Source organism: Fontibacillus forbon, from assembly GCF_046559655.1.
Classification (GTDB): Bacteria; Bacillota; Bacilli; order Paenibacillales; family Paenibacillaceae; genus Fontibacillus.
In genome coordinates this window covers 863,402-921,072 of record NZ_JBKGFV010000001.1, presented here as the reverse complement: position 1 = coordinate 921,072, position 57,671 = coordinate 863,402, and the positions used below count along the sequence as shown (strand labels likewise).

Below are 57,671 nucleotides of genomic sequence, written 5' to 3'. Positions count from 1 at the left end.
CGTTCGCATTTGTATGATACATTCTCATTAAGATATTGAAAGGGATGAATAAAGGAGACTTGAACGAGATGAAAAAGCTATATTATACTTCATTTTTTTATGCCATTATCGGATTGCTGGCAGGAGTATTCTATCGTGAGATTACAAAACATAGCGATTTTACCGGTGATACGATTTTGGTAGCGCTGCATACGCATATTCTGGTACTTGGTTTTTTGTTTTTTCTCATCGTGCTCATTCTCGGGAAACTGTTCGGGGTCCACGAGGCTAAATCTTTTAAAGCATGGTACTTGGTCTACAATCTTGGTTTGCTGATCACGATCGGATCAATGGCGACTCGCGGAATGCTGCAACTTGAGCAGAGCGACATCAGCTTCCTGCCCCATATTGCCGGACTCGGGCATGCCGTTTTGGGCGCCGGATTCATCTGGTTGCTCATCATGCTGGGTAAAAAGATCAAATAAAACAAAAGCCGTCCGGAGTTCCATCTCCGAGCGGCTCTTTTCATTTATCAACCTATCTTTCTTAGCGTTCCGGCCCGGAATGGATCCATTCGTCAAGCAACGCCTGAAACCGTTCCGGCTCCTCCAGCATCGGATTATGCCCGCTCAAGTCAAAAATCACCTTATGAATATGAGCGAACCGGTCCTCGATTCCATCCCATAACGTAAAGGGGCCGACCAAATAATCGTATCGTCCGAGCCCCAGAAAAACCGGCTTATCCAGCCCGTCCAACCGTTCCAGCATATTGAGCCTCGCAAAGACGACTCCCCACAGATAATCAATGATCGGCATATTCGTGTACACATCTTCCCACATGGCAGTCGCATCAAATCCGTAATCATAGAAGCTGTGCGCCCCCATACGAATGCACATATGGGCAAAACGCCGTTCCGGCTCCCGCTCGATATCCCCGGAAAGCAGGCCGAAATCCCGCCGGAATTTGATTTTCCGCTCTTCCGAAGCGGTAGCTTCAAAAAAGTGGATACTTTGCTGTTGCCTTTCCGAGCTGTTACTCGGAGCGGTGTTCAAAAGCACAACTTTTTGTACTTCAGCAGGATATTTGCGGGCATATTCCAGAGCCAAAAAAGCGTTGCCCGAATGCCCGGCGATGATCATATCTCGAACACCGAGATGTTTCCGGATCTCCTCCACATCATCCAGCACCTGGTCCAATAAACCCTCTACGGCGGACTCCGCCTGTTCAACCGGTGACGGGACATGTCCGCGATGGTCGATAAAGATGAGTCTGTATCCGCTTTTCAATGACTTTGAAAACAACCGCCGATAATAGACCGCGCTGCCGATAACCATCAGCGGAATTCCTTCTCCTTCCATGCTATATGTCAATGAAAACCCGTCAATTATAACATTTCCGCTATTTTCCATTTTGCAACTCCTCTCGCTTCACGGCATCATTCAGGATTGCCGTTTCCATCTTTTTCATTTTACGAAGCGCGGGACGACTTGACAACATAAATCAAAACAGCCGGACTCCTTAACCAAGGACCGGCTGTTAGATGCTGTTGGCAATTTACATAAAGATCTCTTCGACAACGATATCCCGCTCCACCGATAAATCGCGGAACTGGTCTTTGACCTGGACGAGCGGTCTGAAGAAATCGCTTGGATTGTTCCACACGATCGTAGCCGTTTCTCCATTGCTTAGCATAGCTTGCTTTCCGATAAATTGCGGCAACAGATGTCGGGCAAGCGCCTGAACCGCCTTCTCGTTCAGTTCCCCAAACCCGAGCTCGTACACTTTGCGCAGTACGGTAAGCAGTCCGGGCCGGCTTTTCCCTGCAACCGGCGAGGTAAGACCCACATAAGTATTGGCCACAGCGACGATTTGGGCGTAAGGATGAATATCTTCCGCTTTCAGACCCTGCGGATACCCGGAACCGTCCTCCCTTTCGTGGTGCTGGAGCGCCACCTGCGCGGTAACCATGTCCGGCATGGAATCACGGATGATCTCATAGCCATACCTGGTATGCCGCTTCATTTCATCCGATTGAGCCTCATTTAACGCTCCCGCCTGATTCCGCAAATCCTGACGGATTCTGCTTTTGCCGATATCGTGCAAATATCCCGCCTTGCTGATCTCATAGCATTCGTCTGGAGGATAACCGAGCCAGGAAGCGATATAGTAGGACAATAGGCCCACCTGTAAAGAATGATTGTACAGATTAACATCTTCGTCACCGAAGGCAATCAGCAAAGACACGACGTCCCGCTCGCGATCGATCACTTCGAGCATCGGCTGCAACTTTTCTTCCACCATATCCTGGTTGAATTTCCCCGTCGTCAACGCTTCGAGGAAGATGGACTGGTAGCCCTGAACCGTCCGCTCGAAATTATCCTTCAGCCGGTTCTTAAAGTTCGTCCGATCCATTCCTGAAAGGAAAAGCTCGTCCTCTCTAGGTTCAATATCTACGTAGTTAATACTTTGTCTGATGAGCAACGCTATTTCTTCTTTATGTATACTTGTTCCTTTGGGAAGAACATGGAGCCCGGCCTGATTGAATATATCCGTCCTCAGCCGATCCCCTTCCTGAATTTCCATAACGTGAGTTTTCACTTTAGACCCTCTCTTCTCTCATTACTCAATATAGGATAGTGGATTCTCGCTGTTATGCCGTAAAAAGCCGATTGATGCAGCTATATCTTAAATATCGATCATTTAGCCCTATAAATAAATAGTTCCAAAGTCTGTTTTTGCCCGGGCAGAATAATTTTCCTGATTTACGAGAATTTTATAGAATCATACGTACTCAAGGGAGGGAACCATTTTGCCGCAATGGAGACGACCGCATCGTTCTGCGCGCCACGGGGCGTCTGCATCGAATAAGACGGATGCGCAATCAAATAGCGTATCTCCCGCAGCCGAAGCTTCTTCAAGCAAGAGTCTCGAAGAACGGATCGGCTGGTTTCATCAGCAGTTGAACGGCTGTTCCGATATCATATACCGGGAATTCGAACTCAGCACCGGCCAAGCCTGCGCGCTGATCTATGTGCGCGGCATGATCAGTCAGGATAGCGCTCAAAACTTCATAATCCGGAGCTTACAGGTAGAAGCCGATGACCTGAAACACGATGATATTTTCCAATTTCTTTTCAAGGACAACGGTTTGTCGGTATCGCAAAGCTTAATCATCGAAGATCTGAACGATGGCCTTAAGGCGGTGCTGGATGCCGGAGCCCTGCTGATGATTGACGGGGACGAGCGGATGATGACTTTTTCCATCTCGTCGTATCCTACGCGTTCGATCGAAGAGGCCCCCAACGAATCCGTGATCCGCGGGCCAAGGGAAGCGTTTATCGAGGATTTGGAAATCAATCTTACCTTGCTGCGCAGACGCATAAAAAACAAGAACTTTAAAACCGAGGCCATTATCCTAGGAAGCGAAACCAAAACCGATATGGTATTGACGTACATCGAAGGCATTTGCAAACCGGAACTGGTCAAAGAAATGAAACGGCGGCTGTCCTACATCGAAATCGATAGTGTCTTGGGTTCTTCCTACGTGGAAGAAGCCATCGAGGATAATCCGTATTCCCCCTTTCCCCAAGTTCAATATACGGAAAGGCCGGATGTCGTCGCCGCTGCATTGCTGGAAGGCCGTATAGCGTTACTCGTGGACGGCACGCCGATGACGATTATCGCTCCCGTCACTTTGCCCATGCTGCTGCAAGCCGCGGAAGACTATTACCAGCGTTTTGTCGCCGCCACATGGATCCGCTGGATTCGTTACTTTTTCGTAATCAATTCATTGCTGCTGCCTTCCCTTTACATCGCTATCACGACGTTTCATCCGGAGATGATCCCTTCGCAATTTTTAAGGACGATAGCCGCCTCCAGGGAAATCGTGCCGTTTCCAGCCTTGCTGGAGGCGTTTATCATGGAGCTTGCCTTTGAAGCACTCCGTGAAGCCTCCGTGCGGATCCCGAAGTCGATCGGCCAAGCCGTATCCATCATCGGCGCCTTGATCATCGGCACGGCGGCCGTCGAAGCCGGCATCGTCTCGGCTGCCATGGTCATCATCGTTTCGTTAACGGGGATCGCATCCTTCATTATCCCGCATTTTGATCTGGGATTGTCGTTCAGATTACTAAGGTTCCCCATCATGTTCCTGGCATCGATGTTCGGTCTGTACGGCATTTCCTGCGGGTTAATTATCATCTACATCCATCTGATCAATCTTGAATCGTTCGGCGTCCCTTACATGTCTCCGCTGGCTCCCCTGGTTACGGCGGATCTCAATGATACCCTGGTCCGCGCGCCATGGTACAGCATGATCAAAAGGCCGAAGCAACTGACGCGGAATTCCACCCGGCAAAAGAACAACTCCAGAGGCTGGGCCAAAGTAAAGGGTGACGAGTCATGAATAGCGATATAAATAACTTCATGAATAAAGCCTGTCTTCGAGCCGTTGCCGCTCTCCTGCTGATGATCTCACTCAGCGGCTGCTGGTCTTCCGAAGAAATCAACAACCGGGCGTTCGTAACGATGATCATTGTCGACCGGACGGAAAACGGCCAAACCGAACTGACCCTCGGCTTCCCCTTGCCGAACCGGATGATTCCCGGGCAGGCCGGCGGCGGAGGAGGAACCACGGGGGATCCTTATTCGTTTGTCAGCAAACAAGCGGGAACGATAAGCGAAGCGCTGGAACTGATCCAAGTCGACATCAGCCGAAGGATTTCCTTCGGGCAAACCCAGGTCGTCGTCATCGGCAGAAGATATGCCGAACAAGGAATTGACCCTTTGCTGGAATTCACTACCCGCCAGCCGGCGTTTCATATCAGCGCAAATATATTCGTAACGCCGGACAAAGCGACGGAAATCACGAAAACTCCGCTGGTTTTCGAGCGCTTCCTTTCGGATATTTTGTCAAAGTATATCAGCCAATCCCAGACGCTCGATACAACGGTCAAGGATTTTTTGGTGGCAAAATATAAAGGGGGAGACATCCTTTTGCCGTTGCTCAGTTTCACCACCAAACCCGAGGTAGGTGCATCCAACCCCCAAAAAAACCGCTGGCTGGGTTCAAGCGGAGCCGCTATTATGAGCAACGGAAAAATGTCCGACATCGTGATGACCACGGAAGAACTGAGAGGAGCCCTTTGGCTCAGTTCCCAGCTCAGAACTTCGGTAGTTAACGTGAAATCTCCGACTGACGGAGGAAATGTCAGCGCGATTGCTCAAGACATCGGCACAAGCATCAAACCCGTGATTCGAAACGGGAAGGTTTCATTCCAAGTGAACAGTCGTGCAGATGCGTTCATTCTTTCCTCGCTCTCCGATATCGATTTGAAAAAACCGGATAATTTGCTGCGATTGCAGGAGGTCTTCGAAAAAAGCATTGCGGAACGGATGTATCAGGTGCTGGCAAAAACCCGGAAGGCCAAGTCGGACGCCTTTTTAATGAGCCAGTATCTGGATTGGAGGCACCCCAAGATATGGAACAGAATGAAAGAAGATTGGCGCGAGTACTATGCGACGGAACTGCCGATCGACATTTCGGTTTCGATTGCCATTAAACGGACGGGCGTTGCTTACCGCTCCATAAAGCAGGAAGAATCACAGGATTGACGAGGAAAGCGGGGAGTGACCATGATCTGGATCGGAATATTGTTTCTGGCGATTGTGCTGTTTGAATGGAAGAAACAGGGCGGCGGAAGGGCTAAGCGGCGTGACCGATGGACCGTACTGGCTGTTTCGCTCTGCTGCTTGCTTCTGGCTGAAGTCTTGTTTCTCTTGAAAAACAAATGGAATCTCCCGATTCTGTTCAACTTTCTCGTCAAATGGATGTTTGGGGGATCATAACCAAGGAGGGGATAGGCATGCGAAAAAGCATTACCTCGAATCAAATTTTTTCTCTGTATAATTTGCATCTTTTCACTACAGTTATCGCCTTCATTATGGGCCTGCTGATTTCCGGCAGCAAGTATTCGACACCGGTCTCCGTCGTGCTTGGCGCGTTCCTCGCCCTTGTGCTCATCTACCCTTCTTATAAAGTAGCCTCGTCAAGGCCTGATGAATTCGTTACCGAATTTGGAGGACAGCTTGTCGGCCGGATCCCGCATGTCGTTTTAATTCTTTATATCGTACTGATCAAAATTCTTTTGTCTGCCTTGAACCTGAGGGAAATGACCGATTTTTTGCTTTCGGTATATTTAATCAACACCCCTTCCTGGGCCGTGGTACTGATCTTCGGCATTTGCATTGCGTATGCGGTAAGATCCGGATTGCCGACCATTTTTCGGGCTGCACAAGGCATCTTTCTGATCAGCGCCATCGCCTTCCTGGTGATTCCTTTCCTGGCGATGCAAGAAATCGATCGCGACGCCCTCATTGCCTTAGTCAGTCATTTGAACGTCGAGGATGTTTCCCAGGGTATTTACTATAACATCAGCATGTTCGGTGAGCTTGCTTTTCTTTTTCTCCTCTATCCTTTTTTGAAAGAACCCAAAAAAGTCATGAAGACTTATTTTTGGACCATCGTTACTTCGCTTGTCATCATTATGTCGCATCTCATTCCCGTCCTGCTCACTTTCGGAGCGGAACTGGCACCCAATCTCCTCTTCCCGGACGTGGAGCTGATCCGGTTTATCCGCGCAGGCTCGTTTATCGAAACGTTTGACCCGATCCTGATTATTTTATGGTTGACCAGTATCTTTGCCAAAATCTCCTTTCTAAGCTTCACGGCGGTCATATGCATCTCGCAGTTGACGGGAGTAAAAGATCACAAGCCTTTTGCGCTACCGATTGTCGCGTTTATATGCATTTACTCCATCGCGATAGCCAGATCCCAGTCGGAGCTTACCGAATTCATGGCCAAAAATCTAACTCCGTTCATCCTCATAGCCGAGTACTTCGTCCCCATGATCTATTGGCTGATGCATGGCATAAGGGGCGCCAAGAAAAAGCCAAAACCCGCCGAAGCGAAATCGGCGGGTTCCTGAGAACGATTAGAATTGGATTACTGATTCGTGAGCGACTGAATATCGATAAACGGCGTGGCTCCTCCCGTCACCGACGGCAGGCGGCCGTCCCATTTCTCGAGCGCCTTCTCCTGTACTTCGATCTGCTTCAACTGAACCAGTTCAGGCGTAACTTCCTGCTTTTTCAGTTTCAGGGATTCAGCCTCGGCCTGAGCTTGCGCCACCTTCTGCTTCGCTTCGATCTCGATCCGCTTGAGGTCGTTGCTAGCTTTGAGCGCCTGTTGCTGGGCAACCTGCTTCGCTTCGATCGATTGGTTAAACGCATCGGAAAATTTGAAGTTCACGATATTGATTTCATTCACGATCAGATCGTATTTGGCCAAACGATTCGTCAAATGCTCGCTGATCTCGCCGGCTACCACATCACGCTTCGCGATCAGATCTTCGGCCTGATACCGGGCCGTTACTTCCTTCACGATTTCCTGTACGGCCGGGTTAATAATGACGGTATCGAAATTGCCCCCGATATTGTTCATTAAGTTATAGGCCGATTCCTTGTTCACGGAGTAGTTAACCGCAACGTGGGTAGATACCGGCTGAAGGTCTTTGGAAGAGGCGCTTGTGTCCGTCTCCGCTTTAGTCACTTGCGTGTTGACCTGAATGACCGACTGGATGAACGGAATCTTCAAATGAATGCCCGGCGACAATACATTACTGTTCAACTTCCCGAAAGTTTTGTAAAGGCCGACATGACCGTATTCGACCTGTGCAAAACTGCTCGCTCCTACAATAATCAATAAAACTCCGATGACTACCGTTGTAGTCAATCCCCGAAAGCGGGTCCCCTTTTTTGGTCCTGGATTTGTCGCTGTCTCCATTTGCATCCCTCCGCGTAGTCTGTTGCCGGAATTTCTCCGGCATAATGATGTTTAATGATTCTTGATTTATTAGTTACTACGCATCACCGGGAAAAAGGTGGCAAAACATTCCGTGGACCGATCCCACGGACACGCTCCCGGCTATACCGAAAGATAACCCTTCTACCTGCCCTGACTGAATTACAGGCGTTATTTCATCCCTCTCGCGCTCCCTAGCCGAATTTTTTTCGTGCCATTTTCCGGAAGATCGGCTAGAATACTTGCGGAAGGAAGTGATCTTTGTGACCTGTAAAGTCAACTGGGAAGAAGTAAAGCAGCTTCAAAAGGAATGCGAAACCCACGAGAATATTAACTTAAAGCTGAATTGGGATACGCTGAAATCGCGGAAAGAGCATGAGAAAATGGACCTGGCCGAATACCGGGACGGAAAGCTCGTCGCTTTCTTGGCGAAATACGATTTCGGAAGTTCCATCGAAATTTGCGGGATGGTTCATCCGGATTACCGCAAACAAGGTATTTTCACCTCGCTCTTGCACAAGGGAATGGATCCGGAGACGGTCTCCAAATACTCCCGGATTCTGTTGAATGCCCCGGCAAGCAGTACGTCGGCGAAACTCTTTTTGGAATCCGCGCCTTTTGCCTATGATTCTTCCGAATATCAGATGAAATACGATAAACACTCCGATTCCATGAATCCGGTCCGTTCCGACATCCAATTTCGCGGTGCCGGACCGGAAGACGTCCCCTTTCTCGCCGGAATGGATCTCGACGGGTTCGGCATCGACGCCGAAGAGTCCAAGGAATATTATCAAACTACGGATCCCGGTCAAATTTCTGAATATGAAATCCTGCTGTTGAACGGAACGCCGGTCGGTAAAGTCCGGGTGTCCCGCGACAACAATGAAGCTTGGATATATGGCTTTGTGGTATCGTCCAGTTATCGGGGCCAAGGTATCGGAGCTGCCGTATTGCGGCAAATCGTTGAACGAGAAACCGCGGCCGGACACGAAGTATGGCTTGAAGTAGCCCTGGATAACCCGAATGCGATGAAACTGTATGAAGCTACAGGATTTCAAGTCATTCGGGCCCAGGATTACTACCTGTATACCGCTTCGGAGTATATACGATGAATCTTAAAATGCCCCAAATTGAGCCTGGTGCAGGCGGCTGTAATGGCCGCCTGCACCGACCAGTTCCTGATGGCGGCCCTGCTCGGAAATGCCTTCCTCCGTCACGACGACGATGCGGTCGGCATTTTTTATCGTTGCCAGCCGGTGAGCAATCACGAGCGTCGTCCGCCCCGCCGACAATTCGGTCAACGACGCCTGGATCGCGAGCTCCGTTTCGGTATCGAGCGCCGAAGTCGCCTCATCGAGAATCAGAATCGGCGGGTTTTTCAAAAACATCCGCGCGATTGCCAGCCGCTGCTTTTGGCCGCCGGACAGCTTGACTCCCCGCTCGCCGATGACTGTGTCCATGCCTTCCGGCTGCGCAAGAATGAAATCTTCCAATTGGGCCCGCCGCGCCGCCGCCCAGATTTCTTCATCCCCTGCCCCCAGCTTGCCGTAGGCGATATTTTCCCGGATACTGCCGGAAAACAAATAGACGTCCTGCTGAACAATCCCGATATTGCGCCGGAGGGAAGACAGGGTCATATTGCGGATGTTCGTACCGTCAATGGAAATACTTCCGCCGCTCACCTCGTAGAATCTCGGCAGCAAGCTGCAAAGCGTTGTCTTTCCGGCTCCCGAAGGACCGACAAAAGCGATGGTTTCGCCCGGAGAGATTTCAAGGCTGATATCTTTCAACACCTGGTCGCCGTCATCATATCCGAAGCTGACCTTGTCAAAGACGATATCCCCTCTCAGCCACCCGGCGTCAACCGCATCGGCCGAATCGGCCACATCCGGCTCCGTATCCATGATTTCAAGATACCTTTTAAATCCTGCGATCCCTTTCGGGTAGCTTTCGATAATCGCATTGATTTTTTCGATAGGGCGGATAAACACGTTAGCCAGCAGCAGGAAACCGATGAATTCCCCATAGGACAGTTCACCGCGAATAACGAACCATGTGCCGCAGACCATGACGAACAGCGAAACGAGACGCATCAACATATAGTTGACCGACAAACTGCCCGCCATAATTTTGTATGCCTGCAGTTTGGTCGCCCGATAGTTGCCGTTATTCTCATTGAATAGCTCTTTTTCGTGATCCTCATTGGCGAAAGCCTGAACTACGCGAATCCCGCCGATATTCTCCTCGACCCTGGAGTTAAAATCCGCCAAAGCAGAAAACAGGCCGCGGTACGTTTTAGTCATTTTCCCGTTAAAATAAAGCGCCGTCCACACCAGCACCGGTACAACGAGAAACGTCAGAACGGCCAGTTTCCAGTTGATCGCCAGCATGAGCAGAAACGAACCGATCAAGGTCATCCCGGCAATAAACACGTCTTCCGGGCCATGGTGCGCCACTTCGCCGATGTTGTCCAGATCATTGGAAATCCGTGACATCAAGTGGCCGGTTTTATGATTGTCGTAAAAACGGAACGACAGCTTCTGCAGATGATTGAACATGCTTTTCCGCATATTCGTCTCGATATTGACGCCCAGCATGTGGCCCCAATAAGTTACGATATAATTCAGTACCGTGTTGAGTACATAAACGCCAAGCAGCGCGGCACAAGCCCACACGATCATGGCCCAATCCTTGCCCGGAAGCAACTTGTCGACAAATTGGTTTACGGCGATCGGAAACCCCAGTTCGAGCAAACCGGCGACCACGGCGCAGGTAAAGTCCAAAATAAACAATTTCTTATACGGCCGGTAATATGAAAAAAAACGGCGAAGCATCTGTTCCCTCTCCCATCTATGTCTATTGCAGAACAGACTAACATAGATTTCTTTCCATTCAAAGACCTCAATTCGGATTTAACCGTTTAGTACCGGAGCTTTCTTCGAGAAGTTTTGACGGAGGCTGGCATGCATGCCGGAAAATAAGGTACAATAACTAGCGAATCGAGAAACTTTGGATACTTCGGCGGGAACGGTTTCAGCCCGTTCATTAGATGGAAGGAAGGTTATGAATGTACGTAGCAAACGACTGGAACGACTATGAAGTCATCGATACCGGAGACGGTGAAAAGCTTGAGCGTTGGGGAGACGTTGTTCTCCGGCGACCGGATCCGCAAATTATTTGGCCGATTCGCGAGGAGAACCGGCAGTGGCGGGAAGTCCACGGCCACTATCACCGCAGTTCTTCCGGAGGCGGTCAATGGGATATGAAGAAACAACTGCCCGAGCGATGGACGGTCTCCTATGACCGCCTTAAATTTTATATTCGGCCGACCAACTTCAAGCACACCGGATTGTTCCCCGAACAAGCGGCAAATTGGCGCTGGATGATGGACAAGATCTCTTCGGCAGGCCGGCCGATCCAGGTGCTTAATCTGTTCGCATATACGGGCGGCGCAACCGTGGCAGCGGCTTCAGCCGGAGCCTCGGTCGTGCATGTCGACGCAGCCAAGGGCATGGTGCAATGGGCCAAGGAGAACCTTACGCTTTCCGGGCTTAGCGACCGCCCTGTCCGATTCATCACGGACGACGTATTCAAGTTCGTCCAGCGGGAACAACGGCGCGGCAACAAATATGACGCGATTATTATGGACCCGCCTTCTTACGGCCGCGGGCCAAACGGTGAAATGTGGAAGCTGGAGACCAGCCTCTATCCGTTCGTGGAATCGTGCCTTTCGATTCTGTCGGATACCCCGCTGTTTTTCCTGATCAATTCCTATACGACGGGAATTTCTCCGACCGTTCTGCACAACATTTTGTCGATGACCGTGAAACGGCAGTATGGCGGCCGAATTTCCGCAGGGGAATTGGGACTCCCGATTACGAAGTCCGGGCTTCATCTTCCGTGCGGGATTCTGGGCCGCTGGGAGGAATAAGCATGGAAGCCGGAGCATTGCGAACATCGGGACATCCGGCGATGGCGATCCTCTATGAAGATAACCATCTTCTGGGGATCGAAAAGCCGGTTAACGTGCCGACCCAGGAAGATGCCAGCGGCGATCCGGACCTGTTGACCCTGCTCAAAGAAGACATCAGAGAGCGGTACCGGAAACCGGGGAACGTTTACCTGGGCCTGGTGCACCGGCTCGATCGCCCCGTAGGCGGCGCGATGATCTTTGCCAAAACTTCCAAGGCCGCCTCCCGCCTCTCCGACGCGGTAAGAACCCGCCGGTTCGACAAATGCTACACGGCGGTCGTGCGCGGTTTACCCCCGGGGCAAAGCGGGAGACTGACCGATACGCTCCTGAAAGATGAGCGCACGAATACGGTAAGCGTCGTGCCCAAGGGGACGCCAGGCGGCAAAGAAGCGATTCTGGATTACCGCGTGCTCGGCAGTTTGCCTGAGGAAGGCTTGTCCCTGGTACAAATCAAGCTGCACACGGGACGGTCTCATCAGATCCGCGTCCAATTCAGCCAACTCGGCTGTCCTCTGTACGGGGACCAAAAATACGGCTCCGCCGTCAACAAACCCGGTGAACAGATATCGTTATGGTCGCTGTACGTCGGCGTTCCCCACCCGGTTACCAAGGAACCGGTCGATCTGGTCTCCATCCCGCCCCGTCTGTACCCATGGAATCTGTGGGAGGATGTCGTCTACTCGCAGATCGCCGAAGATTGCAAGGCAGGTTGGGATGGCGGGTTCTAGCTAAGAAAAGAGGCTGCTCTATAGTCAAATCGATTTCGAATTGCAAATGCAATGCGATTTCGACGACTATAGAACAGCCTCTTCGAATTAACAGGAACTCATACAGTTATTTTGCATATTTTCGCTCAATTTCGCAATTTAACTGTATAACCTACATTTAAAACTTGCAAATAGTCACTCTTAGCCGTTTTCCGGTTCAAATAGCTGGATGTTTTACAGTTAATATACGATGGACACTATTAAGCATAAAAATAACTGGAGGAAATCCAGTTATTTTCTTTTATTGGGGCAGACTTGGAACAATCTTGTCCATGATACGATGCTATGTTGCTATGTTGGGGGTTATGGCGATTTCGCTCCTGATATTTTCCCCATCAAATAGACCAGCAACTGCTGATTATGCGTCGAGATGCGGTCCAGTACCATGCTCAAATAATCGTTGCGAACCCGTACCCCTCGCTCAGCCTCCTGCTTGCCCTTCTCCGTAATCGACACCCACACGATGCGGCGGTCGTTCTCATCCCTGTCCCGGCGGATCAAATCGCCCCGTTCCATCCGGTCCAGCAGCATCGTCACCGCAGCCGGCGTTGTTGCGAGGAAAGGGATGAGATCGGACGGCTTCAGGTTTCCCTCCCGCTCCAGCACCTCCAGCACAGCCAGCTGTGACGTCGTCAATCCGGGAGCCAGTTCTTCCTCCATATGCGTCTGATAGTCCTTTACGATGATGCCCAACAGTCTGGCAAACTCGGTAGTATGCATTATGTCCCCCCTCATATCTTCCAATCTATGCCGGTTCCACCTGTTGATTTACGTCATTAATAGTTCGACAACATTCCGGGAAATTCCTTCAAGACACCAATTTAATCCAAATATGTCCTCAGAACCGGCATCTTACGAGCAACTTTCTATTGAAAAAGCAAACAAGCCATCCGGCGCTAACCGGATGACTTGGTAGGGATTAAATATAGGAACTGTACTTCTTGTAAGGCTTATGAAACGGTATGTCGCCAGCCGAACGGGTCGTCAAGTTCCCCTTTTTGAATACCGGTAATGGAGTCGTACAGCTTCTTCGACCATTCTCCGGTTTGCCCGCCGGAGATCGATATTTGCTCGTTCACCCATTTCATCGTACCGATCGGAGATATTACCGCCGCCGTCCCGGTACCGAAAGCCTCTTCCAAGCTACCTTGACGCGCCGCTTCAAACAACTCCTCCACGGAGATTTGCCGCTCAACTACCGGAATCCCCCAAGAAGACAGCAAGGCGATCACGGAATCTCTCGTAATACCGGCAAGAATGCTGCCTGTTAATGCCGGAGTAATCACCTCACCACCGATTTTGAAAAACACATTCATGCTTCCTACTTCTTCGATATATTTTTTCTCGACGCCATCCAGCCATAGCACCTGGGAAAAACCCTCCAGTTTGGCAATTTCCTGAGCTTTAATCCCGGAGGCGTAATTGCCGGAAGTTTTCGCCATCCCCGTTCCACCGCGGACCGCACGCACATACTGATCCTCCACATAAATGGAAACCGGGTGAATCCCTTCGGGATAGTACGATCCTACCGGCGACAAAATGACGAGCAGCTTATATTCCTTTGCGGCCCGAACGCCCAAGCACGCTTCCGTAGCGATGATGAACGGGCGAATGTACAAGGATGATTCCTCCCCTTCAGGAATCCAATCCCGTTCAAGGTTCACCAGCTGAACGATCCCCTCAAGCAACAGCTCGGGATCAACCTGCGGAATGCTGATCCGTTCGCATGACTCATTGAGCCGCTTCAAGTTCATGTCCGGCCGAAACAGGGAAACGTTCCCGTCCGCCGTTTTGTAGGCTTTCATGCCTTCAAAAACTTCCTGGCCGTAATGAAAAACCATCGCCGACGGATCCAGCGAGATCGGACCGTAAGGCACGATTCTTAAATCATGCCACTGTTGGTCTGCCGAATAATCCATCACCAGCATATGGTCCGTAAAATATTTGCCGAATCCAAGGTTATTTGCATCAGGTTTGCTCTTCAATTGTTCAGCCTTGACGACTTTTATGTTGTTCACTGAGATACGCTCCCTCTCTTAAACCGTTACTTTTATGTTAACTATACTCTCAGATTAAGCATTGATCAATAACATGATATCAATTATAATCATAGAAATTATCTATAATGGAGATGATTGCCATGGAGCATCGGCTGCTCGATTATTTTTTGGCTGTTGCCGAGGAACTGCATTTTACAAAAGCCGCCGAGAAGCTCGGGATCACCCAGCCGACACTCAGCCATCAGATCCGCCTGCTGGAGCAAGAGGTCGGTACCCCGCTCTTTCACCGCTCCGGAAAAAGAATCCACTTGACCCAGCCCGGGATCATTTTGATGGAGCATGCCCGGCGCGTCTTTCACGAGCTGGAACAGGCGAAGCTGGAGATCGGCGAATTGGCTGGCCTAAAACGAGGACGGCTGCGTATCGGCTGCTCCGGTAATCATCTGATCACGCACGCTCTCATATCTTTTCATCACGAGTACCCCGGCATCGATTTGAACGTGATTGAACTCGCGACCGATGAGACCCATGAAGGTCTGCTTGGCAACCATCTGGATCTTGGGGTCGTATTTTTGCCGCTGGAGGACGAGCAGTTCGTGAGCTTGCCCCTTTTTGACGAGGAATTAGCCCTGATTGTGTCCCGGGACCATGCTCTGGCCAGTTCACTTTCCGTAGAACTGAAACAGCTTGACAGTCTTCCCCTTGTCCTGTTCCAGCCTAAGTTTTTAGTGCGACAGATGATCGATGCGGCCTGCGAGTCGGCGGGCTTGAGTCTCAAACCCGTTATGGAGCTGTCCACGATGGAATCCCAGATCCAGATGGTTGCTCATCGCGTCGGAGGTACGATTCTGCCCGCCTCTTATGCCAACGCGTTACGGAATCCAGACGTCGCCGTCATTCCGTTCGTACAGCCGGCTCCCCGGAAAAAAGTCGGACTTGTTTACCGCAAAAATATGTTTCTGGACAACACGATCCAGGCGTTCATCAACCATCTTTCCCCCTGATCCGCCAGGCAGTTCCGGATTTTGAACGAAGGCGATACTCGCGCCCCGGCTGCAAGCCGGTGGCTCTCAAGCCCGCGTCTCCGGGCTATTTAGCTACGTAAGCCTGAATGTTTATCTTCCAGCGCATGGCGTAGCTGATAGTCTGCAAGATCGATATCCGGCGGCATCCCCAGAGCCATTTTGGCCAATTGGCTTCCAATGAAAGGACCCGTGGTCAATCCGGATGCTCCCAAACCGTTTGCGGCAAACAAGCCTTTGAAGCCGGGGACGTCGCCCATAACCGGAAGGAACCCTGGCGTGAACGGTCGAAAACCGACTCTTATTTCTTGAAATGTGCTGTCTGCCAGTCCAGGCGCTACGATTAATCCTTTATTGACGATTTCTTGTATACCGCCCGTTGTAATCCGCGTATCGTAACCTTCCACTTCATTTTCATGCGTCGCTCCCATAACGATCTTCTGTTTGTTAAAAGCCAGTAAATATTGATCGGTGGGAGGCATCACAACCGGCCAAATTCCCGTATTCTGATCGCCCTCCAGACGCAGATGCATGATTTGCGCCTTTTGAAACCGGACGAGAAACCGGATGCCTAACGGTTGGAACAATGCATCGGCCCACGCGCCCGCGCAAACGATAACACTGTCGCAAGCATAGCTCTTCTCCCCGACCCTAACGCCGGTTACGAGATCGTTCTCATATATTAACGAGGCATCCCCGTTGATAACGACCGTACCTTTCCGCTGCGCCGAACGGATTAAAGCGTCTCTTAGCGCTCGCCCGTCAATCCGGGCTGCACCGCTAATATGCAAGGACTGATAGCCCGCTCCAAGCAGCGGGAATAAGGCCAAGGTTTCCTGCTCCGAAAGGCGGGTAATCTCCCCGATTTCCGGCGCGTCCTTGATCCGCTGTCGGGCCCGCTCTTCCAGTTTCCCGATTTTCTCCGCTTCCGTGTGAACCAGCAGAGCCCCGACTCGGGCATAGCCCGTTTCAGTTTCACCTTCGCGTTTCAATTCCTCGATGAAGTCGCCGTAAAAGCGGGCCCCTTCTCTCGCCAACCTATACCAGGACTGATTACGGCGCTGGGACAACCAGGGGCAGAGGATCCCTGCGGCGGCATCTGTAGCCTGTCCGTTGTCTCTTCGGTCAATTACGGTGACATCGGCGCCCATTTTTGCCAAATGGTAAGCTGTGGACGCGCCTAGAATGCCCGCTCCAATAACGATGATCTTTTTCATGTATACCTCTCTCCAATCCTTCACTTCCTCCATTATAGCGAAACGGTATGCATTTACGAAGCGGCGCTTCGTAAAGAATATTCCCCGGAAAGATAGGAAAAAGTATTACGGAAACCCATCGAGCACCATCAGCCAGGAGGAATAAAATGAACAGCCAACGCGCCAAAGAAATCGTAGCTTCGCCTACGATGGTAAACGTCACTTGTAACGGTGTACCTATCTATATCCAGCATGTGGACGAGCGAAGCGAAACCGCCCGGATTTATCCCCTCGATCAACCTGAGCAAGAGCAAGAGGTAGCCCTATCCCGGTTGACCGAACAATAAGAACACCGTCAAGAGGGGGTACCGCAGCCGCGGTACCCCCTCTTGTATGTCAGGCCTCTGCCTTCCTCCTGCCCTCCAATTTTTCCACCAATTCCTGCAAGTCCTTTCCTTGCAGCGCTCCTTCCACCAATTCCGGCAGCATGGCAGGCGTGCAGGCAAACGAAGGCGTTCCGTCTCTGGCAAAAGCCCTGGCCAACTGTTCATCATAAAACGGCTTGCCTTCATCCGACAGGGCGAGCAGACACAGCGTCTTGACGCCGGCTTCCTTCATCTCCCGCATCCGCCGGATTAATCGGGATTGATTGCCTCCCTCGTACAGATCGGAGATGAGGATGAACAGCGTCTTCTTCGGTTCCGCTATAAACTGCTCGCAATACGCGACGGATTTATCGATATTCGTCCCTCCGCCAAGCTGAATGCCGAACAGCATATCTACCGGATCATTAGCGCATTGCTCGGTCAAATCGACCACTTCGGTATCGAAGACGACCACTCGGGTATCCAGGGCGGGAATACTTGCAAAAATGGAACCGACCACCGACGCCCAAATGACCGATTCCGCCATGGAACCGCTCTGATCGATATCGACGATGACCGTCCACTCCTTGCTTCGTTTCGCGCGGTCAAAATAATAGAAACGTTCGGGAATGATCGCTTTGCGATCGGCATCATAGTGCTTCAAATTCCGTTGGATCGTACGTTTCCAGTCGATTCCGCTCAACGAGGGGAGCGGTGTATGTTGCCTGCGGTTTAATGCGCCGGTAACGGCTCGTTGGATCTCTTGACTCATGCGCTTGACCAATTCATCCACCACGGCCTGCACAAGCATACGTGCGGTATCCTTTGTCTTCTCCGGTATTTTTCCCTTTAGCGACAGTAGCGTTCCGACGAGATGGATATCCGGTTTTACGCTGGCCAGCACCTCCGGCTCGAACAAAAGCTGCTTCCAGCCTTTACGCTCCATCGCATCGTGTTGAATGACGGAGACCACATCTTCCGGAAAAAAAGTCCGCACATCCCCCAGCCACTGCGCAAGCCGCGGGGCAGATTTCCCTTGTCCCGCGCCTCGGATCCCTGAGCCGCTCCCGGGGGTTCCGTCGCCAACGTTGTCCGTTTGATCGTAAATGGCGGCAAGCGCCCGGTCCATAATCAGTTCATCTTCCGTAAGTGCTACCTGCACTTGACCGGCATAACGGCCAAGGTCCCCTTCGGCAGCCGCGCCCAGAATGAGCCGCCAACGGGACAGTGCCTCACGATTTACCGCTCCGGCCATTCTCTAAAAATCCTCAAAATCAAAATCATTAAGTTCATCCAACATCCGGGCTTCTTCCTCCTTAAGGTCCTCCGCAATCATTTCCGCAGCCTGCTCCGGTTCCACGCCCCACAATTCTCCGAGCAGCTCGGCTACCATCGTTTTTTCCCGCTGGCTGAAAACGCTGAAGGCCCGGCGCAAAAAGACCAGGGAACGCACAAACTCGTCATCCTCCAGCGAGCAAATATACTCGTTAAGCTGGTCCCATAGACTCATCCGCGACAGAAGGGCATAGCGGTTACGCATCGCCAAGCCCTCGAACCAGCCGGAGCCCAAGTCGGCCGGAATGCCCGGCGAGAGCCGGCGAGATACTTCGGCGGAACATTGTTCCGCCGACAGTTCTCCACGCTCCAGCAAGATCGCGCAGGCCAGACCGGATAACCTGGGGTGGGCATCATCCCTGTCCGACAAAACGGCCAGTTCCCGAACCCAAAGCGCCTCGTCGACCTCATCGCTATGTTCCGAAGCGATATGGTTCAGCTCATTCATGGCCTCCGCCATCGCCTGCGCCGCCTCATCGTTGCATTGGCATGCCTCCTGCAGAAACAGGCAAGCGCGCAAAAACAGCTGTTCTAGGAGCGGAGTGAGCGGAGTCGTATCGATTCGGCGAATGCCGCCAAAAGTAATCAGCAGCGACATCTTTCTTGCTGCGGCAGCGATTTCGGCAACATTCTGGCTTTGGATCGCAAGCCTTTGCAAAGCTGATCTTGCCGCCTCCATTTGATGAATCATCCCGCATTCGTAGGCGACCGAGATCAACTCGGAGGCTTCCTTGATCGCGGCACATTCCTCCAGGCGCTGTTGCAGCACGTAGCCCGCAGCGGTCTCTACCGTCTCGCCGAGGAGATTGGACTCCACCACTTCAATCTCCACTTCCGGAGACCACTGGATGATCCAATGCTCCGACCAAATTGCCTGTTCCGAGGTCCTTCTCTGTTCTTTGACAAAATGGATCCCTAGCAGCTTCAAACGATGGAACCAGAACGAGCGGTTCAAATCGAGGAAGGCGGCCTCCTCCGAAGCGACTCTCCGGTTTTCACGCAAATCCAGAGCCAAATTCTGAGCAACGGCGGTTTTATACTTCTCCAACTTCAAAATTTTAAGTTGACGGGTCACGTCATCCTGAATCGGCGTTTGGCTGACGCCTTCGGCCAAATTGCCGATCGCCGTTCCCACCTCGGTACGCGCGAGCGATTCGGCGACCACGGACAGCTCTCCGCGCCCCAGGAGCGTTTTTGCTGAATCCCTTAGATCCATCAGCGTTGGGGCGCTGCCTTCATGTAAAGCCGACAGCGCTTTGGCGAGTCTGACCGCCTCGATCACTTCCGCCGTTGAGCGATGTGTGCCCGTTCTTCTCAGATCCGCAGCAACGGAAGCAAGATATCGATGTGGTAACTCTCCCAGTGTCCCCTGCCCCATCTGTTCCCACATCATTTCATAATAGTAAGGCGCAACATTGCCCGCCCCATATCCGGTAAGCGACGACAGCCGCAGATAAGAATACGGCATCAGCGTCAGCTTCGTATTGCGGGAAGGAAGCTGCGACAAGGCCTCATCGCTCATGGCATGGCCGAGATCTTGCAGGGCCGATGCATGATACGCCCCGCATATGACCGCAATCTGTTCCGGTCTATGCCCGGCCGCGACTACCTCTGCGATTTTCCGGCACATATAAGCTTCACGTACCGTATTGTAGGCATATTCCAGCCGGTCGCTTTGCATTTCCTTCTCTTCCGTCAGCTCCCGCATCTGGCCGGAATAGGCCAGAATGGCCTGACGGTACGCATCCGGATTCAGATTATGTTCGAAGTTCCGTTCCCAATAGGCGTCATAATCGTACTCGCCCGCGATTGACGCGATCCTGTCGTACAGGGAAGAGGATATTTCCTGATCCGAGGTCTCGACAGGTGCATGCGGTTCCTCCATCGATTGTCCGGAAGCGGAAGTCTCATTCTCGGGTCCGTTCAGCTCTTTGTCGCGGGCGGTGCCGCGGATATCCTGCAGACAAACCGCGGAAGACGAAGGCAAATCGATAAACGCGCAATAAGCACCGTGTTTATGTGCCCAGAGCATCGCCTGATATTCGGGGGAATATACGGCGAACGGCCAAAGCACGGTCCGAACCGGCACCTCCTCGGTGAAAGCCAATAGAGCGACGGGAGGCCGGGTTGAAGCATTCGTCAGATGCGCGATTTCGGAAGTAGCGTCCGAAGGGCCCTCGATCAGGACGGCCGTAGGGCGAATCACGTCCAGAAACTCGGCCACATGATAAGCGCCGGCAGGCGACAGATGCCGGACGCCAAAAATATGCACCCCAGCGCCGCTAGCCGTCTCCGTCTTCATTGATTCATCTCCTTGCAGGCGTTGTAAAGCCCGCGCCAGCTTGCTCCGCGTTTCTTCATCACATTATCCAGGTATTCCTTCCAAACGAGACGGTCCTTGTCATCATCCTTGACGATGGCTCCCTGCAGACCGGCAGCCAAATCCTCGTCCGTCATTTCCCCACCGCCAAAGCTCGCAGCCAGCGCCATGCTGTTGGTGAGCAGCGAGATCGCTTCCGCGGTGGAAATGACGCCGGCCGGGGTTTTCACTTTGTCCTTTTTGTCCAACGTCATACCGCTGCGCAGCTCCCTAAAGATCGTTACGACCTTTTGCAGCGCCTCGTCGGAAGGAGCCGCCGCTTGCAAATCATAGGAAGCCGCAATTTCGTCGACCCGTTTCTTCACGATCTCCACTTCGGTTTCCAGATCCGCCGGTGCGGGCAGAACGATCATATTAAAGCGGCGCTTCAATGCCGTGGACATTTCATTGACGCCCCGGTCACGGGTATTGGCTGTGGCGATAATGCTGAACCCTTTGCGGGCGTTCAGTTCCTTGCCGAGCTCCGGAATAGAAATCGTCTTCTCCGATAAGATCGAGATCAGAGCATCCTGCACTTCGGAAGCACAGCGGGAGATCTCCTCGAATCTGGCGATTCCGCCACCTTCCATCGCCCGCATGATCGGACTCTTCACCAAGGCCTCCGGCGTCGGACCCTGAGCAAGCAGCATGGCGTAATTCCAGGAATAGCGGACTTGTTCTTCCGTCGTTCCCGCCGTCCCTTGCACTACCAGACCGGAGTTGCCGTAAATGGCCGCGGACAGATTTTCCGACAGCCAGGATTTGGCCGTTCCCGGCTCTCCGATCAACAACAGCGCCCGGTCGGTCACCAGCGTCGCAATCGCCATCTCCACGAGGCGGGGGTTTCCGATATATTTCGGCGTGATGCTCCGGCTTCCCGCTTTCCCGCCGACGATAAACTTAAGCACCGACAGCGGGGACATTTGCCACCCTATCGGAACATTACCCTGATCCTCGCGGATCAAGGCCTCCAGCTCTTCCTGATATAACACTTCCGCAGGCTTGCGCATAATATCCTGCATCACCGGTTCCGTACTACTCATAAGGCCTCTCTCCTTTGGGAATGAATGGATGATTTACTATTCCATCGTTTTTAATATATAGCCTAGCTGCACTACGGCATCGGCAGCGAATTTCGGCAGCGCCGCCCGAATCCTGCCCGCATAGGATGCCGGCAGGCGGGATAGCTGGTGAAACAGAAACGGCTCGATTTCATGGCACTCCGTATTCCGCTCGTCCTCCAACGCGGAAATGAGCGCTTCATGGAGATCTCTTTCCGGAATCCCCGCGCGAACCAATCCCATGACGGCCAGATTCGCAAAACGGTTGCGGAATTCCGGGGAATTGCCCAGCTTGTTAAGCAGGTAGGATGCGACTCCTTCATGTCCCGGCCGGGCAAAAGCGCTGGTCAAGCCCAGATGGTCAAGCGCGATGAAATGATCAAGCCAGCGGGAGTCCCAAGTAGCAACGATTTCTTCCTGCGGAGACATATCCACCACGAACACATAGTTTTTCTTTTCATCACTCCAAACCGGTCTGGCTTCCTGATAGTTCCGCCGAATGACCAGACCTTCCATCGTATCGAGAAGCTGTTTGCAGGCCGTGGCTTTCTTGCTCAAGGCGGAAGCGTTCAGCCTGTCTTTGAGGATTCCGGCATATTCCTCGTAAAGGGAATCCGGGGACAGTATCGGCTGCGCCATGACAAACGTTTCACGCACGAAAGCTTGGCTCCCGGCAGTCTTTTCCATTTCAATGTCCACCGCAGCCCGGATAAGCCCCCGGCCTTCCTCGGAATCCATTTCGCTTATGTACCGCAACGCTTCGTTCGCCAAATAGGTCCAACCTAACGTGTGGGCGTAAAAAGAATAATTCCGCAAAACCCTCAAATACAGACGCTCCAGTTCAGCGCCTCTTTTGTGGTGCAACGCCCAAAGATAACGCCTGCTTTGCAGCGACACCTCTTTATCGAGCTCTTTTATGGAGATCTCCTTTTCGATCGATTGAAGCAAATCCGCATAATCGCGGGCCAGCCAATTGACCAGCAACTCCGACTGGCTGCGGTTAAGCGCCGAATTTACGAGTTCGCCGTCTTTTCCTTTGGATGCCTCGTATAGGCGCTCGGCCGCGCTCGCCCAATCGCTGTCCGCCAGGGCCTGATAGGCCGCTTCGCGGATGCTCTTCTTCTTGTCGCGACTGAAGTCCAGCAGGGTCTGCTCATATTCGTCATGCCCCGCTAACAGGCGAATGGCCGTCGTGCGTACTTCATCGGATCCCGAAACGGCCGCTTCACAAATCATGGGAAGCACCTTGTCGCCGCCGTTTTTTGAGATAACGGTCAGCCTGCGCGCGTCGAGTCTTCCCCCACCGGGTTGAAAGCTTTCAAGCAAATGCGGCACGATTTCGGCTCCGTAAGACGGTAAGACCTCATTCATCGCAAAATCTGCGATTTCCACATAAGGATCGTTCAGCGCGTCTATGGCTAGAGGAAGCAAGCGAAGGTCCTGGAACAATCCCTCCCGATAGGCATCGACGACGATTTCATGCCGCCCGCCACCCCGGGTCGTAAGGGCATGCCGCACCGCTGACAATTTGCGGTAGGATGAGGTCGTTTTTAACGAAACGGGCTTACTCTCCAGCAGGTTCGTCTCTCCTTCGGAGGATACTTTCCCCTGAGTACGGAGCACCGACTGGAGAAGAAGATTGATGTCTTGCAGCCGACGGGCCGAGTCTGCCCCGCTGTCTTCGACGATTAAGGACTCCATGCCTTCGGCAAGCTTTTTAAACACGGGTGCCCGCTCCCCCAGCTGTTGAAAAGAGGGAAGCAGTTTCTTTAATCTGAAATCCCCGGCCGCCAGATCGCTCCCCGCGATATAAAGACGGCGGATTTCATCATTCAGCTCCATTAATAAGGTTTGACTCATGATCTATGTCCCTCCAATTCCGCTTGTTAGTAGAGCAACCGGACCAGGTCTTCCCGGGTCAACATCGTCAGGGGCTGGGCAGCCAATACTCCGTTGCGGGAATCCTGATGAAACATGGCAAGCATCACGATCTCTCGCAGCGCGTCCTCCGGCAAAAACTTCAATAAATGTACGGTTCCGTCTTGCAGCACATCGCGAAGCTCCAGCGTTTCTCCCTGCTTATCGGCGGCAAACAGCCGGCCCTCCGCATCGGTGACGACTTTCTCAACGGACAAAAGTACCACCGGATTGGGATCGGCCAGCGGATTTTTCAACTGGTTTTTCACCCGCTTTACGGTCTCGGTAAACGACGCCGCGGCATGCTGGCGAACCAGAGACAGATCGTTCTTCTTCACCGCTCTCGAGGTCATGGACTCGAAACGGACCCGCCGGTTCAGGTCTCCGGGATACCGGTATAATTCAGGCACGACAGCAACCTCGAAAAAGCTGTCTTCCTCCCGCATTAATTTCGCGGCTTTATAGGGGCGATATTGAACGGTATAGTGGATTTCCCCACTGTCCGGCTGAATCCAGTAACCGCAGTCGACATACTCCTGCCGTGCTGCATCATCATAGCTGGTAAAGGCCAACTGAATCAGCTCCTTCGCCGGTTCGACCAACCCCGCCTCTTTCAGTTCGGTCAACTGCCATGCGTGTCCCAGCCATTCTTCGATCGAGGACTCATGATCCAGCCCAAGCTCGGGGTCTTCCAATTTTGCGGTTAAATGGGCCCTGCCTTTTTTGATGAAGGCGTGAATGACCGCAAGCTGCTCCGACGCCATGGAATAAGACTGCTCCGTATTATCCTTTTGCGACAGGATGAGAAACAGCTTGCCAAGCTGAATTTGCGCTCCGTTCAAATAGTGGCTTTTCATTTGTTTTACATGATCTTGAATTACTTTCAGCTCTTTGGCATCAAGCGTACCTAAGCCTCGCCGTATCAACGAATGCGTCAACTTTTCGAGCAAATCCAATCCCTCGAGCTGAGCCGAGATCTTCTTTTTAAGCGCTGATTTATTGACTTTCTTCGGCTTGGCTTCGACTCCCGCGACGGCTTCCTTCGCTTTCTTCTCTTCCCGTTTCCCGGTTTTCTCCCGTTTGGCTGCCAGATCTTCCGGCACCTCCGCCGGGGTAAAAAGCCTTCCTTCCGCATAAGCGTACAGGAGACCCAACACATGCTTGCACGGGAACTGCCGGCTTGGGCAGCTGCAACGCATGACCGGTTTTTCCGGAATCGCGAAATCCGCGGATGGAGCATAAGGCGTTTTCCCGCTTCCCGCACAAAGTCCAAAAAGTACCTGCCCGTCTTCAGACCGGTGCAGTTCTATGTATTTTCCTTTTTTGTTCAAATCCTGGCCGTTCTTGATCGCTGCGCTGTTGGGTGCCTGTGAATCGATCCAAGTTTCCGTAATTTCCATCAAATGTCGTTCCCCTCCACTATCGCTAAGTTTACAGCACTACCAAAATTATCTTATAAGGCTTCTATCCATATCATACCTAATATTGACAAACTCCCCTACCTACTAAAGTCCTAACAGGAACGTATATTCGCCAAATAAGAAAAGCTCCACGGAATCGTTAGTTCCGTGAAGCTTTTAAATGTTTCAACTTCGAATCATCAAATCGATGATTTCATCTTTCTTATCCACCGGGGCGAGCTGTTTGCCGATCGATTTCCGGTCGGCAAGCGGAGCATCCTCCGAACTGAATGGATAAGTTCCGCCTTCCTTTGTCACCGCCAATAACGAGAGCGGTTCTTTGCAGTGGAATCCGCCAGCCAAACGGCTGCCGTTCGGTTTAACCCGTTTGCCTTCCTTGAATTCAAAGGACTGAACGCCTTTGCCGCCGCGGCTTTGCACCGGATAATCCAGCAGCAATGTCCGCTTGCCGTAACCCAAATCCGACACGACGAGCACTTCGCCTTCATCGCCCTCGACCCACATGGAGCTTACGACATCGTCATCCTCTTTCAATGTGATGCCGCGAACGCCCGCCGACACGCGGCCCATGGCATTGACTTCGTTTTCCGCAAACCGGATAGCCATTCCCTGCTTCGTCACCAGCAGAATTTCCTGGCTGTTTCGGCTGACGGTAACGCTGATGATTTCATCTCCGTCCGCCACTTTACAAGCAGCGATTGCGCCCGACCGTTTCGTCTCGTACTCTTTCAATTCGGTACGCTTGATCTGGCCGCGTTTAGTGACAAACACAAGACTCACATCTTGTTCGTCAAAGCTCTTCAGCGGGATCGCACTTACGATCCTGTCTTCCTTGGCCATCGGAATGACGTTGACGATAGCGGTCCCGTTATCCTTCCACTTAAATTCCGGGATCTGATGAACCGGCAACAGGAAGTATTGGCCTCGTTGGGTAAAGATCAGAATATTTTGCAGCGTATCCACGTCAAGCACATGCTTGACATAATCGCCTTCCTTCACTCCCGATCCTTCCCGCTCTCCGCCGGAACGCGTAAAGGATAGCATGCTGGTCCGCTTGATATACCCTTCGTGGGAGAGCGTGACGAGGACATCCTCCTGGGCAACCAACACTTCCAGGTTCACCTTCAGTTCCTCGACTTCGCCCTGGATCTCCGAACGCCGATCGATGCCGTATTTGTCGCGGATTTCGATCAGCTCTTTTTTGATCAGAGCTATCAATTTCTTGTCGCTTTCCAGAATGCCTCGCAGCGTGGCGATTTTCTTCTGGATGTCGTCCAGCTCTTTCTGCAGGGACGTAATCTCCAGGTTGGTCAATCGGTACAATTGCAAGGTCAGGATGGAATCCGCTTGACGTTCGGTAAATCCGAACATCCACTGCAGATTATTCTGAGCGTCCTGGCGGTTTTTCGACGCCTTGATCGCGGCGATAACCTCATCCAGAATATTCAACGCTTTAACCAGGCCTTCCAATACATGGGCCCGGTCTTCCAATTTCTCCAGCTCGTATTGGGTCCGGAAGGTGACCACTTCGCGCTGATGGGCGATATAAGCGTCCAGCATCGCTTTCAGGCCAAGCTGGCGCGGCGCCTTGTTGACGATCGCCACCATATTGAAGTTGTAGGTTACCTGCAAATCGGTTTTCTTTAACAGGTAGGCAAGAATGCCTTGGGCGTCCGCATCCTTTTTCAACTCGACAACAATTCGCAAACCGTTACGTCCGCTTTCGTCGCGCACTTCAGCAATCCCGTCGACCTTTTTCTCCAGCCGGATATTTTCCATGGCCGTAACAAGCCGGGATTTGACGACCTGATAAGGGATCTCCGTAACGACGATCTGTTGTTTGCCGCCGCGCATATTTTCGATCTCCGTTTTGGACCGGAGATAAATCCGGCCTTTTCCGGTCTCGTAGGCGTCGCGGATTCCTTCCTCGCCCATAATGATGCCGCCGGTCGGAAAATCCGGTCCCTTCACGTAAGCACGGATTTCTTCCAAAGAAAGCTCCGGCTTCTCCATAACCGCGATGCAGGCATCAATAATCTCACGTAAATTATGCGGCGGAATTTCCGTCGCAAAACCGGCGGAGATCCCGCTCACCCCGTTAACGAGCAAGTTCGGAAATCGTGCCGGCAGAACGACCGGCTCCATCGCCGTGTTATCGAAGTTGTCTTTAAACGGAACCGTACGTTTCTCGATATCTCGAAGCAGTTCCAACGCGATCGGCGAAAGACGCGCCTCCGTATACCGCATCGCAGCGGCCGGGTCATCATCCTGGGAACCCCAGTTACCGTGGCCGTCCACGAGAACATGCCCCATCTTCCAAGGTTGCGCCATCCGAACCATGCCTTCGTAAATCGAGGAGTCGCCGTGGGGATGATAATTCCCCATAACGTCACCGACCGTCTTGGCCGATTTACGGTAAGGCTTGTCCGGCGTATTTCCCGAATCGTACATGGCATACAAAATGCGCCGTTGAACCGGCTTTAAACCGTCTCTTACGTCAGGAATGGCCCGATCCTGAATAATATATTTGGAATACCGGCCGAAACGGTCGCCTACGACTTCTTCGAGAAAGGCTGGCAAAAAATTCTCCAATGAACTCAAATCAAGTCACCTTCTATTCCTCATACTCCGTGAAATCCACATTTTCTACTATCCAGCGCTTCCGCGGGTCGACCTTGTCGCCCATCAGCGTGGAGACGCGGCGTTCCGCCTTGGCGGCATCTTCGATCTGAACCTGGAGCATCGTGCGGGTTTCCGGATTCATCGTTGTTTCCCACAGCTGCTCGGGGTTCATTTCCCCGAGTCCTTTGTAACGCTGAAGCTCGAAGTTTTTGCCGAATTCCTTGAGGTAATTTTGAAGCTGTTCATCGCTCCAGGCATACCGCACCGTCTCCAGTTTTCCGGACCGGCGGGTAATTTTGTATAAAGGCGGCTGGGCGATGTACACCTTCCCCGCGTCGATCAACGGCTTCATATAACGGTAAAAGAATGTCAGCAGCAGCACCTGGATATGCGCTCCGTCCGTATCGGCATCGGTCATGATAATGATCTTGGAATAATTGCTGTCTTCCACGGCAAATTCCGGTCCGATGCCCGCACCGATCGCAGAAATGATCGCCCGATATTCATCATTTTTCAAAATATCGGCCAGTTTGGCCTTCTCCGGATTCATCGGCTTGCCTTTCAGCGGCAATATCGCCTGAATCTTGGAGTCCCGGCCCTGCTTGGCCGAGCCGCCCGCGGAATCGCCTTCGACGATAAACAGCTCGTTACGCGTAAAGTCTTTCGACTGCGCCGGAGTCAGCTTGCCGCCAAGGTTAGAGCTCTCGCTCCGCTTTTTGCCGGAACGCATCTCGTCCCGCGCCTTGCGCGCCGCCTCTCTGGCGCGCGAAGCCTGGATCGCCTTTTTAATCAGCGTCTGGGCCACTTGCGGATTTTCCTCCAGGAACAAAGCCATTTTCTCCGCCACAACGGCGTCCACCGCGCTTCGAGCAGAGGCGCTCCCGAGTTGATCCTTGGTTTGGCCGACGAACTCCACTTCGGACATTTTGACGCTGATGACCGACATCATGCCCTCGCGAAGATCGTTTCCTTCCAGGTTTTTGTCCTTTTCCTTAAGCATCGCGGTTTTGCGCGCATAGTCGTTCATCACCCGTGTGTAGGCTGTCTTAAAGCCCGTTTCATGAGTTCCACCCCCGCGCGTAGGTATGGAGTTGACGAAGGAAGCCAACGTTTCCGTATATCCCGCATTGTATTGCAAGGCAACTTCCACTTCAATTTCATCCCGCTCGGCGTAAAAATGAACCACATCATGCAGCACATCTTTCCCGTCGTTCAAAAACTGAACAAACTGGCTGGCGCCGCCCTCGTAAAAAAACTCGTCGGAACGGTCCGACCGCTCATCCTTCAAGGTCACCTTCAGGCCCGAATTCAGAAAAGCGATCTCCTGTAAACGTTCCGCGAGCGTATCGTAATTTAATCCGATTCCATTAACGAACACCCGGATATCCGGCTTAAACGTGACTTTGGTTCCCGTCCGGTTTGTGTTCCCCAGAACTTCCAGACCCGTCACCGGCTCACCGACATGTTCGATTCCTTGCTTGTCCATCCAATACTCGAACCGCATGCGATGGATTTTGCCTTCACGGTAGATTTCGACTTCCAGCCACTCGGACAGCGCATTCGTTACCGATGCGCCAACGCCGTGCAGACCGCCGGATTTTTTATATCCCGAACCGCCGAATTTACCGCCTGCATGCAAAATTGTATAAACCACTTGCGGTGTAGGAATGCCTGTCTTATGCATCCCTGTCGGAATGCCGCGGCCATTATCGTATACGGTAACAGAACCGTCTTTATTCAGCGTAATATCGATTTTATTACAAAATTTCGCCAAATGCTCATCGACGGCATTATCCACAATCTCCCATACAAGATGATGAAGTCCCGACGAGCTCGTACTGCCGATATACATACCTGGTCGTTTACGTACCGCGACAAGCCCTTCGAGCACCTGAATGTCGTCCGCGTCGTATCCCGAAGCCGCACGGCCAGGCTTGCCCCCTGAGGCGTCTTCGAACAAATCGATTTGTTCGGCCATTCATGCTCCCCCTTTTAGCTTCATTAGGTAGTTCACTTAAATGTTGTTCAATACGTTTGAACACGCACTATATGTACTACAATGCAAACAGATGTTTTGTTATCCTTGTCCATTTTAATTCAATATATCCTGTTTCGTAAAGACAAGGAATGAAACAAACAGCGAGACGGCTGCCCAAACCGCCAGAACCGCAAGCGAAAATCCGAGATTCATCCCTTCGATCGGAGCTGGAGTTCCCGCCAAATAATTGGTTAATCCCAGGTTCACCATAAACAAGTACTTGGCGCTGGTCCATGAGGAAGCCATATTGCTTAAAATACTGCCCGCGATCAGCGATGCCATCATAATCACGATGCTCGCGGCCGTGCTTCGTACCAGGACGGAGACCATAAAGGACAGCACCGCAACGGTTATACCCACAAACCAGATCAGGCCCGCCTGCATAAACAGATACTTCCACTGGGGCACCGCATGGACCGCTGACATCTCCACTTCCGCGCCATGCAGCCGAAACCCGGTAAACACCGGAAAGGTAAATCCTTTGTACCCGAAAAAGAGCCCCGAAACCAGATAGCAGATAACGAACGAGGACAGTACGATAAGCGAAACGAACATCAATAGAGTGATCAGCTTGCTGAGCAGCACTTTCCAGCGCCGGATCGGCCTGGTCAGCAGCATTTTCACTGTTCCCGCCGTTCGTTCCGAAGAAACGATGTCGGAACCGATGCACATAATCAGCAATGGAATGAACAAGGTTGACGCATTGTCCAGAAACTCCCGGGTAAACGAAACGCCGCCGGGCTGAGCCGGATTCACGTCATGCTCCAGATAATATTTCATCTGCTGGATATAAATCTGCCGATATTTCTTCCATTCCTCGGGAACCCGATCGCTGCCAAGCGAGTTTTGATTATCCGTTATGGCCTGTTGTACTTCTCTGCGCCAGTCCGATCCGTAAGTTTCGCGTTTATCTTCTGCCTGTTTCATCTGGGCATACGCAAAAATCGGGACAAGCACCAGCAGCACAAGCAAAACTACATAAAACCGCTTCTTCTTGATCATCTTGATCGTTTCGTTTTGAATTAACGAAAACATCCGATTAGCACTATTCAATGGTCTCACCATCCGTCATCTCCAGGAACAATTGCTCGAGTGTGGGATTAATCTTGTGTACGGAGCCGACTTTAACCCCTGCATCAACGAGGGTTGAGAGCAGCTTCGGAATATCTTCGGGCTGCATCTGCGTCACTAACGCTTTAGACGAAGTCCCGGCCATAATCGCGTCATCCAGTACATCGCCCGCCTTCTCGACTACACTCGCGCCGGCCGCCTTCAACAAAGCTTCACCCTGCGGTCGGGGATCCAGTTCCCAAACCACATAGTTCGAGCTCTCCTTAATCAGTTCGCTTACCGTGCCTGTGGCAAGCACACGGCCCCGGCTGATGATCGCCACTCGGTCACATAGAAGTTGGATCTCGCTAAGTAAATGGCTTGATACGAATACAGCCATCCCCTCCTCGGCAAGACTGCGGATAAACTGGCGAAGTTCCTTGATCCCTTTGGGATCCAAACCGTTAGTGGGCTCATCCAGTATCATTAGCTTGGGCCTGCCAAGCAGCGCCTGGGCAATGCCCAAACGCTGACGCATCCCCAGCGAATAAGTTTTCACTTTATCGTGAATCCGCTCGTCCAATCCTACCATCTCCGCCACCTCGGCAATCCGCGCTGTATCGACCCCGTTCATCATCCTGGCAAATTGCTCGAGGTTTTCCCATCCGGTCAAATAGGTATAAACCTCAGGATTTTCAACAATCGATCCGACATAAGCCAGCGCTCGTTCAGGTTCCCGGCTCACCTCGAATCCGCATACCTTGACGCTACCTTCCGTAGGGCGAATCAAATCGACCAACATTCGGATCGTTGTTGTTTTCCCGGCTCCGTTCGGGCCTAAAAAACCGAAAATCTCGCCTTCCTTGATTTCAAAAGAAACATCTTGTACGATCCATTTTTTCCCGATGCGCTTCTTCAAATGCTCTACGGTCAGCACCGTTTGTTTTGGGTTACGCCCAGTTCCAAAATCCTCTGCCACTAACGTACACTCCTTATGTTCACTCTTTAACGTCGATGCCCTGCACGATCCGCTCCGCGATAGCCTGATATCCCGCTCCGTTCGGATGAAAATGATCCCCGGAAAGGTACTGTCCGGCTTGCAGTGTAAACAAATCAAACGTCGGAACGATCAGCCCTCCCTCGATGGAAGCCATCGCCTCCGCAGCAATGCCGTTCCAAAGCGCTACTGCCTGATCACCGGTCACCTTCAGTTCTTTCATATCTGAAAACGGATTATACAATCCGACATAAACGAGTTGAGCCTGAGGGTTGATATTGTGAAGTTTGTCCAAGATTTTTTTGAAATTATCTGAAGCGCTCTTTACATGGGCATCCAGTTCGGCTTGCGTCGGGAGTTCCGTCCTCGTTTCCAGCGGCTCTTCCCCATCGAACAAATCGTTGGCCCCAATGGAAAGCAGGATGATTCCCGCCTGTCCAAGCGAATATTGAATCCCGTTTTGATCGAGCATCGGCAGCAGTTCCTTCGTTGTGAGTCCGTTGATACCTAAATTGTTGATAAGTTTGCTCTTCGCCCCCTGCTTAGCTAAAAGCTCAACCGTTCTCTTCGCAAATCCGCTCCCCATATCGTCCCCTGTTCCTTTGGCAAGAGAATCGCCGATCACCGTAACATCCAGCGGGGAGGATTGCGCAGGTACCGCATAGGCATGATCTTCCATAACGTAAGATTGCCTGCTTGCGGTTCCCGGGTAAATGACATCACGAATCGCATACAAAAAACCAAACAGTAACATCAGCGTTGCTGCGGCCGAGACGAGGCCGACCGTTCGCCAAATTCGGGACGCAGTAAACATCAGCAGCACTCCTCTTTGTAAATAGTCCCTTTTAATCTCTCCAGTTTATGTAATAAACATAAAACTTCTTGCCCGGAGAAGCAAATTGAAGGTCGTCCGCCCCCCCGGATGGGCAAGGGAATGAATATTGTTGCTCATTTTACGGATATATTTTATAATCAATATAGGAACGCATGTTCGGGAAAGGGTGTTTATTTTGAGTTATTTAGGCATAGTGATTGAACAATCTCTAAAGGATCAAACCATTTTAAGCGAATTGACGATTCTCGGTGAAAAACAGATCGGAGGATGGACGTTGCTGCTGGTTTCCGTTTCTTCCGGCGAAGAACTCTCCCCATTGCTCCAAAAGCTGCAGAATCATATGATTGATGCACAAGAGGATTGCTGGTATGCCCACTTTTTCTCAAACGAATGGATGTTCATTGTATACGAAAATGCTTTATTCGAAACTTCCTTGCTTCCGGAAGACTGGGATGAAGCCATTCGGCATGGAATGAGCTATAATATTCCCCTCGAACAGCTTGATTTCAAGCCAAGAACAAAGAAAGACGTCTTGGAACTGTTCGGGATCTCTGAAAATTCCGGTTAATAAGATTTACAGTATTCTCACTTGACTATCTTCAAATATGACTTGCTGCACTAAGGAACGCAAATAAAGCAATGCCCGAAGGCACTGCTTATTTGGTATTTCTCATTCCATTAACTTGCTCGAATCACCTTTACATCACCCGGGATGACCTTCTCGCCTTCATATAGCATAAAGCGACCGTTTTGCCATTCAATGCGCAGCAGGGCAAAATCATCGGACTGGAATTGCCATACATACTGCTCTCCCCCCTGCATAAAAGGAGTACGGCCGGTAACCGTTACCGCCCCGATATACTCTTCATCCAGGAAATAGGTTCTGCCGTCCAGTTCCATCTCCGAAGGAACCTCATCCGGCGTGTCCAATCGCCCGTCGATCGGGCGATAAAGCTGATAGTGTAGGGTCTCGCGTTCCTCGATCAGCAGGTAACTGATTTTGGCTCCGTCCTGAAGCGTCAGCACGACCGCATTTCTACCCCGGTTGTGGACGCGTCCCGTCACTTCATAAGTGACTAACGACACTTCGCACATATCCCCCGGAGCGAGTGTCAGCATACTTTTCTCCACTTGCGGCGGCTCCGGTTTCGCGAACAGATTGCCGATTCTTTTCCAAACACCCATGAGATCATATGCCTCGCTTTTCGTTCAATTCGGGAGCGTCCTTATTTCTTATCTTCGTATTGCTTCATCAGAGCGGCCAATTCATCCTCGACAGCCTGATCTTTTCCGAGTTTTTCAAATTCGTCGTCCAGATCGGCGCCTTTGGAATTCAATTCATTGCTCGCTTCAGCTTGCGCTTCCATCTGCATCATTTTTTCTTCCATGCGCTTCAGACCGCTGGCAGCCGAATCCGAACTGAAGCCGGTCATCGCCTTGTTGATTTCGGTTTGGGCTTTTGCCGCGTTATAGCGAGCAACTAATGTTTCCCTTTTATTTTTCATTTCGGTCAACTGTTTGCGCATCTCTTCCAGCTTGCCGCGCAGATTGTCAGCGGAGGCTTTGTTCTGCTCATAGTTTGCTTTGTATTCATTCATCTTGTCTTCGGCGGCTTTCTTCTCTTCCAGCGCGCGGCGGGCCAGATCTACGTTCTGGGCTTGTGCCGCAGTGTGCGCCTGTTGCGTACGCTTAGCAACCAATGCCTCCTGCTCTTCAAAAAGCGCCTTGAATTTCTTCTCGATCGCAATCTGAGCGGCTACCGCTTTCTCGGCATCCTCCAGGTCCTCTTGCATATCGCGAATATATTGATCCGTCATCTTGATCGGATCCTCGGCCTTATCAATCATTGCGTTAATATTGGACATCGTTAAATCGCGTAATCTCTTGAAAATCGACATTGTGGTTTTCCTCCCCAAAAATTTTAAACTTCTTGATAGATGTTTACGTATCGCAGGTATCAAGGTTTCATCGTCGTCAAAAAAAATTTTTCGAGTCTTAAAAGAGTGTCTATGCTTTAAATGATAATCCTTGATTCTGCAGAGCAGTCCTCAGTTTAGGCAACGAGGCCGGACCCATGCCGTGAAATTGCAAAATCTCTTTTTCGCTGTATTTCGAAAGCTCTTGCAAAGAAAGTATTCCATGGTGTTCCAACGCTCTTCTTGCCGGTGCCGACAGAAGCGACAAAAACCCGCTGTCCGGTTTAATTTCTTTCTCGCAGATCGGGCAGGTCGGGCAACCGCTGCTTTTATAGTATTGGTGTCCCTTTAGACAAGTTCTTAAAGTTTTGTTCAAGTCCGTCATTCCCACTCCCTCCGTATAATAAAAGAACCGGCGTTAGCCAGCCCTTTATTTTTGCGTGCCGATAAATTCTTGTACCCAATATCCGTTATAATAGCCGACACCGATCAGATTATAGTTGGCGTTCAGAATATTCGCTTTATGGCCGGGGCTGTTCATCCAGTCCTGTACGACCTCTTTGGCGGTGGTTTGACCCATGGCGATATTCTCGCCGGCATAGCGGTAAGTAATGTTGAAGGAATCCATCATATCGAAGGGGGAACCGTAAGTAGGTGATGTATGATTGAAATACTTGTTTTTAAACATGTCAATCGCTTTGGTTTTAGCCATTTTTGATAAGTTCGTGTGTACGGTCAACGGTTTAAGTCCGGCAGCCTTCCGCTCTTTGTTAACCAGTGCAACAACCTCTGCCGCCCGTTCTGTCTGAATTTTGGCATATACTGCAACTACCTGTTTCGATGTTGCCGCCTGTGCCGTTCCCGGCCCTAGCGGAACAAACAACAATGATCCAGCCATGACGGAGAGTACCAAGCCTGAAGTTATTTTTTTGAAGTTAACCATCTTATTCATTGTAGTTTCTCTCCTTAGTCCATCAATTCAACAAATTTTGTGCTCCTTGTCACATTTTAACATGATAACTGCCCCTACGCATGAGAAAAAGTTGGAAAAATGGAAAATTGGATGAAAATTATCAAATTAAAAGCCGCCCTGAGCAAATCATTGCTTCAGGACGGCCTTGGGAGTGTGAAACCGGTATTTACTTTTTGGCTGCGTATTTGCGCATATCGAAAGCAACCGCGGCAACAATGATCGCGCCTTTGATGATTTGCTGCCAATAGGGGCCTACCCCTACGAAGGTTAACCCATAGTTTATAACCGTAAAAATGAGTACGCCTGCCATGACGCCCGGAACCGTTCCGATTCCGCCGGTCGTCGATACGCCGCCGACTACGCAGGCCGCGATCGCATCAAGCTCGTACATGTTACCGTAGTTGTTGGTAGCCCCGCCGGTTCTTGCGGCTTCAAGCACGCCCGCCAAGCCGTACAGCGCTCCTGCGATGGAATAGATCAGAATCAGATATTTTGTAACGTTGATACCCGAAACTTTGGCGGCTTGTTCATTGCCGCCGATAGCGTACATGTTTTTTCCGAGCCGGGTTTTATTGAACATGACCCAAACGATGAAGCAAACCGCGATCGCAATCAGGACGATAAATGGAATCGAGTACTGCCCGCTGCCGATGCTTCCCGAGCCCAGATTCGTGAAATCTTCGCGCAAACCGCCGATCGGCTGCGATTGGTTGGGCTCCGTGTCGAAATACAGGGAGTTGATCCCGTAGATCGCAACCATCGTTCCGAGAGTAGCGATGAATGGGGGAACTTTAAATTTCGAAACGATGATTCCGTTGATCAAGCCGAAAAGTAAGCCAACGATAATAGCTATAATGATGGGAACCAGAAGCGGCAGATGCGGGAGATCCGGAAAGAAGCGCCGCGGATAATTCTCTACCTGAAGCATGGATGCCGAGATGACTGCGGTCAAGCCAACCATCCGGCCGGCCGACAAATCGGTACCGCCGGTGATGAGAATGAACGCTACACCAAGCGCGATAATGACCCGCGTCGAGGATTGAATGAGTATATCGCGAAGCGTGTTGATACCTATAAAGTTCGGATCGTAAACGGCGATGCCGATAACTAGCACGGCGAGTACGATATAGATTGCATTTTGCGTAACGAAATTTTGTATTTTTCTTGTTTCCATGAATTTCTCCTCCTTCTCTTCCCCTTAATGCTGGGCAGCCAGCCGCATAACTTCCTCTTCCGAAGCCTGGTCTCCGTCCAATATTCCTGTCAGTCGGCCTTCGGACATGACCATCACGCGGTCGGACATGCCGAGCAGTTCCGGCATCTCGGAAGAAATCATGATAATGCTTTTTCCCTGTTGCGCCAAATCCGCAATAATGGAGTAAATTTCGTATTTTGCGCCAACGTCGATCCCCCGGGTCGGCTCGTCAAGCAGCAATATCTCAGGTTCGGTAAGCAGCCAACGCGCGAGCAGCACCTTCTGTTGATTCCCGCCCGATAGATTCATAATCAGCGTTTTCGGGGAAGGCGTTTTGGTCCGCAGCTTTCCTACCATATTGTTGGCTTCTTCCTTTTTTCTGCGGTCGTCAATCAGCAAGTAAGGCTTTACATAACGGTCCATGTTCGCAATGGCGGCATTTTCGTGTACGGACAATACCGGAAAAATCCCTGTCGTACGCCGCTCCTCCGTCAGCAGCGCCAACCCGTGCCGTTTGGCATCGCCCGGGCTTTTGATTCGGACCTCTTTCCCATGGATCGAGATACTTCCCGTCTGGATATCCCGCAAACCGAATAAAGCTTCAACCAGTTCGGTCCGCTGGGCGCCGACCAGTCCGCCAATCCCGAGAATTTCTCCTTTACGCAGCTCAAAAGAGATATTTTTAAACGACTTCGGTTGGGATGAAGTCAAGTTATCCACCTTCATAATGACGCCGGTCGGCACGTTGTGACGGTCCGGGAAACGCTGCGTCAAATCGCGGCCGACCATCTTGGAAATAATCAGATCCGTCGTCATCTCGGCGGCCGGCCAGGTTCCGATTTTTTTCCCGTCCCGCATGATCGTTACATCATCGGAAATACGTAAAATTTCCTCCATTTTGTGCGAAATATAAATGATGGCTACGCCGCGTTTCTTCAAATCGTTAATGATGCGGAATAAGTGCTCCACTTCCACGCTGGTCAGCGAGGAGGTAGGTTCGTCCATGACGATGATCTGTGAATGAAAAGATACCGCCTTGGCGATTTCGATCGATTGAATTTTGGATACGGACAATTTGCCCACCAGCGTATCCGGACTTAAATCGATATCTAATTGTTTAAACAGCTCCTCCGTATCCCGGTACATCTTCTTGTGATCCACAAGCTTGAACGGACCCCATCCCATGAGCGGAAATCGGCCGAGCCATATATTTTCCATGACATTGCGAAACGGCACCGGGTGCAGCTCCTGGTGAATCATCGAAACACCCAGTCCAAGCGCATCGCTGGAGTTGTTGATTTCGGCTTTTTGTCCATGCAAAAAGATTTCGCCGCCGTCCGGTTTATATATCCCGAACAGGCATTTCATTAACGTTGACTTCCCCGCTCCATTTTCGCCCATTAGCGCGTGCACGGTTCCGGGTCTGACTTGCAGCGTTACTCCATCCAACGCTTTCACGCCGGGAAATTCCTTGGAGATCTCTTTCATCTCCAGCGCATATTTCTGGTCAGTCATTCTTTCGCCCCCTAACTTGTTCTTTACCGACAGAGGCACAGCAAGTCTTTCTCCAGGCTCTATCCTTAAACTTTCCCCTCAAAACAGCGGGAGGTTCGTACCCTCGGGTTCCGAACCTCCCATGCTTGACTTGTTTATGAGAAGTCCTGCTGCGTGCGCAGCGGCTTATTTGAAATCGGCTGCGTTTTCTTTCGTTACTTTTTGGTAAGGAATCCACACATATTGATTGTCCGTAATTTCAAACCCGACGCTGTCCTTATTGATTTCGCTGCCTTTAGCGAGCAGGGAAGCCAGCGTTACGGCTGCTTTACCTTGGTTCTCGGCATCGTTAAGCACCGTGCCGAGCATCGTGCCTTGCTCCAGCGCTTGAAGAGCTGGCGCGGTAGCGTCAACGCCGACTACCGGCATATATTTGTCTCCCGAGAAATATCCGGCGGCTTTCAAGGCTTCAATGGCACCCAGCGCCATATCGTCATTGTTGGCGAAGACAGCTTCGATTTTGTCGCCGTTCGCTGCCAGGAAGGCGGCCATTTTCTCCTGTCCTTTTACCCGGTCCCACATAGCGGTATCTTCGGCGACTTTTTCCACCTTGATGCCCGCGTCTTCCACGGCCTGAATGGAATATTGCGTGCGAAGCTCGGCATCCTGGTGACCCGGTTCGCCTTTCAGCATGACGTATTGGAGCACGCCGTCGCCGTTTTTATCGGCCTCGGGAGTCGCTTTCCAGTAATCGACGATAATTTGGCCCGATAACGTTCCCGATTCTTCCGCTTTGGCTCCGACATAGTACACTTTGTCCCACTTCTTCATATCTTCCGGAAGCGGTTCGCGATTCAGGAACACTACCGGCGTATCTTTTGCCTTGGCTTTATCGATAATGACTCCGGCCGCCGTACGGTCAACCGGATTAATGACCAAGGCATTCGTTTTCTTCGTCAAAAACAAATCGATTTTATCGTTCTGGGTCGGCTGCGAATTCTGGCTGTCGACGATGTCGACTTTAGCGATTCCGCTCGAGTTCTTCTCGATGGAGTTCCGTACGCCGGTCATAAACGTATCATCGAACTTGTAAATCGCTACGCCGACTTTCGGCTCTCCGCTCCCGCCGCTTTCCTTGTTTCCGCCGCTGGAACAGCCAGCTAGCGTCGCCCCGAGCAATGTTGCTGCTAATAATGCCGTACCGACTTTTTTCATTCTTTTGACCTCCTGAATGATTTTCGTTATCTTTGTTTGCCTCATGGATACGTTTTCATTATGCCTTGAAATCGCCGGTTTGCGAATCTAAAATCCTGAGATGTTCTATTAAAATTCTGAGGATGTTATTTTGATCATTTCAAATAAAAAGGCCCGGGCGTCCCCGGGTCTCGTTTCAAAGCTCTTTATTCACATACTTTCCTTGTTCGGGTACAGCAAGCTCTTCGAAATTCTCGCATAGCCGGCGGAGCCCAGAACGTAGTTCTTCGCCGGACATCGGCACCCCGTGACCGGTAATCGCCGTCTCCGGCGACAAAGCGGCCAGCTTGCACAGCGACGCTTCGGCTGTTTCCCAATCCGGCGTAAAATACATCGGAGGTCCGTGGAGCTCCTTCTCCTGCCTAATGACGGCGAGTGCCGATTCCTGCTTGACCGTGATAAAAGCATCGCCGGCAATCAGCGTGCGGTCCTGCTCGCGGTACAATGATACATGCCCCGGACTATGACCCGGAGTAGCGATCCATTTCCATCCCGTTGCTCCTGGAACTGTACCATCTTCGGGCAGAGGTTCCAGCCTGTCCTTCAAATCTATCGCCCGATTCGGATAGATCGGTGCCACACCGGCAAGCAGACCTCCTCCAACGGAAGGATCACCTTCCGGATAATCCCGGAGTCCGGTTAGATAGGGGAATTCCTCAACATGGGCATAGACCGGAACCTTCCAGTAATCCGATAACTCGATCACGCACCCTACATGATCGAAATGACCGTGCGTTAAGATGATCGCTTTGGGCGGCCTGCCGTAAATGGTTTCGGCTTCCCGAATTAATGCCTTCTTGAAAGGACCCAATCCGGTATCGATCAACACCCAGTCTCCCCGATCCGGTCTGCCGGCGAATACCGTATTCACCATCAGCGTACGAACACACCATAAGTCCTTTAATACCCTGGTCGTATCAACGATTCCCGTATGAAGCATATCCTTATCGCTCATATTCTCCCTCCTAATGAATGGGAATTTAAGGCTATCCAATAATTTACCCCGAAGAAATAAAAATACTCCCCTGCTGACAGGGGAGTGCGCATTTCATCCATTTATTTAACAAAAGGGAATAGCAATTTCTGGTTTTCCGGCCAGAGCATGTTGTCCAAATCAATCAGCTTCGTACCGGTAGGAATTTTGTCTTCCAGCTTCTCTCCATGGGCAGCCTTGACTGCGGCGGCCACCGCCATATAACCGTTATTGAACGGGTTTTGCACCACCATGGCCTGAACCGTTTCCTCCTGAAGCAACTCCAGCATTTCCGGCGGATTATCGAAGGCGATCATCATTAGCTTATCTCCGTAGTCCATTTCTTCTACGGCCCTGCCCGCTCCGATCGAAGATTCCGCACTCAAAGAGACCAACCCGTCCAGACCGGGATAATTGGCCAGCATATTCCGCGTCAGGCGGTAAGCCAGCTCTTCATCCGACCCGCAATATTGAATATCCACCACTTTGATCCCGGGGAACCGCGCCACATAATCCAGAAACCCCTCTTCCCGCTGGTCGGCATTGCGTGCTCCTTTTACGAAATTAACGATTCCGATGTCGCCCTGTTTCCCTGTCAGTTCGATCAATCTTTCGGCGGCTTTCTGGCCGGCCTCGTAGTTATTCGTTCCGACATACGTTTTCACCTTCGTTGACGCTACCTCGGAGTCCATGGAGATAACCGGAATATCGTAATAGGAGGTCCGGTCGGTGACCTGCCCGAGCGCTTCATAATCGCTTGCGGCCAGAATGATCGCGTTCGGCCGGCGGGCGATCGACTCTTCCATCAGCTGAATTTGCTCCTTGTAGTCATTCTCGTTGCCCGGAGCCAAAAAATTCAGCTTCACATTGTATTCCTTGGCCGCCACCTCGGCGCCCATTTTGATCGTGCTCCAGTAATCTCCCCTGTCCATTTTCACGATCATATCGATGACGGTCGATTTTTCACCTGTTTGCATGTTAGCGGAAGGAGCGCAGGAAGCTGTCAGCGGCAGCATCAAGATCAGAAGCAACAAGCTTTTACCTAGCATGAAACCCAGCCTCATCATTGATCCCCTTCTTTCTTTGGGATATCCGGTTTGACGACCGGCAGTTTAATCGTTACCGTCGTTCCCTCTTCCGGCTCGCTCTCATATTGCAGCCCGTAGGATTTGCCGTAGTACAGCGATATGCGTTCCTGGACGTTGTTCACGCCGACGCCCGAGCCAGAACCCGAACCCGGGCCGCCTTCGTTGCGAAGTTTTCCGGCTATCAGCTTGTTTACCGTTTCCCGTGTCATCCCGATCCCGTTATCTTTGATTACGATTTCCAGATGCTCTTCGGTAATCCGGGCATATACTCCTATAAACCCTTCCTCGGCCGATTTTTCAATACCATGATGGATCGCATTCTCGACCAGCGGCTGCAAGATGAGCTTCAAAGTTAAACAATCCAGCGTCTCTTGTTCCGCATGGATTTCATAACGGAATTTATTTTTGAACCGGATCGTCTGGATGATGAGATAATGACGGACATGCTCCAGTTCGTCTTCCAGCGGAATAATATGATTTCCTTTGCTTAGGCTGATACGGAAAAAGCGGGACAGTGAAGTGATCGTCGTGACGACTTCCTCATTCCGGCCCAGTTCGGCCATTCGGGTAACCGAATTCAGCGTATTGTAAAGAAAATGCGGATTGATCTGGGATTGCAGCACATTGAGTTCGCTTTTGCGCTTGGCCTCCTGCTCCTGAATGATCTGATCCATCAGTTCCCGGATACGCCGCAGCATCAGATTGAACCGCTTTGACAACTGCTCCACCTCGTACGCGCCGCCGACATGCACATTGGTGCCGAAATCACCCTTCTCCACCATCTGGACGGAACGTTCCAGACGACGGATCGGTTGCGATATTTTGGCCGAGACGTACAAATTGATAATCAAAATGACGAAAATCGCCGCCAACAGAAAGACGTACAAAAAGCCGCCCAGCTCTTTTTTCGTGGTCAGAAACTCGTCTGCATAAGCCACACCGACGATTTTCCAGCCCGCCGGTTTCACCGTCTGAATTGTTATGAGCCTTTGTTCTCCTTCGGAATCATCCAAATAGCTGCCGTAAGCGTAATTCAGCACCGGCTCCAGATTCTCATACTTGAGTCCGGCATAAATCAATTGCTGCTGCGGGTGATATACGATATTTCCGACGCTATCGATGATATACACATAACCTTTTTTGCCGAGGCCGACCCTTTGACTTAGCTCGTCTATCGTACGAAAATTAATGTCCATAACGAGCACGCCTTGTTTAACCTTTGAATCGTCGCGGTAGATGATATTTTTGCTCATTGAAACGACCCAGCGGTAATCCGACTTAAACAGATTTTGAATATGCGGCGGGGTAAACTGCAGCGTGCCCGGGTTTTGAATTGCCGATTCAAACCACAATTGTTCGGTAAGCTTCGTATTTTGCCGCATCGGCAGGTCCGGTACTCCGCGGACCAGATTGCCTCCTTTGGTAAACAGCGCGATCGAAACCAGATCCTTCCGCGTATTCAAAATGGTCCCGAGCTGTTCTCCAAGCTGCCGGTCATCGGGAATGTCCGAGGCCGCGTTAATTTGCTCCTGGGCTACATCAAAAATGTCCTGCATCCCGCTAACATACAGCTCCAGATTGGCATTCACCTGCTCGATGATCTGGCCCAAATTCAAATAAGCGTTTTCCTCCGCCGCTTTGGAGAAACGATTGAACAGCAGCATGCTGACCAGTAGGACCGCTAAAATGGTAATCGTGACCGAAGACAAAGAGATAAGCACTTGAATTTTCCGGACATGAAAACTTCTGAAAAACCGCGATGCTGCCCGCGCCCATTTCATATCGTGCTTGCCCCGCCCCGGTATTCTTTGGGTGAAATGCCGAATTTTTTGCGGAAACAAAAGCTGAAATAATTGGGATCGCCAAATCCGATCCGATCCGCGATTTCAAACGCTTTCAAATCCGTGGTCCGAAGCAGATGCTGAGCCGCCTCCATCCGCACGCCCATCAAATAATTGACGAACGTCATTTTGGTCTCTTTTTTAAATATATTGCTAAAATAACCGGTGCTGATATGAAGCTGTTTGCACACTCTATTGATCGAGATATCCGGTTCCCCGAAATGTTGTTGAATATAGTCCTTGGCCTCTTCCACCAGCTTGTTGTAGCTGCTTTGCCGGTCGCTCGCAATGGAGTGCTTCAGTTGAAGACAGATCCCGGTAAACCAGGACTTCGCCTCACTCGCCTGCGACAATTTGGAGAGTTGCCCAAGAAAGGCCGATCCGTCGCCGAACAGTTTATCCATATCGGCATGGACATCCTGTGACGCCTTGATGACAGCGGTGAGCATCATCAGCAAATAAACCTGGAAATCCTGATACGAAATCCGGCTGTCCAACAAACCGCTAAACTGCTCGTCCAACAGTTCCTCAAGTTCCAGGTCGCTACCGACCTTAAGGCATCGGATTAATTCCTTCTCTTTCACTTCGTCAAAAACGATCGGGACGATCTGTCGGGACTCCACATCATTAATCCAGATTACTTTGTTGCTGCCGAGGATCAATCTGTAATCCAGCGCCCGCTGCGCTTCCTGATAGGAGGAGAACACGTCGCCGAGATCACAAATGGCGGATCCTGCCCCAATCGTAACCGTCAGTTTCAAATACCGTTCCACACTTATGCGAACTTCCTCCAGCAAATCGAGGATACGGCCTGTCATGCGTTCATTGTCAGCGCTATCAAAAATGTGGAGCAGCACGACTTCGTCGTGGTGAATGAACACCTGGTCCGACAATGTCCGGCTGATCAGTTCGTCAGCGATGTTGAACACGGCGAACAGCTGAAGTTGGGTGTCGTTCGTTTCTTTCAGAGACGGGGAGTAACCGGCCTGCACGGTTAAGAGTCCATCATCCCTACTTGCCCCTAGGGGATCAATCCGCAGCACCGATACCAGATAGCCTTCACCTTCAAGTTCCAGCTCGTATTGTCGGCTCTTGTCACGAATTTCCTGTCTTGGCAGCCGCCGAGAAACCAGCGAAGAGAGAAACAAACTTTGCAAGATCGGGAGGTTCTTCCGGTAATGTTCACTCAACAACTGGACATTTTCCCGTTCTGCCCTTTCCTCATCAATCTGTTCCTTGACCTTTCTTAACACGACGGCAAGCTCGCCTGCGGAAAACGGTTTGAGCACATATTCGTCAATGCCGAGCCGGATCGCCTTTTGGGCATATTCGAATTCTTCATATCCGGTCAAAATAATGATTTTCGTATCCGGATAGGATTTCCGAATCCATTCCGAGAGCTGCAAACCGCTCATGAAAGGCATCTGGATATCCGTCACGACGATGTCGGGCAGATGCTTCTCCACCATTTCCATCGCTTCTTTCCCGTTCTCCGCCGTGTCGGCAACGACCATGCCAAGAGTTTCCCAATCAATTAACTGAAGCAGCCCTTCCCTTACGTCTTCCTCATCATCGGCCAAAATCAGCTTGTACATTGAAGACCATCCTCTTCCCATTAACGTTGCATATCATAGTATATCCTTGATTTCCCCCCGATTTTATCTTATCGTCGGTGTTTTGTAAATGTGATGAAACCGGCGTTTCCAAGAGTAGCCACGACCTTAGTCCAGTATTATTTCCGCCTTCGGTCCGTTTCGGTATTCCCGGAAAGGCCGTACCATGTTAATATCAAATGAAAGAGTACAAATGGTATACATAACCAAATAACCAATAATTTAATGGCGGTTGAATAATCATGAAAAATAACAAACAAATTTTTATTCTTCTTAGTAATCCCAATACGGTTGTTGCGAAAATGATCGGCTTATATACGAAAGCCCCCTATAACCATGCGTCGATAGCGTTTGATTCCCAGCTCTGCGAAGTTTACAGCTTTGGGCGAAAACACCCGATGCTTCCTATATTCGGCGGTTTCGTAAAAGAGAATATCCATGCCCGCGTATTCGAGCGAGCCACCTGCGCGGTCTACAGTTACACCGTAAACGAGGCTACTTACAACGAAATGCGCGCTTACGTCCGGCAATTCGAAGAGAACCGGGATCTCTACAGTTATAATTTCCTCGGGATCCTCGGAATCGTCCTGAACATGGAACTCGGCGGAGAGAACTCCTATTTCTGCTCCCAGTTTGTCAGCAGCGTATTTCAAAATGCGGGTGTCAAGCTGCTGGACAAATCCGCAGGCCTAACGACGCCCGACGATTTTTCCACTTGCTCCCTCCTGAAACTCATCTTCCGTGGCGAAATGGAAATATACCGGCGCAATTATTGCCATCTTACCAGCGCGGCAGCTCTGGAGCAACGCTCCGTATATGCAGCTAATTGACCCCCCCCTCGAATACAAGAAGACCGTTATGCAGTTTTATATTGCTTAACGGTCTTTTTTTGCCGCAGCCATCGATCCTGCAATATGGTGCACGAAAAGTCGGAAGACCGGAAAACATTTCAGTTAGACTTGGAATCAGAGGAGGTTAACAACATGGATTTGCTGAAAAATATGAACCGTGCCATGAACTATCTTGAAGAGCATCTGAGCGATGACATCGATATGTCGGAAGTGGCAAGGATCGCTTGCTGCTCGGAATATCATTTTAAAAGAATGTTCTCCTTCCTGGCCGGAATTCCGTTATCGGAATATATCCGCCGCAGGCGGCTCACGCTCGCGGCACTGGAACTGAGAAACAGCGGTCAAAGAATCATCGACGTGGCGGTCAAGTATGGCTACAGTTCGCCTGATTCTTTTACAAGAGCTTTTACCGGATTGCATGGAGTCAATCCTTCCGAAGCCAGAGATAACGGTTCGTTGCTTAAAGCTTATCCGCAATTAACCTTCCAGTTAACGATCAAAGGAGGAAGCGAAATGAATTATCGGGTTGTGGAGAAGGATGCCTTTCGCATTGTGGGAATTATGGAGAGAGTTCCTATCGTCTTCGAAGGAGCCAATCCCCATATCACATCGATGTGGGAAAGGTTAAACGAGGAGAAAATCGGCAGGCTAAAACAGTTAAGTAATGTGGAGCCATTTGGCCTGATCAGCGGTTCCGCGAATTTTTCGGAAGGGCGTATGGAGGAAAAGGGCGAGCTTGATCATTATATCGGCGTGGCAACGACCCAAGAGTGTCCGGACGATTTCGTTTCCTTGGAAGTTCCCGCATTAACATGGGCCGTTTTTGAGGCGGTGGGGTCTTTTCCGTCAGCTCTGCAGGATGTATGGGGACGGATTTATTCCGAATGGTTTCCTTCCACCGGCTATGAAACCACCGAGGGGCCCGAGATACTTTGGAATGAGCATAAAGACTTGGCCGATCCCGCTTTCAGAAGTCAAATCTGGATTCCCGTCAAAAAAAGCAGGTAGCAAAAAAAGCTGTGGAGTCAAGGCGTCCGCCTGATTCCACAGCTTTTTTCGGGCTAGATTAAAGGTCCTTGCTTAAGCGATAGCCTGCGCAGGTAAATCCGGAATATTCATAAAACGATTTGGAAGTCAAATTGTTATCTCCGGCTACGGAAACAAACATCTGTGAACTGCTGCGCCGTCTTCCCCAGGATTCCGCCTCAAGGAGCAGGCGTTTGCCGATCCCGTTTCCTCTGTGCTTCTCGTCAACGACCATTGCCGTAATGCGAGTAACAGGCTTTGCCATATCATGCGTCTGATGCTGCTTCAGAAAGATCGTTCCAATCACAACGCCGTCGACTTCCGCCACCAAACTGCATAATTGATCGTGGCCTTCCAGCATGGAAAGACGTTCCTTCAGTACACTTGGCGTAGTCGGATAGCGAAGCTGACGCATCAACGGAAGCATAGCATGCACATCTTCACTGCAACATCTGCGGATCACCAATGCCGGAGCACAAACCTGAATACTCAATTGGACCACTCCACCTTTAATAGACTCGCCGCTTGTTTGGCGCGGCTGCGGGCTGTTTCTACATCATCTGCGCTGCTAAGTGCGACAGCCATCCGTCTGCCCGGTTTGGACAACGGTTTGCCAAAGACACGGACCTGCGTTCTTGGCAGGCTGAGCGCTTCATCGATCCCGCCGATCATAAAATCTTCTCCTTCACGATCGGCTTTTAATGTAGCCGAAGCTCCGGGCGTCAAGAGTTCTACCGACGGAATCGGAAATCCCAGAATAGCCCGGACATGCAGAGCGAATTCCGATAAATCCTGGCTCACCATCGTCACCATCCCCGTGTCATGGGGTCTTGGCGACACTTCGCTAAAGACGATCCCGTCCGATGTTACAAACAATTCCACACCGAATAATCCGTAACCGCCGAGTGAGTCGGTAATCTTCAAAGCGATGGCCTGGGCCTCGTTCAGTTGATCCTCACCCAAAGGATGGGGCTGCCACGATTCCACGTAATCCCCGTCTTGCTGGATATGGCCGATCGGAGGGCAAAAGACCGTACCTGAAGAAGACCGCACGGTAAGGAGCGTAATCTCGCTCGTAAACGGGACAAAGGCTTCTACGATCACCCGCATTTTCTTGGCGCGGGCTCCTTCCAAAGCCAGGTTCCAGCAATCGGCAGCCTCTTCCTGCCTGCTGCAGACGCTTTGCCCTTTGCCGGATGAACTCATCAACGGCTTGATTACGCAAGGAACGCCGATTTCCGCCACGGCGGCTTCCAATTCTTCCAGACTGTCCGCAAATCGATAGGCGGCAGTCGGAAGACCCAGTTCTTCGGCCGCGAGCCGTCGGATCCCTTCACGGTCCATGGTTAGAAGAGCGGCTCTTGCCGTAGGAATAACCGTAAAGCCCTCCTGTTCCAATTCTACCAGTACCTTTGTAGCGATCGCTTCGATTTCGGGTACGATGAGATCCGGAGAAACCCGGACAATCAGCGCCTTCAAAGCTTCCCCGTCAAGCATGTCCAGGCAATAAGCTTCATGAGCCACGCCCATCGCCGGTGCATGCTCATACCGGTCGGCAACAATGGTTCGGAGACCGAGACGCTGCGCTTCAATGATGACTTCCTTGCCCAGTTCCCCACCGCCAAGCAGCATGATACTCTTGGCGCGTTCTGATACAGGAGCACCCCACATGAGTTCCGATATCCCCCTTGATTTTACATAGTTCTACATCTATTTTCATGTTTAATTGACAATAATGCAATAGTCCAAATTTAAACTTCGGTACATTTCGACAAAAAGTTACAATTTTCGAAACTGTGACTTTAGTCACCGAAAACCGAAACTAATGAATTTAAGACACTGATTACCGCATTCCACTGTGTTTCATCTTCCTGATCGGTATTTTCCGGAACCGCCGCAAGTTGGGCTATGGCCGACTCCCATTCCTTCCATTCCGCCTCATACCGGGAGGCCAAATCGGAGAAACGCCGTGCGGTTTCCGAGCAGTAAAACCTTGCAAGTTCCTGTCCGGCTTCCTCCGTCGCCTCTTTCAGGATCTTTTCGATCGGTTCCGAGAGGACTTCGCGAAGTTTTTGTTTGCCGCCTCCCTCAAAAAAAGCTTTCGGACTTTTAAAATAGGATGCGTAATCTTCGACACGCAGACGCTGTTGCAGCGTTCCTTCCGGGATTTCAGGGTTAGTCCACGCAAAAGAAAAAGTATCCAGAGTAAAAAGCGGAGCGTTCTTTAATACCCCTTTTACTTTTTCGTACCATTCTGCAAACTCCAATGCCACCAACTTATCGCTCTTCTTCTCCAGCCTTAATGTAGTCGCCTGAAGCTCACGTTCGAGTTCGACCGACAATTGGCTTAACCATCCGCGGAAAGAAGACGCGAATTTCACTCTAAGATTGCCGCCGTCTTCCTGCAGCAGGGTCGGATGGAAAAATTCATGGAACATATCTCCCGCAGATAACCGAAGCCGGTTGCGGACATGAAAAAGCAGTTCCTCCGTTTCCTGCCGCAAAGTAATGCTCTGGTCTCGCTCCGCCAAATTTTGCAGCAAGCCGGTAAGTTTCTGCCTGTCTTCCTGAAGGATGACTAACTTACGTTCCCGCTCTTCGCGGCTCTGTGCCAGCGTACCGCCCCATTCCCGTGCCCGATCCATCACGATTTGCAGTTCACGTCCGGCGGCGCCGACCGCAAGCCCTGTGAGCTCTTTGCCGATAAAATCGAAGAACCGTCTTTCGAATGCGGCGAATCCGGATTCTGCATAGGGTTCGCCATCCGCCGAAGTCTTGGCCGAGAGTGCCGCATGGCTGGAAACGGCATAAATTTGCGGTTGCTCGATGCCCGCTCCCCGCAGTCCATCACTCACGTACTCCACGACCGATGCCAATTCCTCCGGAGTAGAAGCCAAATCGGCGGCATTAACGATAAAAAACATCTTATCGAGCGCAAAGCTCCCTTTTACTCGTCCGAGATGAGCCAGAAACTGACGATCGGCCCGGGAAAACGCATGATTATAGTAAGTGACGTACAACAATGCATCACTGTTCTTCATATACTGAAACGTCACGCCGGTATGGCGGGCATGAATCGAATCCGCCCCCGGCGTATCCACAATCACGATGCCTTGCTCGGTAAGCGGACAGGCGTAATAAAGATCCATCTGTTCGACAAAACAAGCTTTTTGTTCCTCAGCCACATAGGAGGCGAATTCCTCCAGTCCGGTTATCTTGCTTGTACCAAGCAAAGGCGCGATTTCGTCCCATCCTGAGGCGGCCGCCTTCAAAAAGCTGTAGTGGGGTCGTCCCGTGCTGGGAACATCCACCGCCCGCAGCTTATGCACGGCATCCCGCCAGTTCCGTTCCTTCCAGGGCCCGAGCTGCAGCGCCTCGAAGGAGTGCGCAAGGTCTTCATGCATCGCCTCAGGCGACTTGAAGATGATTTTCGCTTGACCGTGCTCCATACCGTCTTCGGGAGCAAGGATGCGGTTGATCGCCGCCGTTGTCGGATGCGGCGATACCGGCAGTACCGGCGCGCCGAGCAGCGCGTTGGCGAAGGAGGACTTGCCCGCGCTGAACGCCCCGAACAGCGCGACCGTAAAGCGGCCGCCCCGCAGGTAGGCCGCGCGGGCGCGCAGCTCCCGTACCCCGGACCCGAAGGCCGGGTACGGAGCCAGCGCCTCCGCCGCGGCATCCAGCGCCGTGGCGGCTGCCGTGAGCCGCTGCCGGCCTGCGGCTGCGGCCGGCGGCGCCATAGCCGCCCGGGGCGTTCCGCCCGCAGCGGCGGCATTGGCGGCGGCGTCCGTCGCGTGCGCGGACGCCGTTTGCGGCGCGGACGCTTCCGCGCGCGCCTGTGCTGCCGGCGACGGCGCCTGCTGCGCAGGCGGCCGCGCCGCCGGAACGTCCCTCACCTCCGGCAGAAGGCCGGGAGGGAGGGACGCCGGGGGGCCGAGCAGCGCATGCAGCTGCTCGGCGCGCTCATTCGCGGCAGCGCGCTGCGCCTGCAGCCGCATCGCGGCCGCGGACTGCGCGAGCAAGGCCTCGCGTTGCGCGGCGAGTTCACCCTGCGCCGCCGCCAGGCGCGGCGCGAGGGCGTCCAGCAGCCCGTCCACAAGGACGAGGGCTGCGCGGCGGTACCGGCCGGCAATACCGGCCGCGACATCGGCGGTATAGTGAAGCGTATACTCGCCGGAAACAACCGCGCCTTCTCTGGCCGGTCCGCTGATCCAAGCTTCCTCCGCCTGAGGGAGCTCCTTCTCCATCCGGCTTTCCCAAGCCGGATCCCAGAGCTCATGGCTGCGGCCGAACTTGCGGAGCAAGTCTCGGACATGCCAGTCCACCTGGGCGTTCACCTGTTCTTTCAGCTTCGCTAAGAAATCATCGCTGCGCCGCTGCTGTTCCCGTTCCGTTTTGCCGCGTTGAAACAGCAGTCCCGTCTTGAATCCGGCCTGCCGGCTTTCCAGATAAAGCCCTGCGGCATCCCGAAGCCCCGGCGTCATTAAATAAGCGCTGCTCAGGAGGGAATCCAGTTCCCCGATCCATTCACCGCGCAAAGATTCCTTTTCGTTCCGGCTACTTTCCAACTCGCATTCAAGGGCAAGAAGCTCATTTTGCAATGATTCAACCTGCTCCTCACCGCCGGCTTCGGCCAGCAACTGCTCCCGTTCCTCCTCTTCCGCCGCCTTGCAGCGTTCCAGGAACTCCCCGCCACCGTGATGAAGCGAGCATGTAATACTATACTCCAGAAGCCCCTGCGGGCAATTTAAGAGGGATTGTATCGTTTGTTTCAGCATAGATAGCATATTTAATGGATGCTCAGGTTCTTTCAGCGAAATGTAGAACACACCGGCTGTAACAATATTCCACAGTTCAAAAGCCTGTTCCACCGAAGCGCGGTAGCTCTCAAACTTCAGTTCCCTCTCCCGGTGTTTATCGATCTGATTAACAACCAGATAAAGCGGTTTTCCCCAGTCCGCAAGCCGCCTTGCAAAGGATAGATTATTTTCGGAAAGCACGTGGTTATAATCCATTACATAAAAAACGACATCCCCCAAATGCAATGCGGAATTTGTCGCCATAGCATGTGCCGCATCCCCTGAATCCACTCCAGGCGTATCCAGCAGTACGCCATGGTCCCCCAAAAGAGCGATATCGTTCCAAATCGAAACCATCTCATAGGAAGTGCCATCCCGGCAATATTCATCCAGCGAATCCAGTGTAACTTCAAACATCTTTGACCGTTCCCCGTTACCATTCAAGGGGTCTACCGGTGTCAAAATCGCCTTTGGCGGGCCGTTATGAAGTGCTGCAATATTGGCCGTCGTCGGGATCGGTCCTGATGGAAGCACCGGTTTTCCGCACAAAGTATTGATCAAGCTGGATTTCCCCGCAGAAAAATGACCGCAAAACGACAGCGTCAATTTACCTGCTGACCATTTTTCGCGCAAATCACGGACTTCCCGTTTAACAGTGGCATCTCCATGTGAAGCATACCATTCTTCCAACGTAACAAGTTGTTCATCCAAATTGATATCAGTTCTCCACGTAACCGTTTCCACCATTAACACTCCTTCTTCCCGCCTTAAGCTTGACTTAAAGCACGAAAGTCCGATTCGTCATGATTGCATAAACACATACATTTTACCCTACCCATTAAGGACATGGAAGCTTTCCCGACTAATTCTTTAAAATTGTGATTAATTCTAAACATTTCAGTTTCTGCTTCCTGCATATCGATAAAATGTACGCCTATTGCGAACAAACGCACCAAAATGTCCACCCAAAAGTGGACAAACAGGGCAACTTTCACCGAGTAGCTATAAAATCAATATTTTGCATTCATTATCAATCTTGAATACTATATATATGTTTTCTACGATTGGTACCATATATCTCCCCCGGAGAGCAGTGTCCACCCTTTTAAAAACAAATCTCTCCAAAAATCCGTCCCAGGTGGACATCCAGTTACTCGAGTACCAGTTCACTCAGCATTTGCATTTTACCTTCCACTATTCCAGCATTCCTGCTTTTAAGTAATTGGACAAAAAAACGGCTGCCGGAAAGCTTCTTCCGACAGCCGAATATACTCATCTATTTTATTACAAAGAAGCAGCTTCTACTTCATCCACTTCGGACGGAATCAAGATTTCAAACACTTTACCGTGTTGCAAAATCGTAATCCCTTTGCTACGGTCTCTCATTACAACCACTTCAGGTTTTACCGACATGCGCTCAATATAATGCTTCGGCACTTCGCCGGAGTCGCTGACCGTTACGCCTTCCAGTTCGCGCTCGTCATTTTCCTGCAAATCGATTTCAATTACTTTTTCAAATACATCGGAAAACAATTCAAAATTGTCTGTATAAACGGAAATGCATTTCATGGGTTCTCATCCTCTACTATCGTTGTCTTTTTTGTTTTTGTCACTCTTCTCTATTTTTACTGACTTGTGACCTTTTCATACGTTTTTTGCCTTCTCTGCACACATCGAGCAAGGGACAAATCTGGCAGTTCGGATTTTGGGCTTTGCAGTGGTACCTGCCGAAAAAAATCAGCCGATGATGCGTAAGTGTCCACTCTTCCCGTGGCACGCGCTTCATCAATTTCTTTTCGACTTCCAGCACCGAATCGTTCCAATTCGCCAGCCCGAGCCGCTTGCTGACTCGCTCTACATGTGTATCGACCGCGATGGCAGGCACTCCAAATGCATTGGAAACCACCACATTAGCGGTTTTTCTCCCAACGCCCGGCAGTGTCACCAGCTTATCGTGCTCACTCGGCACATCTCCACCGTACTGCTCAATCAAAATGCGGCACAGGTTCTGAATATGCTTGGCCTTGCTGCGGAACAGTCCGATTCTGCGAATATCCTGTTCGAGTTCTTCCAGCGGGACGGAGATGTAGTCTTCGGGTGTTTTGTATTTTTGGAACAAATCCACCGTGACTTTGTTTACCGTCGCATCGGTGCACTGCGCCGACAACAATACCGCGATCGTTAATTCGAAAGCGTTGCTGTGATCCAGCTCGCAATGCGCGTCAGGAAACATGGCGGCGATGGTGTCCAGGATATGGCGCACCCCAGCAGCATTCATTCCTCCACCCCCTAGAGGTAATTAATAATTACTCTTTTGATCACGATGTGTAGCTTTGAAGCATACTCGACATCGAATCTTGCATTCAGCCGGGCCCTCCGGTGCTCACGTAGGCTTCTCCTACGCTCCGCTCCTCTGTCCCTAGCTTCATCCAACCTTCTCGGTGCTGAAAAGCCTAATTATTAATCCTTCTTCATTCGGGTAATTAATAATTACTCTTTTGATCACGATGTGTAGCTTTGAAGCATACTCGACATCGAATCTTGCATTCAGCCGGGCCCTCCGGTGCTCACGTAGGCTTCTCCTACGCTCCGCTCCTCTGTCCCTAGCTTCATCCAACCTTCTCGGTGCTGAAAAGCCTAATTATTAATCCTTCTTCATTCGGGTAATTAATAATTACTCTTTTGATCACGATGTGTAGCTTTGAAGCATACTCGACATCGAATCTTGCATTCAGCCGGGCCCTCCGGTGCTCACGTAGGCTCCTCCTACGCTCCGCTCCTCTGTCCCTAGCTTCATCCAACTTCGCCCATAGAACGCTTAGCCCAGACGTTCAAAAAAACCGCCTTGAGCGGGAAATATCCCGCATCAAGACGGTTATTCTCACGAAAACGATTATTGTTTTTCTACTTCAACCAGCTTGTCGCCATTGAAATACAGAACAATTTTATCATTTTCTTGGAGGGATTGCACGGATAATGTCGTGTCACCTTGGTGAATATATGTTTCCGGTGTCACAACAAAGCGATAATTGTTGTCGGTCAGATTGGATCTGAAGACGATAATTTCTTTGCTTACCCCGTCATAACGCGATAATTTCCGCTCTAGCGGAGTCAGTACCTGGATGACCACCGAGCCATCGGTATCCTTACGGACTTCGACATGGTCCGACGTCGTCAAGCTAGTGATGCCGGTGCTGACCGAAGTACCACGTACGACCTTGACTCCTTTACTTAAAGAGAACGTCTCCTGAGCCCCGGTAAAGGACTTCACGATCAAGTTCGATGCGTCCACGTTCAACACTTTACCCAGCGTCAGCTTGACGATTTGCAGCGAGCTTGCAGTCCGGCCGTTAAAAACAACATTGATCGTTTGACCCGCTTGGATGTCAGATACTTTGATTGCACTTCCATTGTCCGCAAGCAATGTCGCTTGATCGACATAGAAATCATTCGAGATGCCGTTCGCCGTCGCACGAATCCGGCTGTTTGTGTTATTCACCGAAACGACCTGGAATTGAACCGCCGTCTTCACGGCCAATGTTTGCAGGACGTCCTGATTCGCGGATAAAATAGCGGTTACCGGCTCGCCGACTTTGATATCAGCAAGCGTTGCACTGCTCTTTCCATAAATTTCAATGGATGGTGCAGATCCTTGATAGGCGACGGTCGCTGTTTTGCCGGATGGCAACAGGATGGAAATTTTCTTGGCGGTCGTATCCGCCGACAAGAAGGTTCCTTCGTATTTATAAACAACTTGTAGGGATAATACCCGGTCTCCGATATGCGTTACGCTGATTTTTCTGCCTTCGGACAACAAGGACTCCGCCCCTGACAGTGTTGGCGTCGTTGAATTGTACTCGACTTTTGTCTTGTCATCCAACGTAAACGCGTGAACCTTCTTCGCCGAATCGACAACCATCAATGCTTTATATTTTGCTTCATACTTCACGACGGACAGGTCGTTAAGCTGCTCCGACTGACGACCGGTGACGACGATTTTGGTAATTTGATCGTCAGGGCTCAGCGTTAGCTCCACTTTGTCGCCGCCGTTCACATCCGCGATCAGATCAGTCAATGCCGGATCGGCAATGCCGCTGATTACAATGGTCGGCTTGTCCGCAAGAGTTTTAATTTCCGCCTTGCCTGCCGAATTCGTAAAGCTCAGCAGTTTGCTTCCTTCAATGCTCAGCAAGGTTCCGGTCACGGTCCGTTCCATCCCCTGGGTTATTTCAAGCCGGGTAACTCTGCTGTTCTCTACCGTATACTTTACGGACGCCCCCGTTTGGATTTCCCCCGCATTGTTCAGCAGTACGTTTTGATACAGGAAAATGGAACTCTCGTCGTATTTGAAGGTTTCCAAATTTCCTGAAGCATCCTTAATCCGAACCGTCTTGTCCGTCAGGCTCACGTTATCGATCGTACCGTTACCGGATTTGTTGACGATCGCGGATTTCACCTGAACGATCACCGGCTTCTTCTCGGCGCTGAACGTTTCCCGTTGTACGACAACCGTGCTGTCTTCCGTCAGGCTGTCAATGCTGATCGGGTTCCCGTTTTGATCGATAAAGCTTGTGTTAGCGTCGTAAGTATAAGTGACGGAATCGTTGTTAACGAGCATCAGCAAACGGTTGCCAGACAGTTTCTTAAGCAACGTTCCTTCTGTCTGCTCCAGCTGCTGTTTTGCATCCCGGACTTCCACATAAGCCGCTGACCCGACTTTATCTACTGCGAGAACTTTCGTGTACAGCTGAAGTTGATTTTTGGAGCTCTTGGATTCGGAATCTTTCGTAAAATACACAGAGCGGCTATCGAGTGTAAAGCTCTTCATCTTGCCGTCCGTATACAGCGTAAGTTTGTTGTCCGTCAGTTCCGTTACGATACCTTCATAGACGGTGTCATATCCCGGGGTGACATATTCGCCGCCGCGGCTGAAGAATGTTGCGAGTTGTGCCCGCGTCACCTTGCCTAGCGGATCAAACTTGTTCCCCTCTACCCCTTTGGTCAGCTCAAGCTGCACTGCAACATTGACATAACCGCGGGCAGACGCCGTAATACTGGACTGGTCGGCAAAACCGGTAGCTGCTCCGGCCGCTGCTTTCGCTTCGGCATCTTTACCCAGCGCACGCACCAGAATTTTTGCTACCCACTCCCGAGACGCTTTTTTCTCGCCCCAGGATTCTTTGGCTCCCGTTGCCTTAACTTCCTCTGTTTTATCGATCAGCTTCTGCTGAACCGCAAGTTCCAGATAAGGCTTGAAATAATTGCCTACCTTCATGTCCGAAGGAGCACCCGTTCCGTCGCCGAGCTTGGATTCCAGATTCATAAAGCGGATCGCCATCGTAATTGCTTCCTGTTGGGTTACGCTGTCGCCCGGACGAAACTTCCCGGCGTCACCAAGAATAATCCCTTCGGCAGCCAACTTGTATATATGCTTTTCCGCCCAAAATCCGTCTTTCACATCGCTAAAAATCAAGGAAGCGGTAGCAGCTTGCGTAGTCGTTGCCGATCCGGCAGCCTGATCCGCGAATGCGGCCGCTCCTCCGCTAAGGCACATTGCCGTCACAAGCATGGTGGTTACTGCCTTCTTGGTGCTTCGTCTAAAAGTGCGTTTATAAGATGACATTACATTCTCCCCTTTTAAAAAATGTTCACTTTACCATGTTCGACGGCCGGCCCCCCGGTTCCTTTAAAATCGACTAATTTCTTGTCATCGGATGTTCAAGCTCTTCATGACCCATCAAGGTCTCAACTTGCTTCCCGTCAACTAGCAGCTCAATCGACTTCACTTCCTGGAACTGAAACATCGTCTGTTTCAACGCGTCCAGGGCTAACACTTCGCCCCCGGCACC

Annotated in this window: 47 protein-coding genes and 1 pseudogene (1 of these 48 cut by a window edge); 13 read left to right on the top strand and 35 right to left on the bottom strand. The window is 51.2% G+C overall.

Features of this window, described 5'->3' with window-relative positions; translation table 11 throughout:
- The first annotated feature begins 68 nt into the window (after window positions 1–68).
- Entirely contained in the window at window positions 69–464 is a 396-nt protein-coding gene (locus ACLB09_RS04250) for a DUF2871 domain-containing protein (protein WP_410768502.1), read from the top strand.
- 61 nt (window positions 465–525) lie between these two features.
- Here the strand turns inward: ACLB09_RS04250 and ACLB09_RS04245 are convergent, their stop codons facing one another.
- Both ACLB09_RS04245 and ACLB09_RS04240 read right to left on the bottom strand, forming a co-directional pair.
- Window positions 526–1,389, bottom strand: coding sequence for an alpha/beta fold hydrolase (locus ACLB09_RS04245; RefSeq protein WP_410768501.1), 864 nt, complete (start codon window positions 1,387–1,389; stop codon window positions 526–528).
- A 145-nt stretch (window positions 1,390–1,534) separates the two neighbouring features.
- Window positions 1,535–2,578: an HD-GYP domain-containing protein gene (locus ACLB09_RS04240; RefSeq protein ID WP_410768500.1), complete on the bottom strand. Its 1,044-nt coding sequence runs from the start codon at window positions 2,576–2,578 to the stop codon at window positions 1,535–1,537.
- 211 nt (window positions 2,579–2,789) lie between these two features.
- On the opposite strand from ACLB09_RS04240, the gene ACLB09_RS04235 reads away from it, so the two are divergent.
- From ACLB09_RS04235 to ACLB09_RS04220, 4 genes are read left to right on the top strand one after another with little or no spacing between them, the layout of a single operon-like run.
- A complete protein-coding gene (locus ACLB09_RS04235; RefSeq protein WP_410768499.1) occupies window positions 2,790–4,385 on the top strand; it encodes a spore germination protein in 1,596 nt (531 codons plus the stop codon).
- Entirely contained in the window at window positions 4,382–5,593 is a 1,212-nt protein-coding gene (locus ACLB09_RS04230) for a Ger(x)C family spore germination protein (RefSeq protein WP_410768497.1), read from the top strand. Before ACLB09_RS04235 ends, ACLB09_RS04230 begins: the two co-directional genes overlap by 4 nt.
- A gap of 15 nt (window positions 5,594–5,608) precedes the next feature.
- Entirely contained in the window at window positions 5,609–5,827 is a 219-nt protein-coding gene (locus ACLB09_RS04225; RefSeq protein ID WP_410768496.1) for a hypothetical protein, read from the top strand.
- Window positions 5,828–5,844: 17 nt separating this feature from the next.
- Entirely contained in the window at window positions 5,845–6,966 is a 1,122-nt protein-coding gene (locus tag ACLB09_RS04220) for a GerAB/ArcD/ProY family transporter (protein WP_410768495.1), read from the top strand.
- 17 nt (window positions 6,967–6,983) lie between these two features.
- Here the strand turns inward: ACLB09_RS04220 and ACLB09_RS04215 are convergent, their stop codons facing one another.
- The gene (locus tag ACLB09_RS04215) at window positions 6,984–7,823 is read right to left on the bottom strand and encodes a prohibitin family protein (RefSeq protein WP_410768494.1); all 840 of its coding nucleotides are present in this window, start codon (window positions 7,821–7,823) and stop codon (window positions 6,984–6,986) included.
- Window positions 7,824–8,104: 281 nt separating this feature from the next.
- Between ACLB09_RS04215 and ACLB09_RS04210 the strand changes: the two genes are divergently transcribed.
- On the top strand, window positions 8,105–8,953 hold the full coding sequence (locus tag ACLB09_RS04210) for a GNAT family N-acetyltransferase (RefSeq protein ID WP_410768493.1): 849 nt from the start codon (window positions 8,105–8,107) through the stop codon (window positions 8,951–8,953).
- A gap of 3 nt (window positions 8,954–8,956) precedes the next feature.
- Here ACLB09_RS04210 and ACLB09_RS04205 read toward each other — a convergent pair whose 3' ends face one another.
- The gene (locus ACLB09_RS04205; protein ID WP_410768492.1) at window positions 8,957–10,675 is read right to left on the bottom strand and encodes an ABC transporter ATP-binding protein; all 1,719 of its coding nucleotides are present in this window, start codon (window positions 10,673–10,675) and stop codon (window positions 8,957–8,959) included.
- A 233-nt stretch (window positions 10,676–10,908) separates the two neighbouring features.
- On the opposite strand from ACLB09_RS04205, the gene ACLB09_RS04200 reads away from it, so the two are divergent.
- Together ACLB09_RS04200 and ACLB09_RS04195 are read left to right on the top strand one after the other, a co-directional pair.
- Window positions 10,909–11,772 carry a class I SAM-dependent methyltransferase gene (locus tag ACLB09_RS04200; protein WP_410768491.1) on the top strand — a complete coding sequence of 288 codons (864 nt, stop codon included), beginning with the start codon at window positions 10,909–10,911 and terminating at the stop codon, window positions 11,770–11,772.
- A gap of 2 nt (window positions 11,773–11,774) precedes the next feature.
- Complete coding sequence (locus tag ACLB09_RS04195) at window positions 11,775–12,542, top strand: RluA family pseudouridine synthase (RefSeq protein ID WP_410768490.1); 768 nt, start codon at window positions 11,775–11,777, stop codon at window positions 12,540–12,542.
- A 342-nt stretch (window positions 12,543–12,884) separates the two neighbouring features.
- Here the strand turns inward: ACLB09_RS04195 and ACLB09_RS04190 are convergent, their stop codons facing one another.
- A complete protein-coding gene (locus ACLB09_RS04190) occupies window positions 12,885–13,301 on the bottom strand; it encodes a MarR family winged helix-turn-helix transcriptional regulator (protein WP_410768489.1) in 417 nt (138 codons plus the stop codon).
- A gap of 230 nt (window positions 13,302–13,531) precedes the next feature.
- Window positions 13,532–14,605 carry a branched-chain amino acid aminotransferase gene (locus ACLB09_RS04185; RefSeq protein ID WP_410768998.1) on the bottom strand — a complete coding sequence of 358 codons (1,074 nt, stop codon included), beginning with the start codon at window positions 14,603–14,605 and terminating at the stop codon, window positions 13,532–13,534.
- Between the two features lie 116 nt (window positions 14,606–14,721).
- Between ACLB09_RS04185 and ACLB09_RS04180 the strand changes: the two genes are divergently transcribed.
- Entirely contained in the window at window positions 14,722–15,585 is an 864-nt protein-coding gene (locus tag ACLB09_RS04180; RefSeq protein WP_410768488.1) for a LysR family transcriptional regulator, read from the top strand.
- Window positions 15,586–15,674: 89 nt separating this feature from the next.
- On the opposite strand, the gene ACLB09_RS04175 is transcribed toward ACLB09_RS04180, so the two are convergent.
- On the bottom strand, window positions 15,675–16,853 hold the full coding sequence (locus tag ACLB09_RS04175) for an NAD(P)/FAD-dependent oxidoreductase (RefSeq protein WP_410768487.1): 1,179 nt from the start codon (window positions 16,851–16,853) through the stop codon (window positions 15,675–15,677).
- A 113-nt stretch (window positions 16,854–16,966) separates the two neighbouring features.
- Between ACLB09_RS04175 and ACLB09_RS04170 the strand changes: the two genes are divergently transcribed.
- Window positions 16,967–17,146: a small acid-soluble spore protein H gene (locus ACLB09_RS04170; RefSeq protein ID WP_410768486.1), complete on the top strand. Its 180-nt coding sequence runs from the start codon at window positions 16,967–16,969 to the stop codon at window positions 17,144–17,146.
- A gap of 49 nt (window positions 17,147–17,195) precedes the next feature.
- On the opposite strand, the gene ACLB09_RS04165 is transcribed toward ACLB09_RS04170, so the two are convergent.
- From ACLB09_RS04165 to ACLB09_RS04120, 10 genes are all read right to left on the bottom strand, one after another.
- Complete coding sequence (locus tag ACLB09_RS04165) at window positions 17,196–18,419, bottom strand: VWA domain-containing protein (protein ID WP_410768485.1); 1,224 nt, start codon at window positions 18,417–18,419, stop codon at window positions 17,196–17,198.
- Window positions 18,420–18,422: 3 nt separating this feature from the next.
- Window positions 18,423–20,801, bottom strand: a complete 2,379-nt coding sequence (locus ACLB09_RS04160) for a DUF5682 family protein (protein ID WP_410768484.1) — start codon at window positions 20,799–20,801, stop codon at window positions 18,423–18,425.
- Window positions 20,798–21,901, bottom strand: a complete 1,104-nt coding sequence (locus ACLB09_RS04155; RefSeq protein WP_410768483.1) for an ATP-binding protein — start codon at window positions 21,899–21,901, stop codon at window positions 20,798–20,800. Before ACLB09_RS04155 ends, ACLB09_RS04160 begins: the two co-directional genes overlap by 4 nt.
- 36 nt (window positions 21,902–21,937) lie before the next feature.
- A complete protein-coding gene (locus ACLB09_RS04150; protein ID WP_410768482.1) occupies window positions 21,938–23,779 on the bottom strand; it encodes a HEAT repeat domain-containing protein in 1,842 nt (613 codons plus the stop codon).
- Window positions 23,780–23,805: 26 nt separating this feature from the next.
- Window positions 23,806–25,239 (bottom strand): SWIM zinc finger family protein, encoded by a 1,434-nt coding sequence (locus ACLB09_RS04145; protein ID WP_410768481.1) that lies wholly within the window; start codon window positions 25,237–25,239, stop codon window positions 23,806–23,808.
- 183 nt (window positions 25,240–25,422) lie between these two features.
- Complete coding sequence (gene gyrA / locus ACLB09_RS04140) at window positions 25,423–27,858, bottom strand: DNA gyrase subunit A (protein ID WP_410768480.1); 2,436 nt, start codon at window positions 27,856–27,858, stop codon at window positions 25,423–25,425.
- A 13-nt stretch (window positions 27,859–27,871) separates the two neighbouring features.
- On the bottom strand, window positions 27,872–29,857 hold the full coding sequence (gene parE / locus ACLB09_RS04135; protein ID WP_410768479.1) for a DNA topoisomerase IV subunit B: 1,986 nt from the start codon (window positions 29,855–29,857) through the stop codon (window positions 27,872–27,874).
- Window positions 29,858–29,971: 114 nt separating this feature from the next.
- Complete coding sequence (locus ACLB09_RS04130) at window positions 29,972–30,982, bottom strand: ABC transporter permease (RefSeq protein ID WP_410768478.1); 1,011 nt, start codon at window positions 30,980–30,982, stop codon at window positions 29,972–29,974.
- On the bottom strand, window positions 30,963–31,946 hold the full coding sequence (locus ACLB09_RS04125; protein WP_410768477.1) for an ABC transporter ATP-binding protein: 984 nt from the start codon (window positions 31,944–31,946) through the stop codon (window positions 30,963–30,965). The genes ACLB09_RS04130 and ACLB09_RS04125 overlap by 20 nt, the downstream gene beginning before the upstream one ends.
- 19 nt (window positions 31,947–31,965) lie before the next feature.
- Window positions 31,966–32,778, bottom strand: a complete 813-nt coding sequence (locus ACLB09_RS04120) for a GDSL-type esterase/lipase family protein (protein ID WP_410768476.1) — start codon at window positions 32,776–32,778, stop codon at window positions 31,966–31,968.
- A gap of 196 nt (window positions 32,779–32,974) precedes the next feature.
- Between ACLB09_RS04120 and ACLB09_RS04115 the strand changes: the two genes are divergently transcribed.
- Window positions 32,975–33,367: a hypothetical protein gene (locus tag ACLB09_RS04115; RefSeq protein WP_410768475.1), complete on the top strand. Its 393-nt coding sequence runs from the start codon at window positions 32,975–32,977 to the stop codon at window positions 33,365–33,367.
- A 110-nt stretch (window positions 33,368–33,477) separates the two neighbouring features.
- Here the strand turns inward: ACLB09_RS04115 and ACLB09_RS04110 are convergent, their stop codons facing one another.
- The 11 genes and pseudogenes from ACLB09_RS04110 to ACLB09_RS04060 form a co-directional block, all read right to left on the bottom strand.
- Window positions 33,478–33,984 (bottom strand): DUF4178 domain-containing protein, encoded by a 507-nt coding sequence (locus tag ACLB09_RS04110; RefSeq protein WP_410768474.1) that lies wholly within the window; start codon window positions 33,982–33,984, stop codon window positions 33,478–33,480.
- Between the two features lie 41 nt (window positions 33,985–34,025).
- Window positions 34,026–34,697: a PspA/IM30 family protein gene (locus tag ACLB09_RS04105; protein WP_410768473.1), complete on the bottom strand. Its 672-nt coding sequence runs from the start codon at window positions 34,695–34,697 to the stop codon at window positions 34,026–34,028.
- Window positions 34,698–34,806: 109 nt separating this feature from the next.
- Window positions 34,807–35,100 carry an RNA polymerase alpha subunit C-terminal domain-containing protein gene (locus ACLB09_RS04100; RefSeq protein WP_410768472.1) on the bottom strand — a complete coding sequence of 98 codons (294 nt, stop codon included), beginning with the start codon at window positions 35,098–35,100 and terminating at the stop codon, window positions 34,807–34,809.
- 45 nt (window positions 35,101–35,145) lie between these two features.
- Window positions 35,146–35,589 (bottom strand): annotated as a pseudogene (locus tag ACLB09_RS04095) (CAP domain-containing protein); the annotation flags it as partial.
- Between the two features lie 265 nt (window positions 35,590–35,854).
- A complete protein-coding gene (gene mglC, locus ACLB09_RS04090; RefSeq protein WP_410768471.1) occupies window positions 35,855–36,862 on the bottom strand; it encodes a galactose/methyl galactoside ABC transporter permease MglC in 1,008 nt (335 codons plus the stop codon).
- Window positions 36,863–36,886: 24 nt separating this feature from the next.
- Complete coding sequence (locus ACLB09_RS04085; RefSeq protein WP_410768470.1) at window positions 36,887–38,398, bottom strand: sugar ABC transporter ATP-binding protein; 1,512 nt, start codon at window positions 38,396–38,398, stop codon at window positions 36,887–36,889.
- A 165-nt stretch (window positions 38,399–38,563) separates the two neighbouring features.
- Window positions 38,564–39,592 carry a galactose ABC transporter substrate-binding protein gene (locus ACLB09_RS04080; RefSeq protein WP_410768469.1) on the bottom strand — a complete coding sequence of 343 codons (1,029 nt, stop codon included), beginning with the start codon at window positions 39,590–39,592 and terminating at the stop codon, window positions 38,564–38,566.
- Window positions 39,593–39,767: 175 nt separating this feature from the next.
- Complete coding sequence (locus ACLB09_RS04075) at window positions 39,768–40,586, bottom strand: MBL fold metallo-hydrolase (RefSeq protein ID WP_410768468.1); 819 nt, start codon at window positions 40,584–40,586, stop codon at window positions 39,768–39,770.
- 101 nt (window positions 40,587–40,687) lie between these two features.
- The gene (locus ACLB09_RS04070) at window positions 40,688–41,653 is read right to left on the bottom strand and encodes a substrate-binding domain-containing protein (RefSeq protein ID WP_410768467.1); all 966 of its coding nucleotides are present in this window, start codon (window positions 41,651–41,653) and stop codon (window positions 40,688–40,690) included.
- 14 nt (window positions 41,654–41,667) lie between these two features.
- Window positions 41,668–43,473 (bottom strand): histidine kinase, encoded by a 1,806-nt coding sequence (locus tag ACLB09_RS04065; RefSeq protein WP_410768466.1) that lies wholly within the window; start codon window positions 43,471–43,473, stop codon window positions 41,668–41,670.
- A complete protein-coding gene (locus ACLB09_RS04060) occupies window positions 43,470–45,128 on the bottom strand; it encodes a response regulator (RefSeq protein ID WP_410768465.1) in 1,659 nt (552 codons plus the stop codon). Before ACLB09_RS04060 ends, ACLB09_RS04065 begins: the two co-directional genes overlap by 4 nt.
- Window positions 45,129–45,388: 260 nt before the next feature.
- On the opposite strand from ACLB09_RS04060, the gene ACLB09_RS04055 reads away from it, so the two are divergent.
- Both ACLB09_RS04055 and ACLB09_RS04050 read left to right on the top strand, forming a co-directional pair.
- The gene (locus ACLB09_RS04055; RefSeq protein WP_410768464.1) at window positions 45,389–45,976 is read left to right on the top strand and encodes a hypothetical protein; all 588 of its coding nucleotides are present in this window, start codon (window positions 45,389–45,391) and stop codon (window positions 45,974–45,976) included.
- 153 nt (window positions 45,977–46,129) lie between these two features.
- Window positions 46,130–47,005, top strand: a complete 876-nt coding sequence (locus ACLB09_RS04050) for an AraC family transcriptional regulator (RefSeq protein ID WP_410768463.1) — start codon at window positions 46,130–46,132, stop codon at window positions 47,003–47,005.
- 58 nt (window positions 47,006–47,063) lie between these two features.
- Here ACLB09_RS04050 and ACLB09_RS04045 read toward each other — a convergent pair whose 3' ends face one another.
- The 7 genes from ACLB09_RS04045 to ACLB09_RS04015 form a co-directional block, all read right to left on the bottom strand.
- Window positions 47,064–47,516, bottom strand: coding sequence for a GNAT family N-acetyltransferase (locus ACLB09_RS04045; protein ID WP_410768462.1), 453 nt, complete (start codon window positions 47,514–47,516; stop codon window positions 47,064–47,066).
- On the bottom strand, window positions 47,513–48,694 hold the full coding sequence (gene purT / locus ACLB09_RS04040; RefSeq protein ID WP_410768461.1) for a formate-dependent phosphoribosylglycinamide formyltransferase: 1,182 nt from the start codon (window positions 48,692–48,694) through the stop codon (window positions 47,513–47,515). The genes ACLB09_RS04045 and purT overlap by 4 nt, the downstream gene beginning before the upstream one ends.
- A 131-nt stretch (window positions 48,695–48,825) precedes the next feature.
- The gene (locus tag ACLB09_RS04035) at window positions 48,826–52,569 is read right to left on the bottom strand and encodes a dynamin family protein (protein ID WP_410768460.1); all 3,744 of its coding nucleotides are present in this window, start codon (window positions 52,567–52,569) and stop codon (window positions 48,826–48,828) included.
- A gap of 537 nt (window positions 52,570–53,106) precedes the next feature.
- On the bottom strand, window positions 53,107–53,391 hold the full coding sequence (locus ACLB09_RS04030; RefSeq protein ID WP_410768459.1) for an NAD/NADP transhydrogenase alpha subunit: 285 nt from the start codon (window positions 53,389–53,391) through the stop codon (window positions 53,107–53,109).
- A 40-nt stretch (window positions 53,392–53,431) separates the two neighbouring features.
- Window positions 53,432–54,100 carry an endonuclease III gene (nth, locus tag ACLB09_RS04025; protein WP_410768458.1) on the bottom strand — a complete coding sequence of 223 codons (669 nt, stop codon included), beginning with the start codon at window positions 54,098–54,100 and terminating at the stop codon, window positions 53,432–53,434.
- 615 nt (window positions 54,101–54,715) lie between these two features.
- Window positions 54,716–57,445 carry an S-layer homology domain-containing protein gene (locus ACLB09_RS04020; RefSeq protein WP_410768457.1) on the bottom strand — a complete coding sequence of 910 codons (2,730 nt, stop codon included), beginning with the start codon at window positions 57,443–57,445 and terminating at the stop codon, window positions 54,716–54,718.
- A gap of 73 nt (window positions 57,446–57,518) precedes the next feature.
- Window positions 57,519–57,671: the final stretch of a GerMN domain-containing protein gene (locus ACLB09_RS04015; RefSeq protein WP_410768456.1), read on the bottom strand. Its footprint extends 465 nt past the window's final position; 153 of the gene's 618 nt are visible here — the last part of the coding sequence; the start codon falls outside the window, past its right edge — the gene reads right to left on this strand; it ends in the stop codon at window positions 57,519–57,521.

What these genes read in the sequence shown, in the direction of transcription:
- purT (WP_410768461.1), bottom strand. Translation starts at nt 48,694, where the DNA reads ATGTGGGGTGCTCCTGTATCAGAACGCGCCAAGAGTATCATGCTGCTT.
- ACLB09_RS04105 (WP_410768473.1), bottom strand. Translation starts at nt 34,697, where the DNA reads ATGTCGATTTTCAAGAGATTACGCGATTTAACGATGTCCAATATTAAC.
- ACLB09_RS04230 (WP_410768497.1), top strand. Translation starts at nt 4,382, where the DNA reads ATGAATAGCGATATAAATAACTTCATGAATAAAGCCTGTCTTCGAGCC.
- ACLB09_RS04160 (WP_410768484.1), bottom strand. Translation starts at nt 20,801, where the DNA reads ATGAAGACGGAGACGGCTAGCGGCGCTGGGGTGCATATTTTTGGCGTC.
- ACLB09_RS04130 (WP_410768478.1), bottom strand. Translation starts at nt 30,982, where the DNA reads ATGGTGAGACCATTGAATAGTGCTAATCGGATGTTTTCGTTAATTCAA.
- ACLB09_RS04070 (WP_410768467.1), bottom strand. Translation starts at nt 41,653, where the DNA reads ATGCTAGGTAAAAGCTTGTTGCTTCTGATCTTGATGCTGCCGCTGACA.
- ACLB09_RS04100 (WP_410768472.1), bottom strand. Translation starts at nt 35,100, where the DNA reads ATGACGGACTTGAACAAAACTTTAAGAACTTGTCTAAAGGGACACCAA.
- ACLB09_RS04075 (WP_410768468.1), bottom strand. Translation starts at nt 40,586, where the DNA reads ATGAGCGATAAGGATATGCTTCATACGGGAATCGTTGATACGACCAGG.
- mglC (WP_410768471.1), bottom strand. Translation starts at nt 36,862, where the DNA reads ATGGAAACAAGAAAAATACAAAATTTCGTTACGCAAAATGCAATCTAT.
- ACLB09_RS04245 (WP_410768501.1), bottom strand. Translation starts at nt 1,389, where the DNA reads ATGGAAAATAGCGGAAATGTTATAATTGACGGGTTTTCATTGACATAT.
- ACLB09_RS04195 (WP_410768490.1), top strand. Translation starts at nt 11,775, where the DNA reads ATGGAAGCCGGAGCATTGCGAACATCGGGACATCCGGCGATGGCGATC.
- ACLB09_RS04030 (WP_410768459.1), bottom strand. Translation starts at nt 53,391, where the DNA reads ATGAAATGCATTTCCGTTTATACAGACAATTTTGAATTGTTTTCCGAT.
- ACLB09_RS04170 (WP_410768486.1), top strand. Translation starts at nt 16,967, where the DNA reads ATGAACAGCCAACGCGCCAAAGAAATCGTAGCTTCGCCTACGATGGTA.
- ACLB09_RS04035 (WP_410768460.1), bottom strand. Translation starts at nt 52,569, where the DNA reads ATGGTGGAAACGGTTACGTGGAGAACTGATATCAATTTGGATGAACAA.
- ACLB09_RS04020 (WP_410768457.1), bottom strand. Translation starts at nt 57,445, where the DNA reads ATGTCATCTTATAAACGCACTTTTAGACGAAGCACCAAGAAGGCAGTA.
- ACLB09_RS04055 (WP_410768464.1), top strand. Translation starts at nt 45,389, where the DNA reads ATGAAAAATAACAAACAAATTTTTATTCTTCTTAGTAATCCCAATACG.
- ACLB09_RS04180 (WP_410768488.1), top strand. Translation starts at nt 14,722, where the DNA reads ATGGAGCATCGGCTGCTCGATTATTTTTTGGCTGTTGCCGAGGAACTG.
- ACLB09_RS04065 (WP_410768466.1), bottom strand. Translation starts at nt 43,473, where the DNA reads ATGAAATGGGCGCGGGCAGCATCGCGGTTTTTCAGAAGTTTTCATGTC.
- ACLB09_RS04200 (WP_410768491.1), top strand. Translation starts at nt 10,909, where the DNA reads ATGTACGTAGCAAACGACTGGAACGACTATGAAGTCATCGATACCGGA.
- ACLB09_RS04175 (WP_410768487.1), bottom strand. Translation starts at nt 16,853, where the DNA reads ATGGAGGAAGTGAAGGATTGGAGAGAGGTATACATGAAAAAGATCATC.
- ACLB09_RS04080 (WP_410768469.1), bottom strand. Translation starts at nt 39,592, where the DNA reads ATGAAAAAAGTCGGTACGGCATTATTAGCAGCAACATTGCTCGGGGCG.
- ACLB09_RS04190 (WP_410768489.1), bottom strand. Translation starts at nt 13,301, where the DNA reads ATGCATACTACCGAGTTTGCCAGACTGTTGGGCATCATCGTAAAGGAC.
- ACLB09_RS04155 (WP_410768483.1), bottom strand. Translation starts at nt 21,901, where the DNA reads ATGAGTAGTACGGAACCGGTGATGCAGGATATTATGCGCAAGCCTGCG.
- parE (WP_410768479.1), bottom strand. Translation starts at nt 29,857, where the DNA reads ATGGCCGAACAAATCGATTTGTTCGAAGACGCCTCAGGGGGCAAGCCT.
- nth (WP_410768458.1), bottom strand. Translation starts at nt 54,100, where the DNA reads ATGAATGCTGCTGGGGTGCGCCATATCCTGGACACCATCGCCGCCATG.
- ACLB09_RS04165 (WP_410768485.1), bottom strand. Translation starts at nt 18,419, where the DNA reads ATGGCCGGAGCGGTAAATCGTGAGGCACTGTCCCGTTGGCGGCTCATT.
- ACLB09_RS04220 (WP_410768495.1), top strand. Translation starts at nt 5,845, where the DNA reads ATGCGAAAAAGCATTACCTCGAATCAAATTTTTTCTCTGTATAATTTG.
- ACLB09_RS04050 (WP_410768463.1), top strand. Translation starts at nt 46,130, where the DNA reads ATGGATTTGCTGAAAAATATGAACCGTGCCATGAACTATCTTGAAGAG.
- ACLB09_RS04120 (WP_410768476.1), bottom strand. Translation starts at nt 32,778, where the DNA reads ATGTTTACTGCGTCCCGAATTTGGCGAACGGTCGGCCTCGTCTCGGCC.
- ACLB09_RS04150 (WP_410768482.1), bottom strand. Translation starts at nt 23,779, where the DNA reads ATGAGTCAAACCTTATTAATGGAGCTGAATGATGAAATCCGCCGTCTT.
- ACLB09_RS04060 (WP_410768465.1), bottom strand. Translation starts at nt 45,128, where the DNA reads ATGTACAAGCTGATTTTGGCCGATGATGAGGAAGACGTAAGGGAAGGG.
- ACLB09_RS04205 (WP_410768492.1), bottom strand. Translation starts at nt 10,675, where the DNA reads ATGCTTCGCCGTTTTTTTTCATATTACCGGCCGTATAAGAAATTGTTT.
- ACLB09_RS04215 (WP_410768494.1), bottom strand. Translation starts at nt 7,823, where the DNA reads ATGGAGACAGCGACAAATCCAGGACCAAAAAAGGGGACCCGCTTTCGG.
- ACLB09_RS04110 (WP_410768474.1), bottom strand. Translation starts at nt 33,984, where the DNA reads ATGGGTGTTTGGAAAAGAATCGGCAATCTGTTCGCGAAACCGGAGCCG.
- ACLB09_RS04085 (WP_410768470.1), bottom strand. Translation starts at nt 38,398, where the DNA reads ATGACTGACCAGAAATATGCGCTGGAGATGAAAGAGATCTCCAAGGAA.
- ACLB09_RS04250 (WP_410768502.1), top strand. Translation starts at nt 69, where the DNA reads ATGAAAAAGCTATATTATACTTCATTTTTTTATGCCATTATCGGATTG.